Annotated in this window: 54 protein-coding genes (2 of these 54 only partly in view); 14 read left to right on the top strand and 40 right to left on the bottom strand. The window is 63.8% G+C overall.

The window, feature by feature from the left end:
• The 5 genes from AC1ROT_RS20890 to AC1ROT_RS20870 all read right to left on the bottom strand — a co-directional run.
• Positions 1-1,105: the 5' portion of a homospermidine synthase gene (locus AC1ROT_RS20890; RefSeq protein WP_493001431.1), read on the bottom strand. Its footprint begins 305 nt before the window's first position; only the first 1,105 of its 1,410 coding nucleotides appear in the window; it begins with the start codon at positions 1,103-1,105; the stop codon falls past the left edge of the window.
• A gap of 121 nt (positions 1,106-1,226) precedes the next feature.
• Positions 1,227-2,456: a type III PLP-dependent enzyme gene (locus tag AC1ROT_RS20885; RefSeq protein ID WP_493001429.1), complete on the bottom strand. Its 1,230-nt coding sequence runs from the start codon at positions 2,454-2,456 to the stop codon at positions 1,227-1,229.
• Positions 2,457-2,786: 330 nt separating this feature from the next.
• The gene (gene speB, locus AC1ROT_RS20880) at positions 2,787-3,680 is read right to left on the bottom strand and encodes an agmatinase (protein ID WP_493001427.1); all 894 of its coding nucleotides are present in this window, start codon (positions 3,678-3,680) and stop codon (positions 2,787-2,789) included.
• Positions 3,681-3,696: 16 nt separating this feature from the next.
• On the bottom strand, positions 3,697-4,503 hold the full coding sequence (locus AC1ROT_RS20875) for an RMD1 family protein (RefSeq protein ID WP_493001426.1): 807 nt from the start codon (positions 4,501-4,503) through the stop codon (positions 3,697-3,699).
• A gap of 154 nt (positions 4,504-4,657) precedes the next feature.
• Complete coding sequence (locus AC1ROT_RS20870; protein WP_493001424.1) at positions 4,658-6,547, bottom strand: ABC transporter ATP-binding protein/permease; 1,890 nt, start codon at positions 6,545-6,547, stop codon at positions 4,658-4,660.
• Positions 6,548-6,950: 403 nt separating this feature from the next.
• On the opposite strand from AC1ROT_RS20870, the gene AC1ROT_RS20865 reads away from it, so the two are divergent.
• Entirely contained in the window at positions 6,951-8,606 is a 1,656-nt protein-coding gene (locus AC1ROT_RS20865) for an ABC transporter substrate-binding protein (RefSeq protein ID WP_492972990.1), read from the top strand.
• 6 nt (positions 8,607-8,612) lie between these two features.
• Here the strand turns inward: AC1ROT_RS20865 and AC1ROT_RS20860 are convergent, their stop codons facing one another.
• The 13 genes from AC1ROT_RS20860 to AC1ROT_RS20800 form a co-directional block, all read right to left on the bottom strand.
• Positions 8,613-9,713 carry a DUF1513 domain-containing protein gene (locus tag AC1ROT_RS20860; RefSeq protein WP_493001423.1) on the bottom strand — a complete coding sequence of 367 codons (1,101 nt, stop codon included), beginning with the start codon at positions 9,711-9,713 and terminating at the stop codon, positions 8,613-8,615.
• Between the two features lies 1 nt (position 9,714).
• Entirely contained in the window at positions 9,715-10,797 is a 1,083-nt protein-coding gene (locus tag AC1ROT_RS20855) for an imelysin family protein (RefSeq protein WP_493001422.1), read from the bottom strand.
• 14 nt (positions 10,798-10,811) lie between these two features.
• A complete protein-coding gene (locus AC1ROT_RS20850; RefSeq protein ID WP_493001420.1) occupies positions 10,812-12,236 on the bottom strand; it encodes a di-heme oxidoreductase family protein in 1,425 nt (474 codons plus the stop codon).
• On the bottom strand, positions 12,208-13,479 hold the full coding sequence (locus AC1ROT_RS20845) for an imelysin family protein (RefSeq protein WP_493001418.1): 1,272 nt from the start codon (positions 13,477-13,479) through the stop codon (positions 12,208-12,210). The genes AC1ROT_RS20850 and AC1ROT_RS20845 overlap by 29 nt, the downstream gene beginning before the upstream one ends.
• A 31-nt stretch (positions 13,480-13,510) precedes the next feature.
• Positions 13,511-14,260 carry an energy transducer TonB family protein gene (locus AC1ROT_RS20840; RefSeq protein WP_493001416.1) on the bottom strand — a complete coding sequence of 250 codons (750 nt, stop codon included), beginning with the start codon at positions 14,258-14,260 and terminating at the stop codon, positions 13,511-13,513.
• A gap of 5 nt (positions 14,261-14,265) precedes the next feature.
• Entirely contained in the window at positions 14,266-14,739 is a 474-nt protein-coding gene (tolR, locus tag AC1ROT_RS20835; protein ID WP_492972983.1) for a protein TolR, read from the bottom strand.
• A gap of 12 nt (positions 14,740-14,751) precedes the next feature.
• Positions 14,752-15,432: a MotA/TolQ/ExbB proton channel family protein gene (locus tag AC1ROT_RS20830; RefSeq protein WP_492972982.1), complete on the bottom strand. Its 681-nt coding sequence runs from the start codon at positions 15,430-15,432 to the stop codon at positions 14,752-14,754.
• Between the two features lie 134 nt (positions 15,433-15,566).
• Complete coding sequence (locus AC1ROT_RS20825) at positions 15,567-16,544, bottom strand: mitochondrial fission ELM1 family protein (protein ID WP_493001414.1); 978 nt, start codon at positions 16,542-16,544, stop codon at positions 15,567-15,569.
• Positions 16,538-17,293, bottom strand: a complete 756-nt coding sequence (locus tag AC1ROT_RS20820) for an MBL fold metallo-hydrolase (RefSeq protein ID WP_493001413.1) — start codon at positions 17,291-17,293, stop codon at positions 16,538-16,540. The genes AC1ROT_RS20825 and AC1ROT_RS20820 overlap by 7 nt, the downstream gene beginning before the upstream one ends.
• A 7-nt stretch (positions 17,294-17,300) precedes the next feature.
• The gene (locus AC1ROT_RS20815; RefSeq protein ID WP_492973284.1) at positions 17,301-18,104 is read right to left on the bottom strand and encodes a TatD family hydrolase; all 804 of its coding nucleotides are present in this window, start codon (positions 18,102-18,104) and stop codon (positions 17,301-17,303) included.
• Positions 18,105-18,111: 7 nt separating this feature from the next.
• Positions 18,112-19,668: a methionine--tRNA ligase gene (gene metG / locus AC1ROT_RS20810; protein ID WP_493001412.1), complete on the bottom strand. Its 1,557-nt coding sequence runs from the start codon at positions 19,666-19,668 to the stop codon at positions 18,112-18,114.
• Positions 19,669-19,734: 66 nt separating this feature from the next.
• Positions 19,735-21,516: a tetratricopeptide repeat protein gene (locus tag AC1ROT_RS20805; RefSeq protein WP_493001410.1), complete on the bottom strand. Its 1,782-nt coding sequence runs from the start codon at positions 21,514-21,516 to the stop codon at positions 19,735-19,737.
• 20 nt (positions 21,517-21,536) lie between these two features.
• Positions 21,537-22,082 (bottom strand): hypothetical protein, encoded by a 546-nt coding sequence (locus AC1ROT_RS20800; protein WP_492972977.1) that lies wholly within the window; start codon positions 22,080-22,082, stop codon positions 21,537-21,539.
• Between the two features lie 83 nt (positions 22,083-22,165).
• On the opposite strand from AC1ROT_RS20800, the gene AC1ROT_RS20795 reads away from it, so the two are divergent.
• From AC1ROT_RS20795 to chrA, 6 genes are all read left to right on the top strand, one after another.
• Positions 22,166-23,185 carry an aspartate carbamoyltransferase catalytic subunit gene (locus tag AC1ROT_RS20795; RefSeq protein ID WP_492973283.1) on the top strand — a complete coding sequence of 340 codons (1,020 nt, stop codon included), beginning with the start codon at positions 22,166-22,168 and terminating at the stop codon, positions 23,183-23,185.
• 9 nt (positions 23,186-23,194) lie between these two features.
• Positions 23,195-24,499 carry a dihydroorotase gene (gene pyrC / locus AC1ROT_RS20790; RefSeq protein ID WP_493001408.1) on the top strand — a complete coding sequence of 435 codons (1,305 nt, stop codon included), beginning with the start codon at positions 23,195-23,197 and terminating at the stop codon, positions 24,497-24,499.
• A gap of 5 nt (positions 24,500-24,504) precedes the next feature.
• Complete coding sequence (gene plsY / locus AC1ROT_RS20785) at positions 24,505-25,143, top strand: glycerol-3-phosphate 1-O-acyltransferase PlsY (RefSeq protein WP_493001407.1); 639 nt, start codon at positions 24,505-24,507, stop codon at positions 25,141-25,143.
• Positions 25,118-26,227, top strand: coding sequence for a DNA-processing protein DprA (gene dprA / locus AC1ROT_RS20780; RefSeq protein WP_493001405.1), 1,110 nt, complete (start codon positions 25,118-25,120; stop codon positions 26,225-26,227). The genes plsY and dprA overlap by 26 nt, the downstream gene beginning before the upstream one ends.
• A 141-nt stretch (positions 26,228-26,368) precedes the next feature.
• Positions 26,369-27,172 (top strand): chromate resistance protein ChrB domain-containing protein, encoded by an 804-nt coding sequence (locus AC1ROT_RS20775; RefSeq protein WP_493001403.1) that lies wholly within the window; start codon positions 26,369-26,371, stop codon positions 27,170-27,172.
• Between the two features lie 16 nt (positions 27,173-27,188).
• On the top strand, positions 27,189-28,538 hold the full coding sequence (gene chrA, locus AC1ROT_RS20770) for a chromate efflux transporter (RefSeq protein WP_493001401.1): 1,350 nt from the start codon (positions 27,189-27,191) through the stop codon (positions 28,536-28,538).
• Positions 28,539-28,585: 47 nt separating this feature from the next.
• On the opposite strand, the gene AC1ROT_RS20765 is transcribed toward chrA, so the two are convergent.
• The gene (locus AC1ROT_RS20765) at positions 28,586-30,019 is read right to left on the bottom strand and encodes an NAD-dependent succinate-semialdehyde dehydrogenase (RefSeq protein ID WP_492972971.1); all 1,434 of its coding nucleotides are present in this window, start codon (positions 30,017-30,019) and stop codon (positions 28,586-28,588) included.
• Positions 30,020-30,161: 142 nt separating this feature from the next.
• Here AC1ROT_RS20765 and AC1ROT_RS20760 point away from each other — a divergent pair, with 142 nt between their 5' ends.
• Entirely contained in the window at positions 30,162-31,085 is a 924-nt protein-coding gene (locus AC1ROT_RS20760) for an ATP-binding protein (protein ID WP_492972970.1), read from the top strand.
• 3 nt (positions 31,086-31,088) lie between these two features.
• On the opposite strand, the gene AC1ROT_RS20755 is transcribed toward AC1ROT_RS20760, so the two are convergent.
• The 14 genes from AC1ROT_RS20755 to argS all read right to left on the bottom strand — a co-directional run bounded on the left by AC1ROT_RS20755 (position 31,089) and on the right by argS (position 44,247).
• Complete coding sequence (locus AC1ROT_RS20755; RefSeq protein WP_493001400.1) at positions 31,089-32,279, bottom strand: peptidoglycan DD-metalloendopeptidase family protein; 1,191 nt, start codon at positions 32,277-32,279, stop codon at positions 31,089-31,091.
• 57 nt (positions 32,280-32,336) lie between these two features.
• Positions 32,337-32,987 (bottom strand): protein-L-isoaspartate(D-aspartate) O-methyltransferase, encoded by a 651-nt coding sequence (locus AC1ROT_RS20750; RefSeq protein WP_493001398.1) that lies wholly within the window; start codon positions 32,985-32,987, stop codon positions 32,337-32,339.
• A gap of 4 nt (positions 32,988-32,991) precedes the next feature.
• Complete coding sequence (gene surE / locus AC1ROT_RS20745) at positions 32,992-33,747, bottom strand: 5'/3'-nucleotidase SurE (RefSeq protein ID WP_492972967.1); 756 nt, start codon at positions 33,745-33,747, stop codon at positions 32,992-32,994.
• Complete coding sequence (gene serS / locus AC1ROT_RS20740) at positions 33,747-35,033, bottom strand: serine--tRNA ligase (RefSeq protein WP_493001396.1); 1,287 nt, start codon at positions 35,031-35,033, stop codon at positions 33,747-33,749. Before serS ends, surE begins: the two co-directional genes overlap by 1 nt.
• A 12-nt stretch (positions 35,034-35,045) precedes the next feature.
• Complete coding sequence (gene tatC, locus AC1ROT_RS20735) at positions 35,046-35,906, bottom strand: twin-arginine translocase subunit TatC (protein ID WP_492972966.1); 861 nt, start codon at positions 35,904-35,906, stop codon at positions 35,046-35,048.
• On the bottom strand, positions 35,903-36,340 hold the full coding sequence (tatB, locus tag AC1ROT_RS20730) for a Sec-independent protein translocase protein TatB (RefSeq protein WP_493001394.1): 438 nt from the start codon (positions 36,338-36,340) through the stop codon (positions 35,903-35,905). Before tatB ends, tatC begins: the two co-directional genes overlap by 4 nt.
• A 57-nt stretch (positions 36,341-36,397) precedes the next feature.
• Positions 36,398-36,661 carry a twin-arginine translocase TatA/TatE family subunit gene (locus tag AC1ROT_RS20725; protein WP_492972964.1) on the bottom strand — a complete coding sequence of 88 codons (264 nt, stop codon included), beginning with the start codon at positions 36,659-36,661 and terminating at the stop codon, positions 36,398-36,400.
• 130 nt (positions 36,662-36,791) lie between these two features.
• Entirely contained in the window at positions 36,792-37,859 is a 1,068-nt protein-coding gene (locus AC1ROT_RS20720; protein WP_493001392.1) for an ABC transporter ATP-binding protein, read from the bottom strand.
• Complete coding sequence (gene scpB / locus AC1ROT_RS20715; RefSeq protein ID WP_493001390.1) at positions 37,852-38,973, bottom strand: SMC-Scp complex subunit ScpB; 1,122 nt, start codon at positions 38,971-38,973, stop codon at positions 37,852-37,854. The genes AC1ROT_RS20720 and scpB overlap by 8 nt, the downstream gene beginning before the upstream one ends.
• Positions 38,974-38,979: 6 nt before the next feature.
• Positions 38,980-39,855 carry a segregation and condensation protein A gene (locus AC1ROT_RS20710; protein WP_492972961.1) on the bottom strand — a complete coding sequence of 292 codons (876 nt, stop codon included), beginning with the start codon at positions 39,853-39,855 and terminating at the stop codon, positions 38,980-38,982.
• 45 nt (positions 39,856-39,900) lie between these two features.
• Positions 39,901-40,596, bottom strand: coding sequence for a site-2 protease family protein (locus tag AC1ROT_RS20705; protein WP_493001388.1), 696 nt, complete (start codon positions 40,594-40,596; stop codon positions 39,901-39,903).
• Complete coding sequence (gene nagZ, locus AC1ROT_RS20700) at positions 40,593-41,651, bottom strand: beta-N-acetylhexosaminidase (protein WP_493001387.1); 1,059 nt, start codon at positions 41,649-41,651, stop codon at positions 40,593-40,595. Before nagZ ends, AC1ROT_RS20705 begins: the two co-directional genes overlap by 4 nt.
• Positions 41,638-42,504 (bottom strand): SPOR domain-containing protein, encoded by an 867-nt coding sequence (locus tag AC1ROT_RS20695; RefSeq protein WP_493001386.1) that lies wholly within the window; start codon positions 42,502-42,504, stop codon positions 41,638-41,640. The genes nagZ and AC1ROT_RS20695 overlap by 14 nt, the downstream gene beginning before the upstream one ends.
• A 3-nt stretch (positions 42,505-42,507) precedes the next feature.
• The gene (gene argS, locus AC1ROT_RS20690) at positions 42,508-44,247 is read right to left on the bottom strand and encodes an arginine--tRNA ligase (RefSeq protein ID WP_493001384.1); all 1,740 of its coding nucleotides are present in this window, start codon (positions 44,245-44,247) and stop codon (positions 42,508-42,510) included.
• A gap of 185 nt (positions 44,248-44,432) precedes the next feature.
• Here argS and erpA point away from each other — a divergent pair, with 185 nt between their 5' ends.
• From erpA to AC1ROT_RS20675, 3 genes are read left to right on the top strand one after another with little or no spacing between them, the layout of a single operon-like run.
• A complete protein-coding gene (gene erpA, locus AC1ROT_RS20685; RefSeq protein WP_493001382.1) occupies positions 44,433-44,816 on the top strand; it encodes an iron-sulfur cluster insertion protein ErpA in 384 nt (127 codons plus the stop codon).
• 46 nt (positions 44,817-44,862) lie between these two features.
• Positions 44,863-45,636: an exodeoxyribonuclease III gene (gene xth, locus AC1ROT_RS20680; RefSeq protein WP_493001380.1), complete on the top strand. Its 774-nt coding sequence runs from the start codon at positions 44,863-44,865 to the stop codon at positions 45,634-45,636.
• Positions 45,629-46,033, top strand: coding sequence for a response regulator (locus AC1ROT_RS20675; RefSeq protein ID WP_492972953.1), 405 nt, complete (start codon positions 45,629-45,631; stop codon positions 46,031-46,033). Before xth ends, AC1ROT_RS20675 begins: the two co-directional genes overlap by 8 nt.
• Before the next feature lie 4 nt (positions 46,034-46,037).
• On the opposite strand, the gene AC1ROT_RS20670 is transcribed toward AC1ROT_RS20675, so the two are convergent.
• The 3 genes from AC1ROT_RS20670 to AC1ROT_RS20660 form a co-directional block, all read right to left on the bottom strand.
• Positions 46,038-46,658, bottom strand: a complete 621-nt coding sequence (locus tag AC1ROT_RS20670; protein ID WP_493001378.1) for a DsbA family protein — start codon at positions 46,656-46,658, stop codon at positions 46,038-46,040.
• Between the two features lie 2 nt (positions 46,659-46,660).
• The gene (locus AC1ROT_RS20665) at positions 46,661-48,154 is read right to left on the bottom strand and encodes a cyclic nucleotide-binding domain-containing protein (protein WP_493001376.1); all 1,494 of its coding nucleotides are present in this window, start codon (positions 48,152-48,154) and stop codon (positions 46,661-46,663) included.
• Between the two features lie 81 nt (positions 48,155-48,235).
• The gene (locus tag AC1ROT_RS20660) at positions 48,236-48,646 is read right to left on the bottom strand and encodes a DUF427 domain-containing protein (protein WP_493001374.1); all 411 of its coding nucleotides are present in this window, start codon (positions 48,644-48,646) and stop codon (positions 48,236-48,238) included.
• A gap of 218 nt (positions 48,647-48,864) precedes the next feature.
• Here AC1ROT_RS20660 and AC1ROT_RS20655 point away from each other — a divergent pair, with 218 nt between their 5' ends.
• Both AC1ROT_RS20655 and AC1ROT_RS20650 read left to right on the top strand, forming a co-directional pair.
• Positions 48,865-49,431 (top strand): TetR/AcrR family transcriptional regulator, encoded by a 567-nt coding sequence (locus AC1ROT_RS20655; protein ID WP_493001372.1) that lies wholly within the window; start codon positions 48,865-48,867, stop codon positions 49,429-49,431.
• A 117-nt stretch (positions 49,432-49,548) separates the two neighbouring features.
• Entirely contained in the window at positions 49,549-49,977 is a 429-nt protein-coding gene (locus AC1ROT_RS20650; RefSeq protein ID WP_493001370.1) for a GFA family protein, read from the top strand.
• 122 nt (positions 49,978-50,099) lie between these two features.
• Here the strand turns inward: AC1ROT_RS20650 and AC1ROT_RS20645 are convergent, their stop codons facing one another.
• From AC1ROT_RS20645 to AC1ROT_RS20635, 3 genes are all read right to left on the bottom strand, one after another.
• Positions 50,100-52,313, bottom strand: a complete 2,214-nt coding sequence (locus AC1ROT_RS20645) for a hypothetical protein (protein WP_493001368.1) — start codon at positions 52,311-52,313, stop codon at positions 50,100-50,102.
• Positions 52,306-53,478, bottom strand: a complete 1,173-nt coding sequence (locus tag AC1ROT_RS20640) for a hypothetical protein (protein ID WP_493001366.1) — start codon at positions 53,476-53,478, stop codon at positions 52,306-52,308. The genes AC1ROT_RS20645 and AC1ROT_RS20640 overlap by 8 nt, the downstream gene beginning before the upstream one ends.
• Positions 53,479-53,545: 67 nt before the next feature.
• A complete protein-coding gene (locus AC1ROT_RS20635) occupies positions 53,546-54,553 on the bottom strand; it encodes a fatty acid desaturase family protein (RefSeq protein WP_493001364.1) in 1,008 nt (335 codons plus the stop codon).
• A 349-nt stretch (positions 54,554-54,902) separates the two neighbouring features.
• Between AC1ROT_RS20635 and AC1ROT_RS20630 the strand changes: the two genes are divergently transcribed.
• On the top strand, positions 54,903-55,700 hold the full coding sequence (locus tag AC1ROT_RS20630) for an outer membrane protein (protein ID WP_493001362.1): 798 nt from the start codon (positions 54,903-54,905) through the stop codon (positions 55,698-55,700).
• 474 nt (positions 55,701-56,174) lie between these two features.
• Here AC1ROT_RS20630 and AC1ROT_RS20625 read toward each other — a convergent pair whose 3' ends face one another.
• A protein-coding gene (locus tag AC1ROT_RS20625) for a hypothetical protein (protein WP_492972943.1) crosses the window boundary here: on the bottom strand, positions 56,175-56,796 show its 3' portion. The gene runs 14 nt beyond the window's last position; the window shows 622 of its 636 coding nt (coding positions 15-636); its start codon lies beyond the right edge, outside the window; its stop codon occupies positions 56,175-56,177.

Here is a 56,796-nt window from a genome sequence, read left to right as displayed (position 1 = left end):
AGTAGGCGCCCTTCTTGTGGCCCATCAGCAGCACGCCGAGCTCGTCCATGCCGCTGGTGATCTCGTCCATCATCAGGCGCTTGCGCGACTGCATTTCCCAGTTCTTGCCGGCGATCTCGTGTACCGAGAGCACGGCGTCGTCGCTGGGATGATAGGCGTAATGCACGGTGGGGCGATAGGCGACCGTGTCGCCCTGCTTCACGGTGTAGTAGTCGGCCATCGAGATGGCTTCGTTATGCGTGACCAGGAAGCCGTGGAAGGGACCTTCCAGCGGAGTCCAGGTGCGCACGCGGGTGCCGGCGCCGGGCCGCAGCAGGTAGATCGCCGCATCACAGCCGAAATCGTGGCGGCGGCCGTCTTCCGGCAGTTGCTTCTCATGGCTGCCCCAGCCGAGTTCGGCAGGCTGGCAGCCTTCGCCGACAAAGCCGTCGATCGACCAGGTGTTGACGAATTCGTCGCGTTCCTTGGGCTGGTTCTGCGCCACCTGGGTGTCACGCTCGGCGATATGGATCACTTTGACGCCGAGCGTCTGCGCCAGCGCGCTCCAGCCGGCGCGGTCCTTCGGCACGGCCGTGCTGACGCCGGTATCCCTGGCGATGTTGAGCAGGGCTTCCTTGACGAAATGCGAGACTAGGCCCGGATTGGCGCCATGGGTCAGCACGGCGGTCGGGCCGCCGCGATACTTCTCGATCAGGGTACGAGCGGAATCACGCAGCGCGTAGTTGGAACGCTGCGACGGGGTCTTGGACGGATCGGTATAGCCGCCGGCCCAGGGCTCGATGCAGGTATCGAGGTACAGCGCGCCCAGCTCCTGTGCCAGTTCGATGAGCGCCACCGAGGACACATCGACCGACAGATTGAGCAGGTAGTCGCCCTTGGCGAGCAGGGGCTGCAGCACCTGGCGGTAGTTGTCGCGGGTCAGGGCGATCTTCTCGAACCGGATGCCGTATTCGTTGGCGACGTCATGGCCGCGTTCTTCCGCTGTCACGATGCTGATCCGGTCGGCCGGCATGTCGATATGGCGCAGGATCAGGGGCAGGACGCCCTGGCCGATGCTGCCGAAACCGAGGATGACCAGACGGCCGGAAAACGCCACATGCTTCATTCTTGTTTGCTCCTGGGAAGGGACGGAATTTGGGGAAGGACTTACCCGATACTGTCCCCGGCTACCAGAGGGCGGTGACAGTTTGATGGTCGCCCCGGAGGATTAACCTCCGGGGCAGGCATCAGGCCACGGCATAGCCCGGAGTCTGCATCAGGGGCGGATCCGCCACCTCAACCAGCTGACCGCGGTCGAAACCGTTAAAGGCGGTGCGCAGGGTGGCACCATAGGCACCCAGCTGGCCGATTTCGATCCAGTCGCCCTCGGCCACATCGTCCGGCAGGCAAAAGCCGCCATCCATGCGGTCCAGGCTGTCGCAGGTCGGGCCGAACAGGGTGAAGCCCCTGACCGGCGCCGTGCTGTCGCGCAGAAGCCGCAGCGGAAACCGCCAGGCCAGGGTGCCGGCATCGGCCAGGCTACCGTAGACGCCGTCGTTGATGTAGAGCGCATCGCCCTTGCGGGCCTGCACCTGCACCACCACCGACGCGCCCTGGGCAACGAGGGCGCGGCCGGGTTCGGCCCAGATCTCGTCCGGGGCGTTGTCGCCCAGACTCTCGGTCAGGGCGAAGACACCGGCATCGATCTCGGCCATGAAGGCGGCCAGCGGCGGCAGATCGGTGCCCGGATAGGCGACCGGGAAGCCGCCACCGATATCCAGGATGTCGAGCTTCACGCCGGCTTCGGCGACGATGGCGCCGGCGCGCGCGATGGCGGCCGACCACATCACCGGGTCGCTGCACTGGGAGCCGACATGGAAGGACACACCGATACGGCGCGCCACGGTCCGGGCGCGACGCAGGAGGGCCGGCGCTTCGTCGGCCGTGACACCGAACTTGCCCGACAGGTCGAGCGCCGCCTTGCCCTTCGGCAGGGCGATGCGGAGGATCAGGCCCAGCTCATCGGTGGCGCCGATCTCGGCCAGAATCTTTTCCAGCTCGGCTTCGCTGTCGAAGGCGAAATCGCGTACGCCATGCTGCTGCCAGGCCGAGCGGATGGCCGAACGCGCCTTGACCGGATGCATGTAATGGATGGTGGCGTCGGGCAGCACCTGGCGCACCAGCGCGACTTCGGCCGGGGACGCGCAGTCGAAGGCCGTCACGCCGCCGCGCCACAGCGCCGACAGCACGCGCGGCTCCGGGTTGCATTTCACGGCATACAGCGTGCGGCCGTCGAAGGCCTCGACGAAGGAGCGGGCCGCCGCGGTGATCGCCGCCGGACGCAGGCAGTGCAGCGGCTCTTCCGGGCGCAGGTTCGCGACCACGGCATCGACCGAGGGCAGGGCTTCAACAGAGCGTCGTCGCGACGGATCGCGGCGCAGTGGAGAGACGGCAACACGAAGACGGGACGCGGTCATCCGCATATCCTCCAAGACGTCAAAACGCGCCGCTCGAAAGCGGCGGTTAAAAGCGAATTTTGGTGGAATGCTGCCGGCCTGGCTCACCGCTGGTGAAGCGGGTCATCACCTGAGACCGACAGGTCGTGAGCTAAACCAAGCTCCGTAAGTGCCTGAACAACATCGTCAGCTCCTTCAAGGCACCAGCCCACGCGGCTGGCTCTCCGAAAAGGACGCGTGCGTCGTTGCTTGACCGGAATGGCCGAGGGCACGTGCGACCTGCGTCTTGAGTGATGCAATTAAAGCAAATGCGCCGCGATGCAAGAGGTAATTTTGATTACGGCAAAAATGTCATATTTCTCGGCGGACCAGCGCCAGGTATTCGTAGACCAGTGTGGCCGCTGCGAGCGCCGTCACTTCGGCATGATCGTAGGCCGGCGCGACCTCGACCATGTCCATGCCAACGAAGTTCACGCCGCGCAGCCGGCGCAGCAGCGCCTGCGCCTGCCAGGTTGCCAGGCCGCCGATCTCCGGCGTGCCAGTGCCCGGCGCGAAGGCGGGATCGAGCGCGTCGATGTCGAAGGTCAGGTAGGTTGCCGCAGTGCCGGTTACCTGGCGGATCTGCGTCGCCACAGCCTCGACGCCGCGCTCATGTACGTCCTGGGCGCTGACGACGGTGACGCCCTGCTGCAGGGTCCAGTCCATCACGTCATTCTGCACCGGCGAGCGGATGCCGATCTGGATCATGCGCCGCGGGTCGACAAGGCCTTCGTTGATGGCGTGGTAGAAGCACGAGCCATGGCCATAGGGCTGACCGAAACTGTCGGGCCAGGTGTCGACATGGGCGTCGAAATGCACGAGGCCGACCGGGCCGCCCTGTCGTTTGCTCAGCGCTCGCAACAGCGGCAGGGCGATGGAATGATCGCCGCCCAGAGTGATCAGGTGTTCGAACTGGCCCGCCTGCTGCTCGATCAGGGCCAGACTGGCTGGCACATCGCCAAGCGCGATGGCGAAATCGCCGGCATCGGCAAGGCCGGCGGCCAAATCACGGCGCAACGTCGGGTGATCGCCATCGACCAGCATCTTGCTGGCGCGACGGATCGCCTCCGGGCCAAAGCGCGCGCCCGGCCGGTTGGTGGTGGCGATGTCGAAGGGAATGCCGGCAATCGTGATGTCGGCTTTGCCGGCCGTACCGGTCACACCGAGAAATCCACCCGCGACGGCAAAGGTTGGCTGGCCACTCATACCGACATGCACTCCATCAGACGTAAGCCCAGTGTACCAAAGTGAGTACGATCTCGAACACGATCAAGAGCACAATCGCCATTTCCAGACGCAGACTGCGCTGGGCGTCGATCAGGTCGGTGAGGGCGCTGGTGGTGGCCTGGATCACCGAAAGCTTGTTGGCCAGGGCCGCCGCGCGCTCGGTCAGTTCATACTCGTCCTGCAGCCGGTTGAAAAGGCGCTCCAGTTCCGGGCGGTCCCACAGCACGTCCGGCTTGTCTTCGACGGCAACGCGGCCGGCCATGCGATGCTCGACCAGCAGGGATTCGCCGATCAGACGCAGCAGGCGTTTGCGGTTGCCCGGCACGCGGCCGTTGCCCGCCATGGCGCGCGCCAGCGGGTCGATCACGTCGAACACAACGCTGACCTGACGTTCGTTATGGGCCAGCGCCACGCTCTTGGCCATGGCATCGGCAATAATGAGGAAGCGTTCCGGCGTCAATTCGCGCAGTTGGATGGCGCCGCCAGGCGGGATGGTGTCGTCAGCCTCGACAGACAGGGCGATGATGGCGATCTCATCCTCGACCGGCTGGAAAGCGCCGCTGACCCGGGGGGCGATCTTGCGCAGAAGATCGTCTTCTGCGACCGGCGACAGACCGGCAGTCACCACGGCGCCATATCGGAAGAAGGCGACCAGGCCGCTCTCACCGACCCGGAAGGCAAACGGATTGGTGGAAATGGTGTCTGAGCGTTCGAGGCCTGAGGTATCCAGGCGTTCGCCGAGCAGCAGCGCACGGACGGTGAGGCGCCGAGCGACAGGAAGGGTAGCTTGCGTATTCGTCACGGCGTCAGACCGGTTGGGATCGTGGGGTGTCCGACATTATATATGACACTGTCGGAGGTGCTTTATGGCCTGCACAGAGGAGGGCGACAAGCGTGCCAGGGCTTCCGCGCGTGTGACAGTTTGAAGTACGCATGTCGGGATACGTATCCAGCGCTTATTCTGCGCCATAGCCAGCCCGGATCCAGTTGAGCAACTGATCGACCCGGCTTTGCTGAACCGGATGCGGGGCCGTTTCGATTTCGGTATCGACGGCCAGGACTTCGCTCTGCACGGATATGATCCCGTCGGCAGAGCGATCCACAATCAGCCGTCGGGTGTAGAACTCGCCACCGCGCGGCCTTGGATCGGCTGCCAGGATGGTCGCACCGGGCAGCCGCTCGATCAGGCGTTGCATGATTTCCTGTTCTGCCGGTTCGTCGAGCGTCGATGCCGCACGGTCGAGCAGGATCCAGTCGGGTTGATGGAACATCAGTCGGGCAAAGCTCAGTCGCTGCAGCTCGGCATTGCTCAATGCCTGGCCCCAGTCATCTGTTTCATCAAGGCGCGGAATCAGGCGCTCGAGGCCGGCATCGATCAGGCTTTGCTCGATCGCAGCATGATGGTCCGGATTATTGGCCTCGGGATAGGCGATGACATGCCGCAGGCTGCCGGGTGGAATATACGGCAACTCGGGCGAGACGAAAATCGAGCCCTCCGGGAGTTCGAGACGGCCACTGCCCCAGGGCCAGACGCCGGCGATGACTTTGCTGAGCACGATGATCGTTCGCATGTCACCAGACAGCAGGACCCGTTCGCCCGGCGCGATATCCAGATCGAAGGGCGTGGATATCTGGCGACCATCCGGCTCGCACAACGCCAGCCCGCGTGCCGTCAATCCGGGGCCAGCCGTGCGGGTAACGTCGATACGCCTTGCGGGGGCGAGAGCGGAAGGCTGGGAAACGGCCTTCAGCCCGGCATGCAGGGCAAGCACGCGTTCCATCGAAGCGCGGAGTTCGGCCAGACGGGCAAAATTATCGACGGGCCATGACAATGCAGATGTTGCCTGCTGGAAGGCCTGTGCCGTCTGCATCAGTCCACCGAGCGTGATGGCACCGGCCAGGAAGCGCGGCGTTGTGATCAGTATAGGAAAAAAGACGGCCAGTGTGCTGTAGGCGGATGTGAATAGGATCAGGCGCTGCAGTCCGGTCGTCTGGCTGCGCCAGGCTGCGGCTACCAGGCCGAAGAGTCCGGTGAGAGCGCGCCGCTCATCGGCTTCACTGCGCGCCAGCGCGATGGTCTCTGCATTGTCGCGGCCGTGAACCAGGGCATAACGGAAATCAGCCTCCACGGTCTGGCGCCACTCGGCGGAGTAAATCAGCCGGCGGCCGATATACATGGCCAGCAGGGAGCCGGTGCCGGCATAAAGAAAGGCCAGCCACACCATATGGCCGGGTACGGCAATCTCGATGCCGTTCAAAGGGATGGCGATGACGCCTGACAGGCCCCAGAGGATGCCGACAAAGCTGAACAGCAATAGAGTGCAGTAGAACAGAGAGTGGGTCAGGTCGACCGCAGCTTCGGTAGCAATACGGATATCCTCGGCGATCCGTCCATCGGGGTTGGTGAGCGTGCCGCCGGCCACATTGAGACGGAACTGGTTGCCGTCTTTCATCCATTCGCCGATCAGCCGGGTGGTGAGCCACTGGCGCCACTCCAGTTGCTGGACGCGTTTGACGTGAAGGTGCAGCGTGTTGACCAGCATTATGCCCAGTACGATGGCGGCGAAGATGCCGAGCTCCGCGAGGAAGCCTTTGCCGGACCGGCGTTCCAGGGCGTCGAACAGATCCGCGCTCCACAGATTGAGGCGGACAGCCAGCAGGACCTGCAGGATGGCAAAGACCAGGATGGCTCCGGTCAGGCTGCAGGCGCGCAAGCCGGTGGGGCCGCGCCAGTAAGGCGCAGAGAGCCGCAGGAAGGCCTTGAGAGTGGGTATGGCCCGGGCGGCAGGCATCGCCAGAACGGCTGGCGGATCGACGGCCGTCACGCCGTCCGACCGGCGAGACATGCTCTGCTGGCAGACCCAGACATTGAAATGGCCTCATGTGAAGGGAATGCAGCCAGCATAGCTTGGCTGGGACCCGGGACGAAGTCCGCCGGGAAGGTATCCGTCCGTTGTCACATAATGTTACCCTTAAATCGGATAATGTATATTATGGAAAATATAGATTATTGGTTTTCGGCAGAAAATGGCTCCAGGACGCTCAAACCACGCCGCATTGGTTCGGCTATAGGTTCGCTCACTCTCGCCATTTTGCGTGCTGCCGCATGCCCTCTGCTTGGGCATGTCCGGCCATGCCGCAGCATCTGGAGCGATGTATACGCCGAATTCCGCCCATGGCGCACTCTTTGCAATTTCAGGGCTGTCGCGCGCGGCATTCATCGCCGCGACCCATTTCCTGGAGAACCCCATGAGCCTCCCCAAGACCCTCCCGCAGACCTCCTGGCGGCGTTCGGTCATCCGCACCGTCGCCACGGCGACCCTCGGTCTGACCCTGCTGGCCGGCACGGCCCTCAGCTCCGGCACCACCGCCCAGGCCCAGAGCGTGATCCGGTACGGCATTTCGATGGCCGATATCCCGCTCACCGCCGGCCAGCCCAACAATGGCGCCGGCGGCTACCAGTTCACCGGCCACACCATTTATGACCCCCTGGTGGCGGTCGAGCTGAACATCTCCGACCGTCTGGGCAAGCTGACGCCCGGCCTGGCCGAAAGCTGGAAGGTCGACCCGACCGACCCGAAGAAATGGCTGTTCACCCTGCGCAAGGGCGTCAAATTCCATGACGGCTCGGAATTCACCGCCGATGCCGTGGTCTGGAACCTGGAAAAGGTGCTGAACGACAAGTCACCCTGGTACGACATCAAGCAGGCATCCCAGGTCCGCCCGCGCATTCCGTCGGTCGCCAGCTGGCGCAAGGTCGACGACTACACCGTCGAGATCACCACCAAGACCCCGGATGCGCTGTTCCTGTGGCAGCTGTCATGGTTCCTGATCTCCAGCCCGGCCCAGTATGACAAGGTTGGCAAGGACTGGGACAAGTTCGCCGCCACGCCCTCGGGCACCGGACCGTTCAAGCTGAGCCGGCTGGTGCCGCGCGAACTGGCTGAACTGAGCAAAAACCCCGACTACTGGAACAAGACCCGCATCGCCAAGGCCGACAAGATTGTGCTGGTGCCGATCCCGGAAGCCTCGGCGCGCACGGCCGCGCTGCTGTCGGGCCAGGTCGACATCATCGAGACGCCGGCGCCCGATGCGGTGCCGCAGCTGAAAAAAGCCAACATGAAGATCGTGCAGAATGTCACGCCGCATGTCTGGCCCTATCACTTCAGCCTGCTGCCGGGATCGCCCTGGGCCGATATCCGCGTGCGCAAGGCCGCCAATCTGGCGATCAACCGCGACGAGGTTGTCGCGCTGCTGAACGGCCTGGCCATGCCCGCCAAGGGCCAGGTCGATCCGACCAGCCCGTGGTTCGGCAAGCCGACCTTCGACATCAAGTACGATCAGGCGGCGGCCAAGAAGCTGATGGCCGAAGCCGGCTATTCGAAAGAAAAGCCGCTGAAGGCCACAGTGGTGATCGCAACGGGCGGCACCGGCCAGATGCTGTCGCTGCCGATGAACGAATATGTGCAGCAGGCGCTGGGCGAGATCGGCATCCAGCTTGAATTCAAGGTGGTCGAACTGGAAACGCTGTACACCCACTGGCGCAGCGGCGTGAAGTCGGACATCAACCAGGGCATCACGGCGATCAACCTGGCTTATGTGACCTCAGACCCCTTCTACGCCTTCGTGCGTTTCCTGCACAGCAAGTATACCTCGCCCAATGGCGTGAACTGGGGCTATTACGACAACCCCAAGGTTGATGCCCTGATCGAGGAAGCGCGCGCCACCTACGACATCTCGAAGCAGGATGCCATCATGGCGAAGCTGCACGAGATTTATGTCGACGAGGCGCATTACCTCTGGGTCGTGCATGACACCAATCCGCATGCCATGAACCCTAAGGTGAAGAGCTTCGTGCAGGCCCAGCACTGGTTCCAGGACCTGACGACCGTCGGTCTCGATTAAGACGCCTTAGGCGGCAACCACCATGTGGTTGTCCCACTGAAGCCTGCTGCGGGCGGCCAGATCCTCGATCGGGCCGCCCGTTTGCAGTTTATACAGCCGGCCAAGTCCGTTGGAGGCCAGGAATCCGGCCGAGACTTGCGGCGCGATACCGCAGACATCACGCGCCTCGCCCACCTGCACCATGGCTTCGCGCTCCATATCCCAAACCAGCACGCGGTTGCCGCGCGGGCTGCTGACTGCCAGATAGCGCCCGCTGCTGTCCATCGTGGCCGATCCGCAATACTGCTGCAGGGCGGTCCGCTGCTCCTCCGGCATCGGCAGAAAGCGCAAAGCCTTGGCACCTGCCGGCGCATCATGCAGGGCAACCAGCGGCACGTCGTCGTCTTCAGGCCCTTCATACTGCATGGCCATGGCCACGCGGCCGCGGCGGTCGATGGCGATATGGCGGATGCTGAGCTGGTGCAATTCCGTCTCAGGCCGGATCAGCGCCGCAAGGCTGCCATCGCGGCTGTCGATATAGGCCAGCGACGGATCCATTTCGGCGATGTTCAGCTTCAGCCGCGGCATGTCGGACCGCATCAGGATGCCGCCATTGGCGACCACCAGGGTGCGGCCATCGGGCATCAATTTCACCTCATGGGGATCGAGGCCATGGGTGCGGTATTCACCGACGCGGGCCCAGTTCTCGCGTGGCGCATAAATGCCGAGCACGCCCTCGCCTGTCGATGCAATCACCTCGGTGGCGAACAGCAGCCGGCCATCGCCGGTGAAGGCGCCATGGCCACAGAAACTGCGATCATCGGCGGATGGGATCATGCGTCCGGTCTCGCCGCTCAGCGGATCGAAGGCGAAAGCGAAGTCGCCCGGCCGGCGCGAGAAGGCGACGGCAATGCGGCCATCGGGGCTGCGGGCGAAGCTGTGACCGCGCTGCGGCAACGGCCGGCGATACCGGATGTTGCCCTCGGCATCGAAAGCGGCAAAACCGAAACCGCCCTTCTCGCCATAGGCATTCAGATACAGGCGTTCCGGTGTGGCGGCACGCAAGGAGACGGGCAGCAGGGCTACCGCACCGAAAAGCGATAAGGCCGTGCGCCGGGTGATGCTCATCTCAGTCGCCATCCAGCGCATTGAAGCCGACCGGGATATCGAGGGCCGGCGGCAGCTTGTCGCCCAGCAGTTTTTTCAGCGCCAGTGTTTCGGCGGCCAGCCTCTCGGCCTGCGGTCGTGCCGCCTTGTCCTGCACGGCGGTTTCCAGCGGCAGTTTCAGGGCAGCGGCCGCCGCCAGCGACCGGGAGAAGGCCTCACGGATTGCGGCATCGAGCGCCTTGTCAGCCACGGCGGGCGCGAAGCCGGTCTGGTAGAGGTCGCGGGCCGCCTCCAGATCGCGCTGGATGTTGCGCAGCGAACGCTCGCTGCGCCAGGATTCGGCCAGCCGTGGCCGCGCATCGTTCAGCGATCCGCCGAGCGGCCGGGCCAGCTTGTGATCGGACGCCAGCTCGACGGCCAGATACAGGGCCTTGAACAGTTCCAGCGTGGCTTCCTGTTCTTCGCGATAGGGCGCGTCGGCGGCTTTGGTATCCAGCATCACGGTGGCAAAGGCCTTTGTGCCGCCCTCGCGCCAGGCGTTGCGGGTTTCCTGCGCCATGCGCGACAGGTTGATGGCGATGGCTTCCACATAGCGGCAGCGATAGGCGGCATCGGTGCCGGCTTTCAGCTTGTTGGCGTCTTCTCCGAAGATCAGGCGCTCCAGCGCCGGCAGGCCCTGGGTGGCAACACTGCCCTTGGCCAGCAGGTCGACATCGACGGAACCGGCGGCATGTCTGGCCAGAAGCTCGGCCATCTGTTTGCCGATGGTGTTGCGGGGATCGGGCCAGAAGGCGAAACGCTGGCTGCGGAAGAACCAGTCCACCGGCCCGAAGCGCACATGCTGGATATCCTGCCAAGCATCCATGGTGGTGCCGAAGGCGGCCTGCAGTTCCGCGACAGGCTTGGCTGCCGGTACGGCGCAATAGGATTTTGCCGCAGTCTCCAGTGCGGCGGTCGCTGTTACCAGGGCGTCATACCGCGGCAGGATATGCTTCTCGACCGCCGCGCGGTTGAGCGCGGCATAGGTCGCGGGCTCGACGGCATGGCCGGGAGACGCCATGAAACCGAACAGCAGGGCGAAGATCGGGGCGGCAATGAAACGCATGATGTGACTCCGGACTAAAGCGAATTGATGAAGGCAAGCAGATCGGCGCGTTCGCTGCTGCTCATGCGCTGGACCCGGGCGCGCGCCGCTTCGGCCTCGCCGCCATGCCACAGGATCGCCTCAAGGGCACCGCGGGCGCGGCCGTCATGCAGCATGAAGTCATGCCCGCTGACGGTTTTGATCAGGCCCAGTCCCCAGAGCGGCGGTGTGCGCCAGTGCCGGCCGCTGGCCCTGCCCTCCGGCCGTTCGTCGGCCAGCCCCTCGCCCATGTCGTGCAGCAGCAGGTCGGTATAGGGATGGATGGTCTGTTCTGAGAGTTCCGGGCGGGCCGGATCGCTGCCGGTGGTGAAGCTCGGTGTGTGGCAACCGCTGCAGCCGGCCGCAGCGAACAGCGTTCTGCCGCGCAGCACGGCGGGATCTGCGGCGTTACGGCGCGGCGGCACCGCGAGATGGCGGGCATAGAAGCCGACCAGATCGAACATCTTGCGCGGCACTTCCACCTGTTCGCGCGCATCCTCGCCGACCGGCATGGCCCGGCAATCCTTCTGCGCAGTCGTACAATCCCCATGGGAGCTGCGCACCAGATGCGTCGAAAGGCCGAGATCGGTGGCGAAAGCCTCCGCCACCTGGTCGGCCACCGTCGGCATCCCGGCCTTCCAGCCGAAGCGCCCCAGCATGACACGGCCTTCAGACGGGCTGAACACCTGATTGGGAATGCCGGCGATGCCGTCGCCGTTGCTGTCTTCCGGATCGGTCTGTTTCAGGATTGCGGCTTCCGGGATCAGCTCCAGCAGACCCAGCCCGATCATCGGCGGCGCCACCCGGGGCGACATCATCGCCTGCGGATGCAGCGGACCGTAATTGAGATCGGAGATGCCATAGTGCGGCTTGCGCAGGATCACGGTCTCGCCGCCGGCCAGCGTAACGGTCAGCGCGCTGTAGCGCACCGTCATGCGGCCTTCGGCCAGCAGGCCCTGCACCGAGAAGGGTTGCAACTGGAAGCCATAGACCGGTTCCGGTGTGGCGTTGCGCAACAGGTCGTGCAACGCGCGATGATCGGCTTCCGTTTGCGGCGGGATGCTCAGCCGCAGCACCATCGACTGCGCCGCTTCGCCCGATACCAGCGGCTGGCCGCGTCCGTCACGGATATGACAGGACTGGCAGCTGCGCGCGTTATAGAGCGGCCCGAGGCCGTCGGAGGATTTCGTCGAGCTGGGCGACGGTACCCACAGCTTGCGAAAGATACCGTCGCCGATCTTGAAATCGAGCTGCCGCTCGAAATTCAGATTACCGGAGGGCTGCGAAAACGCCGTCGCGTCCAGCCGCCGGCCGGTGGCCGCACCGCCTGGCGGCTCATCCACCGCCAGCGCGGGCGCTCCTGTTGCCAGCAGCGCCAGTGCGACGGAAAAACTATTTCTTGCCGACCTTGTCAGGCGCATCGAGGCTGTCCGATCCTTCGAACGTCACCTTCAGCTTCAGCGCCGCAACCACGCGCTCCAGCGTCTTGGTCTGGTCGGTCAGGCGATCGATGGCGGCCTGCACCACGGCATTACCCTCGGCATTGCCCTCACCGATCATCTGGTCATAGGCCTCCTTGGTTTCGGCGCGCTGCTTGATCGCAGTCATCGCGTCGAAGGTCGCCTTGAGCTTGGCGCGCATCTCTGTATCGAGATCCGCCGACGCGGTCCGCACCAGCTGGGTCAGCGCCGGACCTTTGACCACGCTGCCATTGACGCGGGTATACTCACCGCCATAGACGGCCAGCATGCCGACCACGTTGTAGTAATGCGAGTTATGAGTGTTGTCCGAGAAGCAGTCATGCTCCTCTTCCGGATCGTGCAGCAGCAGGCCGAGCTTCATCCGCTCGCCGGCCAGTTCGCCATAGGACAGGCTGCCGATGCCGGTCAGCATGGCGCTGATGCCGTTGTCCATGCCCTTCGCGGTCAGCACCTTGCGTGCGGCACCCTCGGCGCCCCACTGCTTCACGATGAAGGCTAGGTCGTCGACCAGCATCTGGGTCACGACCGTCAGATATTGGCCGCGGCGGTCGCAGTTGCCGTTGGTGCAGCCCTGTTTGGCATAGTCGGTCCAGGGCCGGTTGCCGGCGCCCGGCCCGGTGCCATTCAGGTCCTGGCCCCAGAGCAGGAATTCGATGGCGTGATAGCCGGTCGCCACATTGGCTTCGACACCGCCCACTTCATGCAGTTTGCGCAGCAGCTTCCAGTCGATGACACGCGCATCCAGCGTTTTGCCACCGAACTTGAGCGTCTTGTTGGCGATCACATTGGCGGTATAGAGCGGGTTCTCATCCGACTCCGCGCCATACTTGCCGGCATCGACATAATCGATGAGGCCTTCGTCCAGCGGCCAGGCATTCACCTTGCCTTCCCACTCATCGACAACCGGGTTGCCGAAGCGTAAGACTTCCGACTGCTGGTAGGGCACACGGGCGGCAATCCATGCCGTACGGGCGGCCTTCAGGGTTGCTTCGGAGGGTTTCGCCACCAGGGCCGCGACAGCCTTGTGCAGGTTGCGCGCCGTGCTGAGCGAGTCTTCATACATCGCCTGCGCAATATCGCCGTAGGTCTTGATGGCCGCGGCCTTGGCCTTGTCCTGTGCGCCGGCCTGCTGGCCAACCAGCAGGCTCAGCATCACGGCGATAGTCGCGATCAGTCGCTTCATCGGTCTTCCCCGGAATTTATATGTCTTTGTCTTACTTCAAGAAGAACTGTACCGGCACCACGATATCCAGGCTCGACTTGTTGAGGCTGGCCGGGATCGGCGGCAATGGCGAAGCCTTGACGATCAGTCGCTCGACGGCCTCGTCCAGCATCTCGTGACCTGAACTGCGTTCGATCTTGTGCCGTACGACCCGGCCCTGGTCATCGATGGTGAAGCGTAGATGTGTCACGCCTTCCATGCGGCGCAGCTGGGCGCGACGCGGATATTCCTTGTTGCGCTCCAGATAGGCCAGCAGGGTGGCATAGTAATTGGCCTCGGCATCCGGGTTGGTTGCGACGCGCGGCGCGGAAACGGCCGGTGCCGGCGGCGCGACCGGTGCGGCAGCCACCTGCTGCGGGGCCGGTTCGGCTGCCGCTGCGGGCGGCGTCTCGACCGCAGGCTTGGGCGGCTCCGGTTTCGGTGGCTGCGGCTTGGGCTTCTGCACCACCACCGGCTTGGGCTTGGGCGGCGGCACCGGCTCCACGTCGGGCTCGGTGCTGTTGGAGGTGATCAGCTCGGGTTCTTTTTCCGGCGGCGGCGGTGGTGGGGGCACATGCTCCACCACCGGCTGCGGCATGGCCTCGACTGGCGGCGCGCTGGCCATCAGCAGCACTTCAATGCCCTGGAACTTCTCCTCGGCCTGGATCGGCTTTTGCCACAGCGGCAGGCCGAAGAACAGCAGAGCGATCGCGGCCAGATGCGCGCCGATCGATACCGTCCAGGAGGAAATCTTTGCCCGCATTGCCATCACCGTGCCGGTGCAACGGCCTGGGTTTTCTGCGTGGCGCCTTCGGCAACAAGCGAAATCTTGCCGAAGCCGGCCTGCCCGACGAGGCTCATCAGATCCATGATCTTGCCATATTCCAGCGTCTTGTCGCCGCGCACATAGACCACGGTATCCGGCTCGCTGCCGCGCAACTCCTGCAGGCGGGCAATCAGCCTGTCCTCTTCCACCGGATCCTTGCGGATAAACAGCTTGCCGTCCTTGTCGATGCTGACCACCAGCGGTTCCTTTGGCGGCGTCACCTTGGTGGCGGTCGTCTTGGGCAGCTGCAGCGGCACGCCGACCATCATCAGCGGCGCCGCCACCATGAAGATGATCAGCAGCACCAGCATGACGTCGACAAACGGCGTCACGTTGATGTCGGACATCGGCTTGTAGCCGTCGAAACCGTCATTGCTGTAATCGCTGCCGCCGGTGCCGATGGGAGAGATTGCCATGATGCGTGATCCTTACTGACCGGCCTCTGCATGCGGGCGCGCCGCATGAGGCTGGACAGACGTACGCGAGAACTGGCGGGCTGCCTCGTTGATGGCATTGTTGAAGCGCGCGGCCAGACGGCCGAGATCGGTGCTGAACTTGTTGTAGAGCACGACGGCGGGAATGGCGGCAACCAGCCCCAGCGCGGTGGCGAACAGCGCTTCGGCGATGCCGGGCGCGACGACGGCCAGGCTGGTATCGTTGGAGCCGGCGATCGCCGTGAAGCTGTTCATGATGCCCCAGACGGTGCCGAACAGACCGATGAAGGGCGCTGCCGAGCCGACCGTGGCGAGGAATGGCAAACCGGGTTCCAGCTGGCGCAGCTGCTGCGCCATGGCCTGACGCATCACCATCTCGAGGCGAACGCGGAATTCATAGCGGCTTTCACCGGGGTCGATGCCGTCGCGCTTCTCGCGCGCCGCAGCAGCGAGGATCGCGCCCTGGATGCCCTCGCCCGGCTTGGCCAGCATCACATCGGCTTTCACAGCGGCTTCGAAGGCGCGGGCGGCGCGGCGGGCGCGGCCGAAACTGACCACCTTCTCGGCCACGATGGCCCAGCACGCCACCGAGCTGATCACCAGGATTCCCATCACGCCCTGAACGATCGGATCGGCATGCAGGACCAGCGCCATGAAGGAGAGGTCATGGTTCATCGAAAACACTCCATTTTGCCGCATCGTTGGCGGCGCACGTCTGAGAGTCGGTCTCAACTAATAATGAGAACCGCTCGCAAAATAAAGCGCTTAGAGGCTGATTGTTATATTATAGCGTCAAATTGACGCAGAAATCAGTCCCAACCGAACCGCCGGCGCACATCGCGGGCGATATGATCCATATCGTCCAGGCGGCCGTTTTCCCACTGCATCAGGCGACCGTCGAACCACTGGATCAGGCCCTGGCTCAGCAGGCTCTCGAAAAAGGCGTCAAACCGCTTCGACTGTCCGGGCAGACGGGCCACCAGGACGGGCTTGCCGGTGGAGCAGGCTTCCGAGATCATCGACACGGAATCGCAGGTCACCACGATGACATCGGCCAGCGCCAGGAAGCCGAAATACGGGTTCGGCCCCTTCCCGTCCCATAAGGCCGCCGGCAGGCTGGCCAGGCCACCGCGCAGGATATTGGTCTCGGCCTCTCCGGTGCGCCGCGAGATGCTGGTCAGCAGGCCGCAGCCCGAACGCTCGACCATGTTGCGCAGCTGGGCGACAAAACCCTGCATCCACTCTTCGTCGAGCGTGTAGTAGCGGTTGTTGCCGCCGATCAGCACTGCGACGCGCGGCCTGGGCAGATGATCGTATTCCTGGCGGATCGCCTCGGCGCCGCTGTCGAGCTTGAACCGCGTCACCCGGTGCAGCGCACCCTTGGAGGTCATCACGTTCAGGCCGCGTATCCGATCATGCTCGGGCACGATCAGCAGGTCCCAGTATGTGGGGGAAGATTTCGGATCCTGGATATGGATCAGCACCGTGCGGCCGCCGCTGGCCTGCTTGACCGCCAGTGCCCAGAGCGCCGACTTGCGCCCGCAGGTGATCAGCACATCGGGCCAGGGCTGGCCGCCAAAGGCCGCCATGCTTTCCGGCGTCATCGCCTTGAGGCTGGCAAACGCCGGCAGCATCGGCGACCAGGTGTAAGGCCAGCGATACTCGACCTCGAAACTCTGCGGCAGGGCGAAGCCGCCGCCATTGAACAGGGCTTCCGCCAGACCGAGCGCCTGGCTCATCATGCCGACAGCGCCCTTCTGCGACACCGCCCAGATCGACTTCAGCATTCGATCACCATGCCGTCATAGGCCGGTTCGACGCCGGCCGGCAGTTCCGCCTTCAGCCTGTTGTAATCGAGCTCGAAATTCAGGTTGGTCAGGATCGCGCGCTCGGGTTTGAGACGGTCGATCCAGCCCAGCGTCTGTTCCAGATGGCTGTGGGTCGGATGCGGCTTGTAGCGCAGCGCATCGACAATCCAGACCTTCACGCCGGCAAGGGTCTCGAACGCTGCGTCATCAAGGCCGACGACATCGTTCGAATAGGCCAGGTCGCCAAACCGGAAGCCCAGCGAATGAATCTTGCCGTGATCCTGGCGGAACGGCTGCACGGTGATCGCGCCGACGGTGAACGGCCCGTCGATCAGGCGCGGCTCGATGATGGGCGGATAGCCATCGCTCATGGCCTCGAAGCAGTAGCCGAATTTCTTGCGCAGGCGCTGATGGGTGAAATCATCGGCATAGCCGATCACGCGCTCACCCGATGTATAGGCCAGAATGCGCAGATCGTCGGCGCCATGGGTCTGGTCGGCATGATCGTGGGTCCAGGCCACGGCCGTCACCGAGGTGAGACCGTTGGCCAGAAACTGGTTGCGCAGATCCGGGCTGGTATCGATCAGCAGGCGGGTGCTGCCCTGCTCCACCACGATGGATCCGCGGCTGCGGCGGTTCTTCGGCTCGGCCGGATCGCAGTCGCCCCAGGCGCCATCGATGCGCGGAACGCCGGTGGAAGTGCCGCAACCAAGAATAATGGCGCGCATCGAGTCCTCAGGCAGCCCGGCGGTCGCCGACCGCATCGCGCGGCACCTTGTCGAACAGGCGCAGGAAATTCGCCGTCGTCGTATCGGTGATCTCGGCCACGCCGACGCCCTTCAGCTTGGCGAGGAAGGCGGCCGTATGGGCCACGAACGACGGCTCGTTGCGCTTGCCGCGCATCGGCACCGGCGCCAGATAGGGCGCATCGGTTTCCACCAGCAGGTTCTGCATCGGCAGCGCCAGCGCGGACTCCTGCACGGCCTTGGCCTTGTTGAAGGTCAGGATGCCGGAGAAGGACACCATCATGTCATGCTTCACGGCCTGCTCGGCCAGCGGCTGACCGGACGAGAAGCAGTGCAGCAGGCCCTTGAATTTGCCCTTGGCCATTTCGGCATCCAGGATTGCGGCGGTGTCGTCATCCGCATCGCGGGTATGGATCACCACCGGCAGTCCGGTCTCGCGCGCAGCCTGGATATGAGCCAGGAAGCAGGTCTTCTGGGCTTCGCGATCGCTGTGTTCGTAGAAATAGTCCAGCCCGGTCTCGCCGATGCCGACGACCTTCGGATGCTGGGTCAGCGCGATCAGTTTCGCCGCGGCGACATCCACATGGTCGTCTGCCTCATGCGGGTGAATCCCGACCGTGCAGTAGACATCGGGATAGGCTTCCGCCACCGCCAGCACGCGGTCGAACTGGTCCAGCCGCGTCGAGATGGTCAGCATCAGGCCGACACCGGCCTGGCGCGCCCGCGCGATGATGGCATCGCGCTCCTCGGCGAAATCCGGGAAGTCCAGATGGCAGTGACTATCGATCAGCAACGCCATCTCAGGCGCCTTCTTTCGCTGCTTCCACATGACGGGGGAACACGCCCTGCGGCACCGGCAGCGGCGTGCCGGCGCGCAGGCGGCCGGGTTCGCCCAGATGCGCGAAGCTGCGCGCGGCTTCCGAGACGCCGAGCTGGTCCAGCATTTTCGCCGCCGACTGCGGCATGAAGGGCTGCGACAGGATCGCGAGCTGGCGGATCGCCTCCAGCAGGGTCCACAGCACCGTCTGCATGCGCGCGGGATTGGTCTTGCGCAGCGTCCAGGGCGCTTCGACATCGATATACTTGTTGGCGGCATCGACCAGGTCGAACCATTGCTGGATGGCGATATGGATCGCCTGCTCGTCCAGCGACGCGCGCAACTGCCCGATCAGGCTGTCGGCCTGGGCCAGCAGGGCCTCGTCGGCGTCGTTCAACGGACCCGGTGTCGGCACCGAGGCATTGGTGTTCTTGGCGCAGAATGACAGCGTGCGCTGCGCCAGGTTGCCGAAACCGTTGGCGAGTTCGGAATTGATGCGGTTCATGATCGCGGCGCGGCGGAAATCGCCATCATTGCCGAACGGCACTTCGCGCATCAGGAAATAGCGTGTCTGGTCGAGGCCGTATTCCTCGATCAGCTGCAGCGGATCGATGACGTTGCCCAGCGACTTGGAGATCTTCTGGCCTTCGTTGGTCCACCAGCCATGGGCGAAGACGCGCTTCTGCACCGGAATATCGGCGGCCATCAGGAAGGCCGGCCAGTAGACGGCGTGGAACCGCAGGATATCCTTGCCGACCATATGCAGGTCGGCCGGCCAGTAGCGGTTGTATTTCTCGCTCTCGGTATTCGGATAGCCGGCGGCCGTGATGTAATTGGTCAGGGCGTCGAGCCAGACATACATCACATGGGCTTCGTCGCCCGGCACCGGAATGCCCCATTTGAAAGTGGTGCGCGAGACTGAGAGATCCTTCAGGCCGCCTTTCACGAAGCTCATCACCTCGTTGCGGCGGCTGCTCGGCAGGATGAAGCCGGGATTGTCCTCGTAGAATTTCAGCAGCCGGTCGGTCCAGGCCGACAGTTTGAAGAAATACGACGGCTCCTTCACCCACTCCACCGGCGCGCCCGACGGCGCCAGTTTCTGGCCGTTCGGACCGTCGACGAGTTCGTCTTCCTGGTAGAAGGCCTCGTCACGCACGGCATACCAGCCGGCGTAATCCCCCAGATAGATATTCCCGGACGCAACAAGCTTCTGCCACAACGCCTGCACGGCGGTCACATGCCGCGGCTCGGTGGTGCGGATGAAGTCGTCGTTGGAGAAATTCATCGCCTTCGCGAGATCGCGGAAGGTCTGGCTCACGGTATCGCAGAAGGATTTCGGATCGGTGCCGGCGACTTCGGCCGACTTCTCCACCTTCTGGCCATGCTCATCCGTGCCGGTCAGGAACATCACGTCAAAGCCATCGAGCCGCTTGAAGCGCGCCAGCACATCGCAGGCCAGCGAGGTGTAGGCATGCCCGATATGCGGCTTGTCGTTGACGTAATAGATCGGCGTGGTGATGTAATAGCTTTTGCGGGTCATGGGCTTGAAAGTAGGGTCTGGCCCCGGCAGATGCCAGCGGCGGGCCTTTTGCTAACACCGCAGGCGCTATTTTTCCAGCGATTCCAGCCCTCTGACGGCATCCAGCAGTGCGGTTTCGCTCGTCTGGCCCCGCTGCATGCGGGAAATCCGCATCGACGGGTACCAGGGCGTCCGCTCCGTGCCGGCCATGAGGTAGAAAAACAGGCTCTTGCCGGCGGGCGCCAGCACCTGCACCGGGTGCCCCAAACTGCCCGCCAGATGCGCCGTGATATTGGAAACCGTCAGTGTAGCATCCAGCGCGGCGATCTGGTCGGTCAGGGCTGCAAGGTCGTTGCGGGCATCCACTGTGGCGTCATGGATATAGCGATCGCCGAACAGGGCGCGCAGGCCGGCCTGTTCGTCTGCGGTGACATCATATTGCAGGCAGACGAACCGCGTGCCGGCCAAGGCCGCCAGCGGTGCCAGATCGGCAATGGCAATGGACTTGGCGGTGCCGAGTGCGGGATTGGCGCTGCGCCAGGACAGGCCGATCAGGCGATCTGTGCTGCCATTCTGATATTTCCGTCGGAAGCCGGTCATGCGCGCTGCATCGGATTGCAGCACCCGCAGGCCCGGCGGCGGTCCCTGTGCCAGATCGCCCAGCGGCAGATGCCCGTCGAAGGTGCGCTTGAGCAACGCCGGATCAGCCGTTTTGCCTTCCGGCATGAACTCGATCTGCGGGAAGCGTCGCTGTAGTAACGGGATCAGGCGCGGATCGGTTTCCAGCGTGACAATGGCGCCGGCATCGAGCAGCGCGGGCAGGTATTGCAGGAACAGCAAACGGTCGCCCAACCCCTGCTCGCCCCAGATCAGCAAACGTTTGCCAGACGGATCGCCGCCCTCATTCCACTGCGGCCAGGGCCAACTGCGGCGCGGCAGCGGCGGTTCGGCCTTACGCCAGCGCCAGCGATAGGCCGGCCAGCCGGCCGTGAAATCGCCATCGGCCAGTGCGGCGAGCGCATGGTTCCACTGGGTTTCGGCATCGTTGGGCCGGCGTGACAGCGCGGCTCGGTAGGCCGCAAGCGCATCGGCCAGTTCGCCCATCGCATGTTTGGCCTGGGCGAAGCCGGCCAGGGCATCGGGATGTCCCTGGCTGAGACGGATGGCACGCTCCAGCAGCGGCAGCGCCGCTTCGGTCTGGCCCAGCTCGCGCAGCGCCGCACCCTTGTTGATCAGGGCGGGCGGGTAATCGGGTCGCAGCTGCAAGGCGCGGTCGAAATGCGGCAGGGCTCCGGCATGATCGCCGGACAGCGCCAGCAGGTTGCCCAGGTTGTTGTGGCATTCCGGCGCCTGCGGCGCGAAACCCACGGCGCGTTCGGCGGCATCGCGGGCGCCGGGCAGATCGCCCATCGCCTGCAGGCAGGTGGCCAGATTGAGCCAGGCCCCGGCATGGCCGGGCTTGCGCGTCAGCAGCTCGCGATACCCGCCGGCCGCCAGATCCCACAGACCGCCCAGCCGATGCACTTCCGACCAGGCAAACAGCGCGTCGTCGTCCTTCGGCGCCAGCCGTCGTGCGGTTTCGGCAGCCAGACGGGCCGCCTCCAGGTCGCCGCTGGCCAGCAGGGCCTCGGTATAGCTCAGCCAGAGTCCGAGCTGGTTCGGGGCACGGTCGAGCGCATGGCGCAACAGCACCGGCGCTTCACCCGCCCGCCCGCTCTGCACCAGCAGGCGGCCCAGCAGGTTATAGGCATCGAGCGCGTCGGGTGCAGAGGCCAGCACGGCGCGATAATACCGCTCGGCATTCGGCAGGTCGCCCTGGCGATGTGCTTCCAGTCCGGCCTGCAGCTGCTGCAGAAGCGCTGCGTCCATCGGGGCCGCTGCTCCGGCGGTCATGTCTCGAAGCGGAAGTCTGGAACGTCGATACAGCGTTCCAGCAGGCGCTTCAGCCGCTCCTGGACCTCCAGGCAAAGCTCGGGCATGGCATCCGGGACTAGCTGCTGCGGCACGTCGGACAGGCCATCGCGGCTGAACTCGACCAACACATCCTGCTGCATCAGGAATACGGCCTGGGCAAAGAAGTTGAGCATCTCGCGCCGCTCCAGCAGCATCAGATAGGCGCCCATGGCTTTCAGCAGGGCATGGAAGGCGCGCACTTTCACCGCGGTCACTTCATAGACGATCGGTTCGCGCGTCGCCGGCGGCATATTCTCCAGCTTGCTCTCGATCACATCGCAGAAGGACAGGAACTCCTGCACGCGACGGAAGCCGTCGGCGTAATCCGAGAACGACAGCATCGTGGCCATTTCGAACATATTGGTGGTGATGGCCGCCACGTCGTTGGCACGGCCATTCAGCACCTGCAGCAGACGCACCGCCTGGCTGGCAGCAGAGTCCACGGTTGCAAGGTCGATCTGATTCTGCCGATAGTCCTGCATAATGATCGCCAGCAGAGCATAAATTGGTTAATGGTTTGATTGCCCTGCAACGCCGATTTCGCTAGAGTGCGTTTTTAATGTCTATGAGTCGCGCCACCCAATCCGCCGAATCCGGCCTCCGGCCGTCGGTTTCTTTTCCCCATCGCCATCTCCTTGGAATTGAAGGGCTTTCTGCCCAGGATATCCAGATTCTGCTGGATCAGTCCGACCGCTATGTCGATCTGAACCGGGCGGTGGAGAAGAAACAGTCCAGCCTGCGCGGCCGGACCATCATTAACCTGTTCTTCGAAAACTCGACCCGCACCCGCACCTCCTTCGAGCTGGCGGGCAAGCGACTCGGCGGCGACGTCATCAACATGTCGGTCGCCACCTCGTCGGTGAAAAAGGGCGAGACCCTGATCGACACTGCGATCACCCTGAATGCCATGCACCCGGATCTGCTGGTCGTGCGGCACCAGGATTCGGGCGCAGTCGCCCTGCTGGCCCAGAAGGTCGGCTGCAGCGTCATCAACGGCGGCGACGGCAGCCATGAACATCCGACCCAGGCCCTGCTCGACGCGCTGACCATCCGCCGTCGCAAGGGCCGGCTGGAAGGCCTGTCAGTCGCCATCTGCGGCGACATCCTGCACAGCCGGGTGGCGCGCTCGAACATCCACCTGCTGAACACCATGGGCGCCCGCGTGCGCCTGATCGCCCCGCCCACATTGCTGCCGGCCTTTGCCGAGCGGCTCGGCGTCGAAGTCTTCCACGACATGCGCAAGGGCCTGACCGACGTCGACATCGTGATGATGCTGCGTCTGCAGATGGAGCGCTTTCACGGCTCCTTCGTGCCGTCCACGCGGGAATACTTCCACTTTTACGGCCTCGATCACGAGAAGCTGGCCTTCGCCAAGCCCGATGCCCTGATCATGCATCCCGGCCCGATGAATCGCGGCATCGAGATCGATACCGAGGTGGCCGACGACATTCACCGCAGCGTCATCCACGAGCAGGTCGAGATGGGCGTCGCCGTCCGCATGGCCTGCCTGGAGCTGCTGGCCCAGCATCTGCCGAACTGGCGTCACAGCACGCCGCCGGATCTTGCAGATAAAACGGGCTCGTAAAGAAAACCCATGCCTCGTCGTCGTAAACTCTACACCAACGCGCGCCTGCTCGACCCGGCCTCGGGTCTCGATGTCAAAGGCGCATTGCTCACCGAGGGCGACCGCATCGTCGATCTCGGCCCCAAGCTCGCCAGCGGCAACTTCGCCGGCGATACCGAGCAGATCGACTGCCAGGGCCACTGCCTGTCGCCGGGCCTGATCGACATGCATGTCTGGCTGCGCGAGCCGGGTGCCGAGCATCAGGAAACCATTGCCACCGGCGCTCGCGCCGCAGCCGCCGGCGGCGTCACCACCATGGTGGCGATGCCCAATACCGATCCGGTGATCGACGAAGTGGCGCTGGTGGAATTCATCGCCCGCCGCGGCACGGATACCGCCGTGGTGCGGATCCTGCCGGCCGCCGCCATCACCAAGGGCACCCGGGGAGAAGAACTGACCGAACTTGGCCTGCTGGCCCAGGCCGGCGCAGTTGCCTTCACCGATGGCGAGAAGTCGATCGCCTCGCCGCGCCTGATGCGCCGGGCGCTGTCCTACGCCACCGTCTTCGATCTGCTGCTGATGCAGCATTGCGAAGATCCGTCGCTGGCCAAGGGCGGCGTAATGAACGAGGGCGAGATCGCCGCCCGCCTCGGCCTGTCCGGCATCCCGGCCATGGCCGAAACCATCATGCTGGAACGCGACATCCGCCTGCTGGAAATGACCAACGGCCGCCTGCACGCCTCGCATCTCTCGACGCAGGACTCGCTGGATGCCGTGCGTCGCGCCAAGGCCCGCGGCCTGCGCATCACCGCCGGCGCCGCTCCGCATAACTTCTCGCTCAACGAATTCGATGTCGGCGACTATCGCACCTTCGCCAAGGTGAAGCCGCCGCTGCGCGTCGAGAGCGACCGCAAGGCCGTGGTCGAGGCCATCGCGGATGGCACCATCGATGTGATCTCCTCGGCCCATGCGCCGCAGGATCCGGAAAGCAAGCGCCTGCCGTTTGCCCAGGCCGAATTCGGCATGATCGGGCTGGAGACGCTGCTGGCGCTGACTCTGGGTCTGTATCACGACGGCTCGGTGCCGCTGCTGAAGCTGCTGGCCTGCCTCACCTGCAATCCGGCCAAGCTGCTCAAGCTGGACAGCGGTCGTCTCGCGCCCGGCGCACCGGCCGACCTGCTGGTCTTCGACCCCGACACGCCCTGGCGCGTCGATGAAAAGAAATTCCGCTCGAAGGCAAAGAATTCCGCCTATGACGGCCGCCGCGTTCAGGGCCATGCGCTGCGCACGGTGGTTGCCGGCGAGACGGTCTTCCAGCGCAAGCGCGAAAGCTGATCGCCATGGATGCGGCCTTCTGGATCTTCGATCTGCCCTACTACATTGCTGCCGTCGTCTTCGGCTACATGCTCGGCTCGATCCCCTTCGGCCTGGTGGTGACGAAGATGAGCGGGCTGGGCGATATCCGCAGCATCGGCTCGGGCAATATCGGCGCCACCAATGTGCTGCGCACCGGCCGCAAGGATCTGGCGGCCGCCACGCTGATTCTTGATGGCGGAAAAGGCACCGTCGCTGCGCTGCTGGGCGCGTATTACGGCCCCGACATCATGCTGCTGGCCGCCTTCGCCGCCTTCATCGGTCATCTGTTTCCGATCTGGCTGCGCTTCAATGGCGGCAAGGGCGTCGCCACCTATCTTGGCGTCATGCTCGGCGTCGCCTGGCCGGTCGGTGTCTTCGCCTGCGCCTGCTGGCTGGTTGTTGCCCTGATCACCAGGCTGTCGTCGCTGTCGGCGCTGGTCACCGCTGTCGCAACGCCGGTCGTCGCCTGGATTTATGTCAGCCCGGAAGCCGGCGTCATGGGGTTCGCCATGGCGTTCCTCGTCTTCATTCGCCACCATCAGAATATCGCCCGCCTGCTCAAGGGCGAGGAACCCAAGATCGGCAAGAAGAAACCCGATGGCAGCGGGTCGCCTCCTCAGTGAGCCTGAGAAACGCGACTGGCTGCGGCTGATCCGCAGCGCGCATCTGGGACCGATCACCTTCCACAACATACTCCGGTATTACGGCAGCGCCGCCAAAGCCATCGAGAAGCTGCCCGAGATGGCGCAGCGCGGCGGCGCGCGGCGCAAGATCACCCTTGCCGACGAAAAGACCGTCACGCAGGAACTGAAGGCGCTGAAGACCTGCGGCTCCACCCTGCTGGCCTGGGGCGAGCCCGGCTATCCCGTCGGCCTGATGCAGCTGGAAGACGCACCGCCGCTGCTGGCAGTGAAAGGCGATCCGCTGATCACGCAGCAGCCCGGCATCGCCATTGTCGGCGCACGGAATGCCTCGGCCATCGGCCAGCGCTTCACCCGCGACATCGCCGCCGACCTCAGCCGCCACGGCTTCTGCATTCTGTCGGGTCTCGCGCGCGGCATCGACCGGGCCGCCCATGACGGCGCGCTGTCGGCCGGCGGCAGGACGGCAGCCTTTATCGGCACCGGCATCGACGTGGTATTTCCGCCCGAGAATGCCGCGCTGCATGAGCAGATCGCTGCACAGGGTGCGATCTTTGCCGAGATGCCGCCGGGCACCCCGCCGCTGGCGCAGAATTTCCCGCGCCGCAACCGCCTGATCAGCGGGGCATCATTGGGCGTGCTGGTGATCGAGGCGGCGCTGAAATCCGGTTCGCTGATCACCGCGCGTATGGCGGCCGAACAGGGCCGCGAGGTGATGGCGGTGCCGGGCTCGCCGCTCGATCCGCGCTGCCATGGCAGCAACGACCTGATCCGCCAGGGCGCCACCCTGGTCGAGCGCATCGATGACATCCTGGCCGTGGTGGCGCCGCAGCAAAGCGCGCTGCCTGTTGCAGCAAAGCCGGATCGCGTCGCACCGATTGGCGATGACGATCTCGGCCGCGCCCATGCCGAACTTGATCGTTTGCTCTCGCCCTCGCCGGTGCTGGTCGACGATCTGGTCCGGCTCAGCGGCCTGGCCGCGGCCATCGTGCAGATGGTGCTGACCGAAAAGGAACTGGCCGGCAGCCTGCTGCGCCATCCCGGCGGCAAGGTCTCGTCGGCCTGAAAAAATCCGCTTGCCTTTCCGCCGGCCCGGCGGTAGGTCTCCGGTTACGGGGACAATGCGGTCTCCCCGACTGAGATACTCCGGTATCCAAGCGCCGCTCCTGATCGTCACGCAAAAACCGCGCGTGGCAGGAGTAGCAAGATGAATACCAGCACCCTTCCCTCCATCTCCGTTGTCGACCTGGCGCGCGCGCAATCCGCCGGGCGTTTCCCGTATCTGATCGATCTGCGGCGCGAGGAACGCTATGCCGAAGCGGCGGATACCATCCGCGGCGCGCGGCGGCGACGGCCCGAACAGATCGGCCTCTGGGCGCAGGCCCTGCCACGCGATCAGGAGATCGTCGTGGCTTGCGTGCATGGCCATGAGGTCAGCCAGGAGGCCTGCACCGAGCTGCAGCGGCGCGGCTATCGCGCCCGCTATCTGGTCGATGGCATCGAGGGCTGGCGTGCCGCCGGTGGACCGCTGCAGGCGAAGCCGCCGGTGGAGGCCAGCCGCTGGATCACCCGCGAACGGCCGAAGATCGACCGCATCGCCTGCCCCTGGCTGGTACGGCGCTTCATCGATGCCGATGCACGCTTTCTCTATGTGCCGGCCGACCAGGTCTTCGCCCGCGCCGAAGCGTGGCAGGCCACGCCCTATGACATCCCTGGCGCGGCCTACAGCCATGATGGTGAGCTTTGCAGCTTCGATACCTTTATCGCGAAGCATGTCCTGGGCGGCGATCCGGCTCTGATGCGCCTGGCCACCATCGTGCGGGCGGCCGATACCGGTCATCCGGAACTGGCGCCGCAGGCGCCTGGCCTGCTGGCCATCTCGCTCGGACTTTCGGTCATGTTGCAGGATGATGACATCATGCTGGAGCGCGGCATGCTGATCTACGATGCCCTGTATGCCTGGTGCGCCAGTGCCGCAGGCGAACAACACGGCTGGCCGCCGGCGGCGTAAGCGGGTAGAAAAAACCATGGATACGATTCCGCAAAAAACCGCCCCCTCTTTCGGCGAGGCCTTTAAAACCTGGGCCAAGATCGGCCTGCTCAGCTTCGGCGGCCCGGCCGGGCAGATCGCCATGATGCATCGCATCGTGGTCGACGAGAAAAAGTGGGTCAGCGAGCCGCAGTTCCTGCATGCGCTCAACTTCTGCATGCTGCTGCCCGGGCCGGAGGCGCAGCAGACCGCCACCTATATCGGCTGGCTGCTGCATCGCTGGAAGGGCGGCCTTGCCGCCGGCCTGCTGTTCATTCTGCCCGGCCTTGCCGTCATCCTCGCCTTGAGCACCATCTACGTGCTGTGGCGCGAGGTGCCGGTCATCAGCGGCTTGTTCTTCGGCCTGCAGGCGGCCGTGCTGGCCATTGTGTTTGAGGCGATGCAGCGCATTGCCAAACGCGCGATCAAGACGCGCTTCCTGCTCGGCCTCAGTGCGGCCGCTTTCATCGGGCTGTTCGTCTTGCAGATTCCTTTCCCACTGGTCGTGCTCGGCGCCGGCCTGGTCGGCTGGCGCATCGGCCAGGCGCGACCCGACTGGATCGGCGTGCAGATGAAGCATGATGACGATGTGCTGCCCAGCGTGGCGCCGAGCTGGCAGCGCAACATCGGCATCCTCGCCCTCTTCGCGCTGCTCTGGGCCGTACCGGTGCTGTACAGCTTCGCCGTCTTCGGTCCCGATCACGTCTTCAGCCAGGTCGGTGTGTTCTTCAGCAAGATGGCGGTGGTCACCTTCGGCGGCGCCTACGCAGTGCTCGCCTATGTCGGCCAGCAGGCGGTGGAAGGTTTCGGCTGGCTCGGTCCCGACGAGATGCTGCATGGCCTCGGCCTGGCCGAGACCACGCCCGGTCCGCTGATCCTGGTGCTCACCTTCGTCGGCTATATCGCCGGCTTCCGCTTCGGCGGCCTCGATCCGCTGCTCGGCGGCCTGTTCGGCGGCCTGCTCGCCACCTGGGTCACCTTCGTGCCCTGCTTCCTGTGGATATTCCTTTGCGCGCCCTATGTGGAACGCATCCGCCATGTGCAGGCCTTCAGCCATGCACTGGCAGCGATCACGGCGGCCGTAGTCGGCGTGATCCTCAATCTCGCAGTCTGGTTCAGCCTGCACACACTGTTCCGCGAGATGCAGCCGGTGTCCTGGTCTGGCATAACTTGGGATCTGCCGGTGCTTGCCAGTCTCGATCCCTGGATGGCAGCGCTGTCAGCAGCAGCACTGGTCGCGGTCTTCCGCTTTCATCTTGCGTTAGGCTGGCTACTTAGTGGGGCCGCTATTGCCGGTATAGCGATATACTTCATTCGCTCTACCGTTCAGCTCTCTATTTCATTCTAAAAAAAGGGGGCCGAAGCCCCCTTTTCCGTCTCGTCTCGCGCAGTGGCTTAGAGGCCGACCTGCGTGATGAACTTGGTGTTCAGGTAGGACTCGATGGCTTCCGAGCCGCCTTCCGAACCGTAGCCCGAATCCTTGATGCCGCCGAACGGCACTTCCGGCAGGGCCAGGCCATGATGGTTGATCGACACCATGCCGGACTCGAACGCCGCACCGATGGCAGCCGCCGTCTTGGCCGACTTGGTGTAGGCATAGGCCGCCAGGCCGAAGGGCAGACGGTTGGCCTCTTCCACCACCGCATCGAAGTTCGAGAAAGGCACGATCGGCGCCAGCGGGCCGAAAGGCTCCTCGTTCATGATGCGCATGTCGTTGTTCATGTTGGTCAGCACGGTGGGCTCGAAGAAGTTGCCCTTGTTGCCGATGCGCTTGCCGCCGGTTTCCACCTTGGCGCCCTTCGACACGGCGTCGGCGACAAACATCTCCATCGCCTGCACGCGGCGGTCATTGGCCAGCGGACCCATGCGGGTGTCCTTGTCCATGCCGTCGCCCACTTTCAGCGACTTGGCAAAGGCCGTGAAGCCCTCGACGAACTGGCCGTAGACCTTCTCATGCACCAGGAAACGGGTCGGCGACACGCAGACCTGGCCGGCATTGCGGAACTTGTTGGCCGACAGCACCTTGATGGCGGTATCGACATCGGCGTCTTCAAAGACGATGGCCGGCGCATGGCCGCCCAGCTCCATGGTGATGCGCTTCATATGCGCACCGGCCAGCATGGCGAGATGCTTGCCCACCGGGGTCGAGCCGGTGAAGGTGATCTTGCGGATCACCGGATGCGGGATCAGGTATTCCGAGATTTCCGACGGCACGCCGTAGACGAGCTGGATCGCGCCGGCCGGCACGCCGGCATCGACATAGGCCTGAACCAGCGCGGCGCAGGCGGCCGGGGTCTCTTCCGGGCCCTTCAGGATGATCGAGCAGCCGGCAGCCAGGGCAGCCGAGCATTTGCGCACCGCCTGGTTGATCGGGAAATTCCACGGCGTGAAGGCGGCGACCGGACCGACCGGCTCCTTGATCACCAGCTGGTACACGCCTTCGGCGCGCGGCGGCACGATGCGGCCATAGGTGCGGCGGGCTTCCTCGGCGAACCAGTCCATGATGTCGCCGGCGAGCATCGTCTCGCCCTTGGCTTCGATGAAGGGCTTGCCCTGCTCCATCGACATGATCTTGCCGATCTCGTCGGAGCGGCTGCGGATGATGTCGGCGGCCTTGCGCAGCACCTTGTAACGGTCGAAGGGCGAAACCTTCTTCCAGGCCTTGAAGCCCTTGTCGGCAGCGGCCAGTGCGCGGTCGAGGTCGGCCTTGTCGGCATGGGCGACCTTGCCGATCTCTTCGCCGGTGGCCGGGTTCAGAACCGGCTGGCTCTTGCCGCTCGCACCCTTGCCCCAGGCGCCGTCGATATAAAGCTGCACTTCGGGATACATATGACCTCCACAATATAAGCTGAGCTTGGTCGATTTCGGGGCCGGATTATGGCGCAAACACAACGGCCCCGCTACCGGTTGCGCCCCGGCTCCGGCATCCCCAGAATGGCCGCCTCATCACTCGTCTTTTCAAAGTACAAGCATGCCCAAGAAGCCCGCAAAAACGCCCGCCAGGGCTGCCAAAGTCCCGGCTGCCGATAACCACAGCGAAACCACCGTCCTGCTGCGTATCGCTGCGGCGCTGGAACGACTGGCGCCGCCGCAGGCCCCGGTCTTCGATGACAAGACCGCCGACGCCTTTGTCTGGCATGCGGATCCCGCGCCCGGCTGGCTGGCGCCGGTGCCCAGCATCAACGCCGTGCCGATCCGTCTGCTGCAGGGCGTGGAGCGCGTGCGCGACATCCTGCTCGACAACACCCAGCGCTTCGCTAAGGGCCTGCCGGCCAACAACGCCCTGCTCTGGGGCGCGCGCGGCATGGGCAAGTCCTCGCTGGTCAAGGCCGTGCATGGCGCGATCAATGCCGAAAAGGCGCATGCGCTGGCGCTGGTGGAAATCCACCGCGAGGACATACCATCCCTGCCCGCGCTGCTGACCCTGCTGCGCGAGTCAAAGCGCCGCTTTGTGCTGTTCTGTGACGATCTGTCTTTCGATGCGGAAGACCAGCATTACAAGTCGCTGAAAGCCGTGCTGGACGGCGGCATCGAGGGCCGGCCCGATAACGTGATCCTCTATGCGACCTCGAACCGCCGCCATCTGCTGCCGCGCGACATGATGGAGAACGAGAAGTCGACCGCGATCAATCCGCATGAAGCCGTGGAAGAGAAAGTGTCGCTGTCGGATCGCTTCGGCCTCTGGCTCGGTTTCCATTCCTGCAGCCAGGAGGATTTCTTCGCCATGCTGGACGGCTATTGCGCCGCCTATGGCCTGAAGATCGACCAGAAGCAGCTGCGCGCCGAAGCGGTGGAATGGTCGATGACGCGCGGTGCGCGGTCTGGCCGCGTCGCCTGGCAGTTCATCCAGGATCTCGCCGGCCGTCTCGGCAAGCCGCTGAAAGCCCCGAAGTAGGGTTTACGCGACCGACAGGAATTTGGCGGGATCGACCGCCTGGGTGCCGCGGCGGATTTCGAAATGCAGCTGCGGCTGGCCGACGCCGCCGGTGCTGCCGACCGTGCCGATGGCCTGGCCCTTGGTCACCTTCTGGCCCTTCTTGACCAGCGCCCGGTCGAGATGGGCATAGGCGGTCATCCAGCCATCGGCATGACGCACCAGCAGCAGGTTGCCGAAGCCCTTCAGTTCCGAACCGGCATAGACCACCACGCCATTCTCGGCCGCGATCACCGGCGCACCGGCGCGCGCGGCGATGTTGATGCCGTCGTTATGCAGCCCGTCGGGCGTCGGGCCGAAACCGGCCAGCACACGACCGCGCACCGGCCATGAGAAGGTGCGGCCGGCACGCGGCGGCAGCACGGTATCCTGTTGTGGGTCGGCCACAGGTGGAGCTGTCAGCGGCGGCGGAGTCGGCGCGGCAGCCACCTGCGGCGCCGGCACTGGTGCCTGTGCCGGCGCAGTCTCGGCCGGCGGTACGGCCGTGCCACGCGCGGGAACATTGGCTTCCGGCAAAGGCGCCGGCGCCTGCGGCTCGCTCGCCGGCTGCTGCGGCACTGGTGGAAGATTCGACGTTGCGCCAGGCGGCGGCAGGGTCTCGACCTGGAAACCGCGTGGCGCCGGTGTCTGCGGTGCGGTCGGACTTTCCGGTGCGGGCGCGGCCGCCGTGGTCGCGGCATAGCCGGTCTGCGATGGCAGCCTCAGGCTCTGGCCCACGCTGATCGTATAGGGCGGCTGCAGGTCGTTGGCCTGCGCCATGGCATAGACATCGGCGCCATGGCTGCGCGAAATGCTGTACAGCGTCTCGCCGCGCTGCACCGTATGGAACTGTCCGGTCGGCAGGATGATCGTCCGGCCCGGCGTCAGTCCGTAAGGCGGCTGCAGGCCGTTATCGTCGATGATGGCGCGCACCGGGCGGTTATACCGCCGCGCCAACCCGTAGACGGTATCGCCATTCTGCACGACCACCGTCTCGCCTTGCCGGCTGCCGGATGGCGTCTGGGCTGTCGAGGGCGCACCGGGCGCGGCGCTGCTGACCATGCCGGACTGCGGGCCGCCGCGATGGCCGAAGCTGACCGGCGCCGGCTGCTGCACACCGCACGCGGTCAGCAGGCCGAGCAGTCCGATCAGGCAGAATGCGCGAATCCGTATCATCGGCGGTGAGTCTAAGGCCCTTCCGGTTCTGCCACAATCTCAGGCAAATGGCCGGTTTTAAACCGGCGCGGCGGCTTCCCGAGCGATTCCCGGCAGCAGCGGCACGAACCGCACCGGCAGCAGCCGCTCCTCGCGCACCACATCGCCGTCGCGGGTGTAACGGATCACGTCCTGTTCGGTGGCGTTCACGGCCACCGGCGCCACCATGATGCCGCCCTGTGGCGAAAGCTGGGCGATCAGCCCGTCCGGACGGCTGTCGGCGGCGGCGGTCACCAGGATGCGGTCGAACGGCGCCTGCTCCGGCCAGCCCTTGTTGCCATCGCCCAGCTTCGTGGTGACATTGGTGATCTTGAGATCGGCCAGGCGCTTTTCCGCCGTGGTCAGCAGCGAGCGGTAGCGTTCGACGGTATAGACGCGCCGACACAGCCGGGTCAGCACCGCGGTCTGGTAGCCAGAGCCGGTGCCGATTTCCAGCACCTTCATGCGGTCGCCGATCTGCAGCGCCTCGGTCATATAGGCGACCACATAGGGCTGGCTGATCGTCTGCCCCTGGGTGATCGGCAGGGCGATATTGTCATAGGCATGCTTGAGGAATTGTTCGGCGACAAACAGCTCGCGCGGCACCCGCTCCAGTGCGGCCAGCACACGGGTATCGTTGATGCCCTGCTTGCGCAGTTCCATCAGCAGCTGGATGACGCGTGTGTCCACCGGTTTACTTCAGCGCGGCTTTCAGCGCCCGCATACTGTCGGTATGGGTCAGGTCGAGCTGCAGCGGCGTGACCGAGATCGCGCCATTTTCGGTGGCGCCCAGATCGGTCTGGCGCTTGGCCTTGTTCTTCATGCGGCGGAAACCGATCCAGTAATACGGCACGCCGCGCGCATCGACGCGAGCATCCAGCAGCAGGTCGGTCAGGTCGCGCTTGCCCTGCTTCACGACTTCGACGCCGGTGACCGATTCCGCCACCACATCGGGGAAGTTGATGTTGATCAGCGTGTCCTTGGGCCAGCCGGATTTCAGCAACTTCTTGATGACGCGCGGCGCGTGATATTCGGCGGTGGCCCATTTCACCGGATGGCCATGCTGGAAACACTGGCTCAGCGCGATCGACGGCACCCCGAGCAGCGAACCTTCCATGGCCACGGCAACCGTGCCCGAATAGGTGACGTCCTCGCCCAGGTTGGCGCCGCGGTTGACGCCCGACAACAGCAGGTCGGGCTTCTTGTCCTTGAACAGTTCGTGCATGGCCATCATGACGCAGTCGGTCGGCGTGCCGCGCACCGCATATTTGCGCGCGTTGATCTTGCGCAGTCGCAGCGGCAGGGTGAGCGTCAGCGAATGCGAGGCGCCGGACTGCTCGTATTCCGGGGCGACCACCCAGACATCCTTGGACAGCGACTTCGCCACCTTCTCCAGGATTTTCAGGCCCGGCGCATGAATGCCGTCGTCGTTGGAGACCAGGATGCGCATTACGGGGAAACCTTTTCGATCTTGGTCAGGCCGCCCATATAGGGCTTGAGTGCGTCCGGCACGGCGATGCTGCCGTCCTCGTTCTGGTAGTTCTCCATCACCGCGATCATGGTGCGGCCGACCGCCAGGCCCGAGCCGTTCAGCGTATGGACGAAGCGGGTCTGTTTCTCGCCCGGCGCACGGCAGCGCGCATTCATGCGCCGCGCCTGCCAGTCGCCGCAGTTGGAGCAGGAGGAAATCTCGCGATACTGGTCCTGGCCCGGCAGCCAGACTTCCAGGTCGTAGGTCTTGCGGGCGCCGCCGCCCATATCACCGGCGCAGAGCAGCATGGTGCGGAACGGCAGCTCCAGCTTTTTCAGCACGGTCTCGGCAGCGCCGGTCATGCGCTCGTGCTCTTCGACCGACTTCTCCGGCGTGACGATGCTGACCAGTTCCACCTTGTTGAACTGGTGCTGGCGGATCATGCCGCGGGTGTCGCGGCCGGCCGCACCGGCTTCCGAGCGGAAACAGGCGGTCAGCGCCGTGAAGCGCCAGGGCAGTTCGCTCTCGTCAATAATCAGGTCGCGCGCCAGATTGGTCAGCGGCACTTCCGCGGTCGGGATGAGCCAGTAGCCGGTGGTGGTGCGGAACAGGTCGTCGCCGAACTTGGGCAACTGGCCAGTGCCAAAGGCCGAGGCGTCATTGACCATCAGCGGCGGCTGCATTTCGTTATAGCCGAATTCAGTGGTGTGCAGATCCAGCATGAACTGGCCAAGGGCCCGCTCCAGCTTTGCCAGCTGCGACTTCAGCACGGTGAAACGCGCCCCGGCCAGCTTCACGCCGGCGGCGAAGTCCATATAGCCGAGCGCCTCGCCGAGGTCGAAATGCTCCTTCGGCTTGAAGCTGTAGTTGCGCGGCGCGCCGGTGCGGCGCTGCTCGACATTGGCCTTCTCATCCAGGCCATCGGGCACGTCATCGGCCGGCAGGTTCGGAATCCGCGACAGCGCATCAGTCAGCGCCTCTTCCTGGGCCTTCTGCTCGGCTTCCAACTGGCCCAGACGGTCTTTCAGCGCCGCCACCTCGGCCATCAGTTCGGCCGCGCGGGCCTCGTCCTTCCGGCCCTTGGCAGCGCCGATCTCCTTGGACAGCGTGTTGCGCTTGCCCTGCAGCTCGTCGAATTCCATCTGGGCCGCGCGGCGTTTGCGGTCCAGCTCGATCAGGGCGGCCGATTGCGGCGCCACGCCACGGCGGGCAATCGCGCGGTCGAAAGCTTCCGGATTGTCCCGGATCAGTTTGATGTCATGCATGACGCGTTACCTTCAGGGCGCCGGCGGGCGGATACCGTCATCCGTGACCGGCTCATCCTTTTCGTCTTTCTCGGCTTCGGCCTTTTCGGCGGCCTCGCGCTTGGCGCGGTCCTTTTCGATCCAGCGCACCATCCAGATCGAGATTTCGTAGAGCAGGATCAGCGGCACGGCGAGGCCGACCTGGCTGATCACATCCGGCGGCGTCACGATCGCCGAGAAGACGAACATGCCGACGATGGCATAGCGCCGCTTGGCCGCCAGTCCCGCCGAAGTGGCGATGCCGACCTTGCCCAGAAGGGTGAGCAGCACCGGCAGTTCGAAGGCGATGCCGAAGGCGAAGATCAGGGTCATCACCAGCGACAGGTATTCGCTGACCTTGGTTTCGAGCTGGATCGGGATGCTGCCGTCGCCGCCGGGGCTTTCGAAGCCGATGAAGAACTTCAGCGCCACCGGCATGATGAAGTAGTAAACGAAGCTGCCGCCGATGGCGAACAGCACCGGCGTGGCAACGAGAAATGGCATGAAGGCGTTTCGTTCGTTCTTGTAGAGGCCGGGCGCCACGAAAATCCAGACCTGCGCGGCGATCACCGGGAAGCTGACCAGCATCGCCGCCCAGAAGGACAGCCGGATATAGGTGAAGAAGGCTTCCTGCGGCGCCGTGAAGATCATGCGCCGCCCCTCGGTGCCGGCCGCCTCGATCAGCGGATGCATCAGCAGGGCATAGATCTGCGGCGCGAAGAAATAGCAGACGGCAAAGGCGATGAAGATGGCGCCGACCGCCCACATCAGGCGGTTGCGCAGCTCGATCAGGTGATCGAGCAGCGGCATGCGGGAGGCCTCAACCTCGTCTTCCGGCTTGGTGGTCTCGCTCACGCCTTGGTCTCGGTCTTCTCGGGGGCCGGTGTCTCTGCCACGGGCGCCGGGTCAACCGGTTTTGCCTCGGGGCCCGGATCGGCGATCTTGGTGACGGTGTCGGACTCGGCTTTCAGGGGATCCGATGTGGCATCGATGATCGCCTGGTTATGCTCCTGGAACTGCTTTTCCAGCGAACCGTCCGGATCGAAGGTCTTCTTGACCTCGGACTCGATGGAGAAATCGGTGACCGACTTGGCAGCCTTGCGCAGCTCGTCCAGCTCGGACTCGCGCACCATGTCGTCGATGCCGCTCTGGAACTCGCGCGCCATCGACCGCGCCTTGGCGGTCCATTGTCCCACCGTGCGCAGCACTTTGGGCAGGTCTTTGGGCCCGATGACGACCAGAGCCACCACCGCGATTACACCCAGTTCCGACCAGGCAATGTCGAACATCGCCGCCTAAGCCATCCGTGCTGTTGCTGCGCCCGTCTTTGAGACGGTCGCCATTGCTTAATGCTGCGCGGTCTTGTCGGCCGGCGTACCGCCAGGAACGCCACTTGGCGGCGTCGCACCGCCCGGCGTGGTCTGCTGGTTGATGACCGGCGGCTGACCGGCGGCGGCCTCATCGGGGGCGCCCTCTTCCTTCATCCCCTTGCGGAAATTCTTGATGCCCGAAGCCAGATCGCCGGCGACCTTCGGCAGCTTGCCGGCGCCGAAGATGATCAGGATCACCAGCAGGACGATCAGCCAGTGCCAGAAACTGAAGCTACCCATACCCATATCTCCTTCAACGCGGGACCCGCCGGAACCGGCCGGAAGGCCTGACGCCGCAGCGCTGCACTATGGCAGAGATGGCGCGGCCAAGGCAATCTTCCGCCCCCCAACTTTGTGCTGCGCCAACCGCCTAAGCGGCAGGAAAAACAAAGCAGAAATCCGGATTAAGGCCGAAATGCAGCACCGTGCCGGTACCGGGCAGCGGACCAGCCGGCAGGCGGGCGGCCAGACGCAATCCGGTCCCGTTGCCGATTTCCAGCCGGCGATAGGCGCCCAGCGCCATGGCGCGTTCCACCGTGAAGGCAACCCCGCTGCCATCGGTCCGTTCCTGCAGCGCCTCGGGCCGGAACATCAGCATGGCGGCGCTGCCATCGGCCAGGCGCGCGGAGGCCGGCAGCCGACCGAAGGGCGTCTCCACCGCGGCACCGGAAACCCGCACCGGAATTTCATTGGTCTCGCTTAAGAATCGCGCGGTAAACGGCGTCGCCGGCGTCGCATAAACCTGGGCCGGGGTATCCAGCTGCTCGATGCGGCCGTCCTGCATGATGGCGATGCGGTCGCCCATACGCATGGCTTCTTCGGGATCGTGCGTCACCAGCAGGGTCGCCGTGCCGGCCTGTTTCAGCACCGACACGGTTTCGTCACGAATCTGGTCGCGCAGGCGGCTGTCCAGGCTGGAAAACGGTTCGTCGAGCAGCATCACGCTGGGCTCCGGCGCCATGGCGCGGGCCAGCGCCACGCGCTGCTGCTCGCCGCCGGACAGGCGATGCGGATAGCTGTCGAGATGCTGGGTCAGGCCGAGCCGGCCGGCCCAGGTCCTGATCCGGCTGTCGCGTTCGGCAGCCTCCACATGACCGAGGCCGAAGCCGATATTCTGCGCGACGCTTAAGTGTGGAAACAGCGCGTGGTCCTGGAACACCATGCCGACATGGCGCTGTTCGGTCGGGATGCTGACGCCGGCGCCGGCCACGCGCCGCGCGCCGATGCGCACTTCACCGCTTTGCAGGTCTTCCAGACCCGCTGCAAGGCGCAGCGTGGTCGACTTGCCGCAGCCCGACGGGCCGAGCAGGCCGAGGATTTCGCCCGGCGCCACCTGGAAACTGATATCGCTGACGGCGCGGCGGGCGCCGTAATCGTGGCTCACCCCGATCAGATCGAGGCCGCCGGCCGATGCTGCACCTTGCGGCGCGTCACGCATCGTCGGATGCGCCCGCCTTGTCCTTGGCTGTCTTGGCGTCGGCATCCTCGTCGATCAGCGGCTCGAGGAATTCGCGGCCATCGTCATCTTCGCCCAGCGGATCTTCGCCGGCATCGCCATCCAGGCTTTCGCCCGGCATCGGAATGCCGCCAGAGGCCGGCAGGGCTTCCAGCAGGCCGGAGGCGCGCAGTTCTTCGATACCCGGCAGCGCATCGGCGCTTTCCAGGCCAAAATGCAGCAGGAACTCGTCGGTGATGCCATAGGTGACCGGCCGGCCCGGCACGCGACGGCGGCCGCGCACCTTGACCCAGTCGATTTCCATCAGCAGGTCCAGCGTGCCCTTGCTCAGGGACACGCCGCGGATATCTTCGATCTCGGCGCGGGTGCAGGGCTGGTGATAGGCGATGATCGCCAGAGTCTCCATGGCGGCGCGCGACAGCTTGCGCTGCACCTGGCGATGCTCTTCCAGCATATGCTGCAGATCGGGCGCGGTCATGAAGGACCAGCGGCCGGCGACCTTGTTCAGCACCACGCCGCGCGGGCGGTAGACATCCTGCAGGGCCGCGAGAACGGCGGGCACACGGGTGCCCTTGGGCAGACGCTTGCGCAGGGTCGCTTCGTCCAGCGGCTCGGCGGCGGCGAACAGCAGGGCCTCGGCGATCCGAATGGCGGTGGCGAAGGCGATTTCACGCTCCTCGTCCGTCATCTCCGGGCCTTCGTCCTCGCCCTCCTCGCCTTCGACGGCCGCCGCCTTGGGCTTGCGCGTGCGGGCCGGCTTCGGTGCTACGACAGCTTCGGCGTCGCCGCCCTCTTCCTCTTCCTCGTCTTCGTCATCATCGTCGTCTTCGTCATCCGACTCATCATCGTCATCGTCATCGTCGGAATCGTCATCATCGTCGTCCGAATCATCATCGTCGTCCGAATCATCATCGTCGTCCGAATCATCATCGTCGTCGAAGTCGTCATCCTCGTCGTCTTCGTCGGGCTTCGACGCAGCCGCAGCCTGTTCTGCCGCCTCATCGTCCTCGACAGCAGCATCCACAGCGGCCTCGGCGGCCATCAGTTCGGGTTCTTCATCCAGCCGCTCGTTGGCCGGCAGTTCGGTATTGGACATCACGTCTTACTCTTCCGGATTGGCCGACGCGGCCGGCATGTTGCCCTGGCCGCGACGGATGTAGATGGGACCGAAGGTCTGCACCTGCTTCAGTTCGATCAGGCCCTGCTTGGCCATTTCGAGGCTGGCGTTGAAGGTGGAGGCCAGTGCCGATTTCACGGTGAACGGATCGTCGGAATCGACCGGCAGGAAGCTCTGCAGCGTGGCCCAGTCGGGGATCTGGCCCAGCATGCTGCGCAGGCGGGCCAGCGCCTCTTCCACCGAGACGATGCGGCGCCGTGCCATCTTCATGGTCAGCACTTCGCTCGAACCCTTGGAGGCGCGGAACTCGGCATAGGCCTTGAGCAGCTCGTAGAGCGTGGCGTTGTAGACCGACTTGCGGATCACGCGCACGCCTTCGGGCTGGCCGCGCAGGAACATGGCCAGGCCGACCTGGTCGCGCTTGGTCAGGTCCTCGACCGCCTTGCGCATGGCTTCCAGCTTCTGCAACTGGAAGGCCAGGCGGGCGGCCATGTCGGCGCCGGACGGCTCGCCTTCCTTCTCCGGCTCAGGCAGCAGCAGGCGGGATTTCAGGTAGGCCAGCCAGGCCGCCATGACCAGGTAGTCGGCGGCAACCTCGATGCGCACCTTGCGCAGCTCGGCGATGAATTTCAGATACTGCTCGGCCAGCGCCAGGATGGAAATCTTGCGCAGGTCCACCTTCTGGTCACGGGCCAGCGCCAGCAGCACGTCCAGCGGACCTTCGAAACTGTCGAGACTGAGGACCAGCTGTTCCCCCAGCCGCAGGCCCTCGGCCAGGCCGTCACGCTGCCCGGTATCGAAGGTCTCCCCGCCGGCAGGACCATCCTGTACGGGCGCGGGGGTATCGGCGGCTTCGGTCACGGTCACGCATCCCCAGGGACAGAAAAATCAAACAGGGCCGCGGTGTTAGCCGCCGTGCCCGGACAACGCAAGCAGGATGTCCCCCAGGCTGACCACAATCGGCATGATCAGCTCAGATAACGGGTTCCAGTTGCTGCCGAATTCCCGCGCCGCCAAGGGTATGACGAACACCAGAATCAGCAGCAGAACCATGCCATAGCGCTCCAGCCGGGCCAAGGGACGCGCCAGCGGCAGCGGCAGCAAACCGACCGCCACCCGGCCGCCATCCAGCGGCGGTAGAGGCAGCATGTTAAATACACATAATATCAGATTGATAAGAATGGCATTATTGAGATTATTGGCAACCCATTCGCTGACGTCGCCGCCGCCCTCCGGCACCAGATGGAACAGCAGCATGGCGATAAAGGCCTGGATCAGGTTCACACCCGGCCCGGCTATCGCCACCAGCGCCATGTCGCGGCGCGGCGACGGCAGCGCCCAGAAGTCGACCGGCACCGGTTTGGCCCAGCCGAACAGGAACGGCGCCTTGAACAGCAGCAGCATGGCCGGCACCACCACGGTGCCCATGGGGTCGACATGGCGCAGCGGGTTCAGGCTCAGCCGCCCGGCCTTCTGTGCCGTATCGTCGCCCAGCCGGTACGCGACGAAGCCATGGGCCGCCTCGTGCAGGGTGATGGCCAGCAGCGCCGGCAGGATCCAGACCGACGCCGTGTACAGGATCGCGGCGATACTCTCGCTCACACCCGATCTTCCATCGTACCGGCCTGCTCCATCAGGCTGTGGTAGCGCGCCCGTTCCTCGGCCGTGAACGGCTTAGGCATCGGCAGGGCCAGGCGGGCATTGCGCACCCGCTCGGCCGCCTGTGCGGTCATCGCCGGCAGCGCCGTGAACAGCGCCTGCATCTCGGGCAGATTCCCCGAGCAGTGCAGCACCAGGTCGCAGCCGGCCTGCAGCGAGGCAACGCCGGTTTCCGCCGGCGTGCCCTTCAGCGCCTTCATCGTGAGGTCGTCGGAGATCAGCACGCCGTCGAAGCCGATCTGGCCGCGGATGATCTCGGCGATCACCTTGGCCGAAAGCGTCGCCGGCCGGTCGGGATCGAGCGCGCTGTAAACGATATGCGCGGTCATCGCCCAGGGCGCGTGCTTCAGCGCCACGAAGGGCTGGAAATCGCTCATCTCAAGGATGGTGCGTTCGGTATCGACAATCGGCAGATCGAGATGGCTGTCGGTATGCGAGCGGCCATGGCCGGGAATATGCTTGATCACCGGCAGCACGCCGGCATCGGCCAGACCGCGCATGACGGCTTCGGCAATGGCTGTCACGGTCTTGGCCTCGCGGCCATAGGCGCGATCGCCGATCACGTCATGGGCGCCTTCGATCGGCAGGTCGGCGACCGGCGCGCAGTCAACGTCGATGCCCAGCTCGGCCAGGATACTGCCGATCCAGCGATAGTTCAGATAGGCCGCCTCTTCCGCCGCCTGGCTGTCGCGGGCGTAAAGCTGGCCAAACACGCTGCCGCGCGGGAACAGCGGCCAGTGCGGCGCCTTCAGGCGTGCGACGCGGCCGCCTTCCTGGTCGATCAGCACCGGCGCGAAGGCATTGCCGACCACGCCGCGGAAATCATTGATCAGCGCTTTCACCTGCGCCGGGTTGTCGATGTTGCGGGCGAACAGGATCAGGCCCAGCGGCTTGCGCACGCCGAACAGCACGCGCTCTTCCGCCGTCAGCTGCTGGCCGGCGCAGCCGACCACCACCGGGGCATAGGCGCGCCATTCGATATCCTTAGCGTCCGACAACGATGCAGCCCTGGTTCTTGGCCGACAGCGCTGCACAGGCGGCGGTGGCCGCGGCGCGATCCTTCAGCGGCCCGGCCTGCAAGCGGATGAAGGTGCCCTTGTCGGCGATCTCCACCTTCTCGTAGGACGGCTGCAGGCTGCCGAGTTCGGCAGGGAATTTCTTCTGCAGCGCATTCCAGGTGGCGGTCGCCGCCGGCTGGTCCTTCAGCGAGGCCAACTGGATGCGGGCCGAGCCACCGGGTGTCGCTGTAACAGTTGGCGTGGCGGCCGGTGTCGCGGCTGGCGTCGATGCGGCCGGAGCCGGTGCTGCCGGCGCAGCAGCCGTGCGCGGCGCCACCGGCTGCGGCTGGCCAGGCGTAGCCTGCGGGATCACCGGCGTCGGGCTCGGCGCATCGGTACGGTTCGGCGGCGTGGTGGTAGAGGGAGCCTGGCCCGGCACGGCACTGGGCGCCGGCCGCGTCGGTACGGTCACCGACGGCGATGCGCTGCCGGGCTGTGTCGGCGCGGCAGCCGGACGTTCCGGTGGTGGCAGCAGCTTTTCGGTCTGGTTGCCGGTCGCGGTCTGGCTGCCGCCCGGCAGGCGTTCGTAAATCTGCTTGTCCTGGTTCGGTACCTGCAGGCCGCCGGGATTTTCCGGCGCGACTTTCGTCGGCCCCTGATCGGCGCGGATCAGCGGCGGCGCACCGCTGGCGCCACGCTTCACGCCCTGATCGTAGGCGAACCAGATGCCGATACCAAAGGCGACGACTGCGCCCAGAGCAATACCGGCCGTGATCAGGCGCTTGGGGTTGCGCGCCGGCATGTCTTCGCCGGGCACCGGACGGGCGCTGCGTTCACCGCGGAAATCGCTCATGTCTCACCTCATCTCTTCGACGGGCGTCACGCCCATCACCGACAGACCCGAGGCGATCACCAGGGCGACGGCGCGCAGAAGCGCCAGCCGCGCGCGGGTCAGCGCAATATCCTCGGGCAACAGGAACCGTACAGACGTGTCGTCGCGGCCGACATTCCACAGGCCATGGAATCCGGCGGCAACCTCCTGCAGGAAAAACGCCACGCGATGCGGCTCATGGGCTTCGGCCGCAGACTCCACCAGGCGCGGCCAGGCGGCCAGCAGCTTGATCAGCGCCAGTTCGGCCGGATGCGACAGACGGGTGAAATCGGCGGCCGTGAGCGCGGCATCGGCCGTGTCGATCTCTGCCACTTCGGTTTTCGCATTGCGCAGCACCGAGCAGATGCGCGCATGGGCATACTGCACATAGAAGACCGGATTGTCTTTCGACTGCTCGGTCACCTTCTTGAAATCGAAATCCAGCTGCGCGTCATTCTTGCGCGTCAGCATGATGAAGCGCACGACATCCTTGCCCACTTCATCGACCACGTCGCGCAGGGTGACGAAGGTGCCTGCGCGCTTGGACATGCGCACCGGCTGGCCGTCGTCCAGCAGGTTGACCATCTGCACCAGCTTGACGTCCAGCTCGGCTTCGTTGTTCGAGAGCGCCTTGACGGCCGCCTTCATGCGCTTGACATAGCCGCCATGGTCCGCGCCCCAGACATCGATCATCTGGCTGAATCCGCGGCGATACTTGTCGTCGTGATAGGCGATGTCGGCGCCGAAATAGGTCCAGCTGCCATCGGACTTCTTCAGCGGACGATCCGTGTCGTCGCCGAATTCAGAGGCCTTGAACAGCGCCTGCGGCCGCGCTTCGTAATCGTCGGGCAGTTTGCCCTTGGGCGGTTCCAGCACGCCGGTATAGATCAGGTCGCGCTGGTGCAGGCGATCAAACGCCGTCTGCACCGCGCCGCTCTCATGCAGCGCCTTCTCCGATGTGAAAACGGCGTGATGGATGTTCAGCGCGGCGAGATCCTCGCGCACCATGATCATCATCGCATCGGTGGCTTCCTTGCGGAACAGCGACAGCCAGTCGGCTTCGTCGGCCTTCTGGAAGGTGTCGCCATATTTGCTGGCCAGCGCCTCGCCCAGCGGCTTCAGGTAGTCGCCGGGATACAGGCCGTCCGGGATGGTGATGCTTTCGCCCAGCGCCTCGCGGTAGCGCAGATGGGTCGAGCGCGCCAGCACATCCACCTGGGCGCCGGCGTCGTTGATGTAATATTCGCGGGTGACGTCATAGCCGGCCTTGTCGAGCAGCGCAGCCAGCGCATCGCCGAACACCGCGCCGCGGCAATGGCCCACATGCATGGGCCCGGTCGGGTTGGCCGACACGTATTCGACATTCACCTTGGTCTCGGCGCCCAGCTTGGAATCGCCGTAATCGAGACCCAGCTTGAGGATGGTGCCGATCTGCGCCTGCCAGGTGGCCGGCTTGAGCCGCAGGTTGATGAAGCCCGGACCGGCGATCTCGACCGCCTCGACGGTGTCGATGGCTTCCAGCAGCGGCTTCAGCTTTTCGGCGAGCGCGCGCGGCGCCATCCCGGCCGGCTTGGCGATCACCATGGCTACGTTGGTGGCGAGGTCGCCATGGGCCGGATCGCGCGGCGGCTCGACGGCGACCGCCTTCAGCGGCAGATCACCCGGCAGGTTCAGACCTTCGACGGCCTGGATCACCGCGCGGCGGAATTCGGCAAAAACATTCATTTCGGCAAGGCTTTTCTCAAAAACATATGAATCGTGGCGGAAACTAACCATATGATTGCCGCGTCGCAATGTACGCACGACCGGGCGAATCGGAGCCGAAATTGACTTCCGCGCTTAAGCCCCTAAATTACTGGGACAATGTGGCGAATTATTGGTAAACCAAGCGTAAATATCCCCCAGAGACCATGACCGAGATCGCAACCCAGACCGCTTCTTCCGCCGCCCCGGCTGTCCTCAGCCCGGAGGGCGTGAGCCTGTCCGCATCGGCCGCCCGCCGCATCCTCAAGGTGGCCGAAGCCGAGGGCAACCCGGCGCTCGGCCTGCGCATCAGCGTCTCGGGCGGCGGCTGCTCGGGTTTCCAGTACAGCTTCACCCTGGATGAGACGCCGACCGCCGATGACGTGGTGATCGCCCGCGACGGCGCCCGCCTGCTGATCGACACCGTGTCGCTGGATTACATCAAGGGCTCGGAAGTCGATTTCGTCGAGGACCTGTCCGGCGCCGGCTTCCAGATCCGAAATCCGCTGGCCGCCAGCAGCTGCGGCTGCGGTAACTCCTTCTCGATCTGACCGGCCGGGGCTGGCCGGCCCGCGCCTCATCGCCGATACTCCGGCCATGAGAATCACCACCTGGAACGTCAATTCGATCAAGGCGCGGCTGCCCAACGTGCTGGCCTGGACCACGGCCAACAAACCCGACGTGCTGCTGTTCCAGGAAATCAAATGCCAGGATCCGGATTTCCCGCGCATGGAATTCGAGGCGCTGGGCTATCACGTCCATACCCACGGCCAGAAAAGCTATAACGGCGTCGCGCTGCTGAGCCTGGCCAAACCCGATGCCGTGCGTACCCGGTTGATGGGCGACGATGCCGACGAGCAGGCCCGCTATATCGAGGCCGATATTGCCGGCACCACCATCTGCGGCCTCTATCTGCCCAACGGCAATCCGCGACCCGGCGACAAGTATGATTACAAGCTGCGCTGGATGGCGCGGTTGCGCCAGCGCGCTGTGGCGCTGCTCGGCGCCGACACGCCCTTCCTGATGGCCGGCGATTACAACATCTGCCCGGCCGATGCCGATGTGTACGATCCGGCCGGCTGGGCCGAGGATGCGCTCTGCTACATCGACAGCCGTCGCGCCTGGCGTGCCCTGCTCAATCTCGGCCTCACCGAGGCCTGGCGCGCGCTGCATCCGGCCACGGTGGAATACAGCTTCTGGGATTACCAGGCCGGTGCCTGGCCGAAGAACAACGGTCTGCGCATCGACCATTTCCTGCTCTCGCCCGCCCTGGCCGACCGGCTGGTCGCCTGCGAGATCGATCCCGAGCCGCGTGGCCGCGAAAAAGCGTCCGACCACACGCCGGTCACCTGCGAGATATCGGATGCCTGACCAGAAGCCGCTCGGTTTCGCCGACCTGCAGGTGCTGCTGGCCGAGGACGAGGCCTTCACCCGCAAGCTGGCGGTCTCGGCGCTCAACCGCATGGGCGTGACCAAGATCGTCACCGTCAGCGACGGCCTGGAAGCGCTGAAGACCATCACGGCCGCCCAGGCGCCCTTCGACCTGATCATCTCCGACTGGAACATGCCGAACATGACCGGTCTGGATCTGCTGCGCCTGGTGCGCGATGAGCATCCGGCGATGCCGTTTCTCATGCTGACCGGCAATGCCGGCATCGAGATGGTGAAGGCGGCGCGCACGCATAATGTGAACGCCTATGTGGTCAAGCCCTTCTCGGTCGACCAGCTCAAGAGCAAGATCGCCGCCATCCTGAATATCCGCAGCTGAATAGTCAGCCAGCCTTCGCCAGATCGCCCAACTGCTCGCGGGCCTGATACAGATATTCCGACGGCACCACCGTCCAGCCGTCGCCGCTGTCCTGCAGCAGCGTTGGCACGCCGCGCCCGCCGGCACGGCCCAGCAGCATCGCGCCCTCGCCCGCCCATTGCTGTGCGGCCGGCAAAGCCGCCGTATTGGCGATATCGCCGTCAATGCCATGACGAACGGCAAGGCTGGCGAGCACCGCCGCATCGGTCACGTCGCGACCATCGACATAGCGCGCCCTCTGGATATCGGCCAGCAGATCGAGGCTGCGGCCGGGCATCTGCTGTTCGGCCAGGAACAGCGCCAGCGTCGCCGGGCCGCTGTCGATTACGCCGTCCCGGTCGCCGATCACCCGGTTGAAATACGCCTCGCTGAACACCTGCCCGGTGAGGGCGGCGATGCGGCTGTCGGCGGGCCGGATATGGTCGCGCATACGATCCAGCGGCACGGCCTGATCCCAGGCGAACATCCCGACCGGCAGCGCCCGCACCGTCACACCGGGCAGCCCGCGCAGAATGCGGATCGCCGGCGCGGCGCCATAACACCAGCCGCAGAGCGGGTCGAACAGATAGGTGAAGCGGCGGGCCATCGTCAGAAGCCGAAGAAGCTGCGCATGCGGGCGAAGATTTCCGCCGCGCCGTTGCGCACGGCGGCGGCATGGTCGGCCGCACCGAGCGCCGCCAGCGCCGCCGCATTGGCGACCTGGCGTTCGGCGACAATACGGCCCAGGCTTTCCGCCAGATCGGGCCGCTCGCGCAGCAGCGGTGCTAGGTCTTCCGCTTCCACCACCCAGACCGTGCTGGCATGCAGCGCGGTGACGCGGGCGGCGCGCGGCTCGTTGGTCAGCAGCGCCATCTCGCCGAAACAGTCGCCGCCGCCAAGGCGGGCCAGCACGGCGCGATCGGCGCCGGGCAGCGCCACGCTGACCTCCAGCGCGCCGCGCTCGACGATATAGAGCTTGGCATCGGTATCGCCCTGCTCCACCACGATGCGGCCGGCCGGCACGCGTTCGGAGTGCATGCACCGGGCCAGACGCAGGCGCTGCGCAGCGTCGAGATCGGCGAACAGCAGCACCAGGCCGAGCAGCCGTTCGGCCTGCGCCACCGGGTCGTTGCCGGCCGGATCGACCTTGTGCCACGGCGCCAGGCCGAGCGTGTCGAGCGCCTGCCAGATGCCGGCGGCCACCTCGTGGCGCAGCAGGTCGGCATGGGGGAAATCCTCGATCCAGTAGGCCAGGTCGTAGGCGAGCTGGCCGTCGCGGAATTCGCGGATGGTGGCTTCCGGCGGCGGCACCGGCAGCACGCGGCTGCATTTCAGCGCGCCGGCCTCCAGGATCGCCTTCACCTCCGTCGGCGCGATGCGTGCGTCGACGGCGAGCGTCAGCGACTGGCGCTGGTGGCGGTTGGGGTGGTTGAAGTTGACGATCTGGGCGGCGGCCATCTTGCTGTTGGGCAGCACGATGATGTTGCCGCGCGGCGACAGCAGATGGGTGGCGCGCCAGTTCATCTCGGTCACTTCGCCGAGCACGCCGTTATCGACCTGGATCCAGTCGCCCACGCGATAGGGCCGCTGCATGTTGATGGCGACGCCGGAGAACACATCGGCCAGCGTGCTCTGCAGGGCGAAGCCCATCACCACGGCAAACACGCCGGACGCCGCGAGCAGCCCGGCGATCGACTCCTCGAAGATCGCCGACACGATGCCCAGGCCGGTGAACAGGATGACCAGGGCGCGGGCCAGGTCGATCATCAGCTTGGGTACGATCACGCCGCGATGGGCGAGCGCCGACCACACGAAGCGCTCCAGCGTGACGATCATCAGGGCCGCCAGCAGGATCCACCACACCGCGCCGACCATGCGCACCAGCGGCTTGCCGATCACCGCCAGCACCGGCAGGTTGCCGGCCGCGGTCAGGCCCGGCAGCACCAGCCAGATGGCCGAGGCAAAGACCAGCAGTTCGGCGAACAGCGCCATGCGCCGCAGGTCGCTGACCACCAGGCGCCGGCGCAGCAGCAGCAGGCCGACCCACAGGGCCGCCAGCGCCGCCAGGGCGATTTCATCGGTGAGCGTGAAAGAGGCCGGCACGGGCAACTCCAGGGGAAGACTGTCCCCTGTTTAACGCAGGGCGATGGCGCGGGCCAGCGGCGGGCCTTTCGCCCCGTCGCGTCAGTTCGCCGTCACTTCGATGCCGTCGACGCGCTCGGGATAGAAGGCGACCAGCCCGGCAATCGCCGCCACCGCCGGATAGGCAGCCTCATAGGACCAGACGGCATTCTCGGCGCGGCGACCGTCGACCGCGAGCGAGAAATACGACGCCGCGCCCTTGTAGGGGCAATAGCTGTTATGGGCGCTCGGCTCATAAGCCTCCCAGGCCGTATCCTCGCGCGGGATGTAGAACACCGCCGGATAGCTGGCTTCCTTCAGCTTCACGGCGCGCCGGCTGTCGGCCACCGCGCGGCCGTTATAGAACACCTGCACCCGGCCGGCGAAAGGCGTCACGGTGATCGGATGATCGGGGCCGGGCAGTTTCACCACAGGCGCGTTCTGGGCGGGAGCGTTCGGGGTGGGAGCATTCATCGGGCGGCAGCCTCCTGGCTGGCCCATCATCTAACGCGCCGCTGCCGTCCTGCAATGCGCTCCGAGCTGCTGCATCGCCGCGCCCTACCCCTACAGGGTTAGTGAAAACCCGGGATTCCATAAACTTCCCATAGACTTATGGTCTGTTTCTTTCACAAGCCGGTGAGCGCGCTACGGCCGCTCTGGACGCCCTCCTTACCAGTAAGTAAGGACGCGGCATGACCTCGCATACGCGCCACCTGATCCTGCAGGAAACCGAAGTGCTGATCCGCACCCGCGGCTACGCGGCCTTCTCTTACGCCGATCTCTCGGAGCGGCTCGGCATCACCAAGGCGGCGATCCACTATTACTACCCGGCCAAGGAAGACCTGGTGGTGGCGCTGACCGAGGATTACGTCTGCCGCTTCCGCGCCGAACTGGCGGCGATCAAAAGCGATCCCGCCCCCGTGGGCCAACGCCTGCGCCGCTACGGCCAGCTTTTCCTCGCCGGCTTCGAGAAGGGCATGCTGCCCTATTGCGGCGCGCTGGCGGCCGAACGCGCAGCGCTGCCCGTGCGCATGCATCCGCAGATCGAGGACTTCTTCCGCATCCATCTCGACTGGCTGGATGCGATGCTGACCGAGGCGCGCGCCAGCGCCGGCTTCGCCAGTCCGCTTTCCAACGACCATATCGCGCTGCTGCTGCTCAGCACGCTGGAAGGCGGCAGTTTCGTCGGCTGGGCGCTCGACCGCAAGGCGGTGGTGCTCTCGGCCTTCGAAGCCGTGCTGCAGAATTTCGGCCTGTGATCATGTCGATGATCACGCCTCAGACAAAACCTGTGACGATCATGACCGCAACCCTGATCGCGCCGGCGCATGCATTCCTCCCCGCAACGCCCACCACCCCAGTCACACGGAGATGTCATGACGGGAAAACATAAGGGCGCCTGCTTCTGCGGGGCTGTTGAAATCGAAGCCGCCGGTGCGCCGGAAGCCATGGGCTATTGCCACTGCGACTCCTGCCGCTCCTGGTCGGCCGGACCGGTGAATGCTTTCACCCTGTGGAAGCCGGACGCCGTGACGGTGACCAAAGGCAAGGACAAGCTCGCCGGCTTCATGAAGACGGAGAAAAGCGACCGGCAGTTCTGCACGGTCTGCGGTGGGCATGTGATGACGAAACATCCCACCTTCGGGCTGACGGATGTGTTCGCCGCGACGCTGCCTGGCCTGAAGTTCGAACCCGGCGTGCACGTGAACTACGCCGAGACGGTGCTGCCGATGAAAGACGGCCTGCCGAAGCTGAAGGACTTCCCGGTGGAACTCGGCGGCAGCGGCGAGGCCGTGCCGGAGTAGCTTTTAGTTAGAGTGATGTGATGTAGCGCAGCCCGCCGGCCTTTCGTTGCGGGGAGGCGGCGGCTGCGACACAGGCCCGGGGCGAGCGATCGGCGTCCCGGGCTTTTTTTAGAAAACTAGCTTTAAACTTTTAATACTTTTTTTGCAGCCAAACGAAGCCATTCAACTTTTTGCGGTATGCCAGGAAATGGAGACAGGACATCTTTGAGATGTTCTTCCGCCAACTGCAACCGACCGCTGCCCAAAGCTATAATGAACTCCGCGGCAGCCTCTCCGCGAGGATGCGCAGCACTCTCAATTATACGTCTGATTATTCTACTGAGCTCAAGACTAGAAGATTTATCCGACGAGTAATTTAACTCGTACGGAGCCGCTGCTCTCAGAATACTTGCTTGAATTGCGCCATCGTTAAACCTACCGAAATTTTCGGGCGCTAAAATAGATTGCTGAAGCCAGCCGCTAACGATTCCTTTTCCCGAATCTCCTTGTCCATCTGAACGTAATTTTTGAAGTACTGCAGAAACAGTATAATACACATCTGCTTGGCTTGATTCATCAAATAGATTCGCATTAGAACTAGGCCAAAAGACAAAGCCTCGCTGAACTTTCAGGGTTTTAGTAGAGTCATTACTTACAAATAAATCATCAACTAATGTTTCTTTGTGGTCACCAAGACGATCGCGGCGCTTCGAGAACCAAGAACGAGGCTTGCCTTTCGCTTTCATTTTACTTAAGGCCTGAGCTAAGAAATTAGCCTCCTCTTGCCAGGCATGATGATGAAAAGAATTTGGTAAAAACATCTCTTCCGCACAGAGGACAAGATGCTTCGACGCACCATCTGACATAGCCAAAGAGTTTTTTAGAAAAGTGAGCTTCTGGTCAGTCTGATACTTTAAGACCCCGACAACATATGATTGAGGTGCCTTGGGAAATATTGACCTGAGATCTCTACTGATATCTTGAAGGGTACGGCCGCTTTCAACTACCGATGAAATTATAAGAACCCCTCCTGTATCCGAACTCTGAGGCAAGCTCGTGATATCATTTCTTGAGCATATCAGAAGAGAATTTGGCTTCCTGCTACTAGTACCTAAGGCTTTTGCATAAAACTTTCTGATTACCTGCTCAGCGGTCTCATCAGCCCAAACAATACATTTGAGATCGTAAGGAACTGCTTGAGCTAAAATATACCGCAAGCGCGTCATAAACTGGGGGGACGACACCAGTTTTGCGAGGTCAATATAAAACTGACGAGGCGAAACTTCATTGCGACTGCCCAAGCCAACTTGCAGGGCTCGTTTTCCCGCGATCCTTGACATTTGTTCCGATAAAGCAGGCGGAGCATCTGCTTTGACTATTTTTACCGGTGAATGTTGGGGGCCCGGTATCTGAAACTGGTCGCCCTGCAGAGGAATCGCCAGCGATCCACGCCGGCACAATTGACAGTTTCCTTTTACAAAATTGCTTGGATAAACTTTAAACCCTGTTGGATTCTGAATGTCAAAATCTATGGATGATACCGTTTTTGGATTCCAGTTTCCCAAAGCCAAAACATGAAAAACTTTTTCGACAGATACGCCGCATTCAGAAATTAAATGCTTCGCTAAACTGCCGCTTGTCGAAGCAGATATCATTACTACGTAATCATCAAAAGGTGAGAAACTATAGCCCTTAACGCCACCATACGATCCGAAGCTCTTACAAAGTAATAGTCTATCGATACGACCGCTTAGAATGATGTGTTCATTCATTGCCGCTACCAACGAATGCAATGATGGCGTGTCAGTATAAATTATTCGAGTTTCTTCATTTATAAATCTTAGACAAAAGAGCGCTATGATGGAAATCTCAGCAGAATCCACCAAGATATTTGAAAGCCTTATAAAACGATCTGTATGTCGCCCAGATGGATTCTCAAAATGATATGACGATGTAGATTCAACAAAACCATGCCTTGCTCGAAAAATAGATGTAACAATCTGAGTCTTGATTTTTTCCAGATTTAGTTTTGGCCGCTCTATGTGATTTGAAATTAATGTTTCAAATTTTATATTCCCGTAAGAATCGAATGAATAAACAGATGTGCGGACTCTATTTCGCAAATAGTCAATAAAGACTCTTTCGGGTGAGCCCTTCTTTTTGGCGCCATTTATGAGCAGTGATCTTTCTTTCTGAGAAAGCAGAATAATAATTTCATCTGGCAATAAATTCTCTTCAATGCTTTTTCTTAGTTCGGAAGTTAATTCCTCCGGTTGCAGTCTTTGCGGCATAACATAAGCCAAAACTATTGACTTGCCTCGCGTACCCCGACAGTGAGCCAAGAACACGCTAGTCATGACGTATCCCCAAAGGCAAAAGCAGTGTCACCAATGTCCCGTCAGCAGCCGCATGCTTCTGCGGTCTCTGGGTGCGGTTATTTGAGTCGCGTAAAACAAATGAATCTTGTTCGCTTGCGGACTTTTCGAAAGCAGGTGCTGAAAATAAGGAGAGGTGACCAGTCCTAAGCTTTAAATAACCTTTTCTTTCGCTAATTATATCAATGACACGAGGTAAACCTAAGCCAAACCCTTTGTGTAACTTGGTAGACATGTGCCGTAAAAAACAAGATTTGACGGCGTCATATTCTTCATTGAGGGACATTTCTGACAGCGGATTTCCGGACCAACGTTGAGCGAACCCAGGTCCGGAGTCGAAGATAGAAATTTCATAAAAATGGAATTGTCGGGTACTGCGCAAGGGGGAAACTTTCTCCCAGTATCCCTTTAGAGAATTTGAGCCTGCAACAAGTTTTTCATACGCTTCTTTACTGTATGCATAATGAGCTGCAAAAACTCCACGAAGAGATATTGGTCGAATTTTTTCGTCTAAATCATACCTCGCATGATCATGAGTATTGCGGAACAACTCATAAAGAAGCGCACCAATCCCCCTGATATCATTATCCGAGAAAGATTTTTGATGTACTTGAGGTACGGTCTTTCTTATCAGCCATGAGGTAAAGAGTCTGAAATCCGATTCACTTCGCACAGATGGGTCGGTTTGATTTGTGGACGTATAAAGTAGCCGAGGGGCGCTGCGGCCAATGTGGTCAGCACAAAGGAAATAAGCCGTAGAACCCTTCCTCACGTTTAATGGAGTTGGACCATCAAGAACATCTAACTGTCGTAGCCCACGCTCTGTTAATTTGGTGTTCGAAAGTGTCCGGCCAGCGAAATAAACGCCATGATCCGTCGATATTAGGGTGGAAATAATTCCGTGAAGGTTTTGGCAAAACTCATTCGACCTCTTCGGGTCATTCGGATCAAAGTAAGTCGATATTCTGGGGCGATCTTGAGACAAGGCCCAAGTAATTAGCGCTTGCGCGATAGCAGCCTCTCCACCAATCCCTCGATATTTAAGACGCATTGGGATCAGAAAAGGAGATCCGACGCCTCCTTTTCTAATTGAGTCTAGAATTTGCTCCGGGACTAACTCGGATATATTGCTTGGTAGCTTGAACAAGCCACACCCCCAAATTCATCTTCTAACTCAAAGCTATTCTAAATAATCTACACAATACACCGCATACTTAGATATGCACTTCCTTCGTCCCACCGGCCCCGCCTTTCGGCCCATCCACCGCCGCTGACGCCGCCATCCTGATCACCTCGGCATAACTGTCGCGCACTTCCATCCGGTCGCGCAGGCCTTTCGCGATCAGCATGCGATGCGCCGCCGGCAGTTTCCAGCACGGCACGCTGAGCGCCAGGTGATGTTCGAGGTGATAGTTCACCCAGTAGGGCGCCAGCACGGTACGCAACAGCCAGCCCGCATGCGTGGTGCGCGTGTTGCGCAAGGGATCGTCGTTGTCGGGCACCACCGCATGTTCGGCGATGTTGCGGATGCGGCTGATGAGCTGGTACCAGGTGGCGAGCGGCAGCAGCCATAATGCCGGATAGAGCCACCAGTATCCCGCAACGGTGAGGCCAGCCAGCAGCACGAGGTTGACGATCGCGGCGCCCACCAGTCCGCCGCCTTTCAGCCGCGTCCAGCGTTCCGCCCATGAGAGCCCCTGCCCGCCCCAGGTGGCAACGATCTGCTCGCGCCGCCGCGTGCGCGCCGTGCTGCCGCTGATGTCGCGCCAGATTTTCCGCCGCAGGCTTTTCGCAGCAATCGGGAATGGCGCCGAGAGCACCAGGTCCGGGTCGTCCGCCTGCTGCGTGTGGCGGTGATGCTTCAGGTGATAGGGCCGATACAGATGCAGATCGGTGACGACGGGATAGGCGCAGAGCCACTGCCCGGCAAATTCATTCCAGCGCCGCGTCCTGAATAACAAACCGTGCGCGGCATCATGCATCAGGATGGCCAGCCCGAGCTGCCGCCCGCCGATCACCATCACGGCGAGGATGAAGGTGAGCGGATTGGGAAAGGCCGCAAACACCGCCATGCTGCCCAGGATCAGCGCCCAGGCATGCAGCACCAGAGCCGCGCCGATCAGGTCCGAGCGCTGGCTCAAGGACCGCAGCTCGTCGGCCGTGAACAGGTCGCCGGCACGATTGGGAGCGCGATGGGGCGTCAGGGTCTGGCTTGCCTGCATGGATGCACGTCCTCCCCCTCTATGGCCCACCTTCAAGGGGGCTACATGTTATCGGGGGATGATAGCGCCGCCGGGCCGGGCGCCAAAGATGATCTGTCATCCCCGGGCTCGTCCCGGGGATCCACGTTTTTGAAAAAAGTCGTGGATGGCCGGGTCAAGCCCGGCCATGACACCTCAAGGAGGCGGTCCGCGCGCCGCCCCCCGATTGGCCGTCGCCGCCCCGCTTCGCGGCCTTCGGGCACAACCGTAAATTCTGACCAATTCTGACAGTATTCACCCTGGCATTGAAATCAGCCTGCCGGGCCGGTATTCCATGCCCGTGGGGATTAAATCCGTGGGGGAGTTTTCCATGCGCGTCCAGAAGGCCGGCCGTCTTGCCGGCGCCGTCATTGCTGTTTCCATTGCCGCCACTGCCACTGTCATGATGGCCGGGCAGGCCCATGCCGCCGATGCCCCGGTCGACTGGACCGGCCCGCATGTCGGCGTGAATGTCGGCTATTCGCTGGGCAACACGCTGTCGCGGGCGGAAGCCACCGGCACCGGCGGCATCGGCGCCTACTGGGCCTCGGGCGACGACCGCTATGTCGGCGGCACCGCGCGCCGCACACCCGATCCCTATGGCATGAACGGCGGCATCGAGGCCGGCTACAAATACCAGATGGGCAGCATCGTGCCGGGCATCGATGCGGGCTTCGGCGTTTTCAAGATCCAGGACGGCTCCACCAACCGCCGCTCCTACATGGACCCGAACGCCTTCCATCGCGTGAACACCAAGGTGGAGACCGACTGGCTGGCCACGCTGCGGCCCAAGCTGGGCTTTGCCTATGACCGCTTCCTGCTCGATGGCGGCTTCGGCCTGGCGGTGAGCCGCGTGACGCTGTCGCAGAGCTTCAGCGATACGAATTCGTTCACCATGCGCAGTTCGACCCACGACACCCAGTTCGGCTGGACCGCCGGCGCCTCGCTCAGCTACGCGTTGACCAGCAACTGGTCGATCAAGGGCGAGTACATGTACATCGATCTTGGCAACGTGCAGACGACCGGCAACCTGGTGAATGCCGCCGGCACGTTCAACCGCAGCCAGATCCGCCAGAGCGTCGACCTCGAAGTGCACACCCTGCGCGCCGGCCTCACGTATAAGTTCTGACCGCAGCCGCGGTCTGGCAAGTTCTGACCGCAGCCGCAGACTGAACCGATCACACGGCGCCGGAGCGATCCGGCGCCGTTTTTCGTGAGCGTGGCGTGGAGCGACGGATAGTAGATGCCCCCTTGAATCCGCCGCGCCGTTCCCTACATGTTCTGAACGCTGTTGCCCATCGTTAATACGCCCGTATCCCGCCCGCCGTCATGGCCGGGCCACCGCACCCGTTCCGCGCGCAGGACAGCCTGCATACAACGCCAGGACCCACGGCCAGCGCTGGCAGAGTTTGGTCAACTTTGGTCCGGTTTGGCTCCGGAAGGCCAGGGATGGCTCCAGATGGCAAACTTTGGCGCAATCTGGTTCGCCATGTCAGCCTGACACGGCTTTTTCCCAATCGAATCAACGCCGGCCCGGGCAGTTTCAGCCCCGCGTCCGTCCGTTGGCGCCGCCCCTGGTTGTTTCCGGCGGTGATGCTGCCGCTTACGAGGTCGGCTTGCCGGCCGCTGCTGTCGCCGGAGCCGCCGGCGTCGTGCCGCCCGCCACCGGGGCGGCGGTGCCGCGCGCGGTCCACACCTCGCCCAGCCGGGTCAGGAATTTCTTGATGCTTTCGCGGATCGCACCCTCGTTGGCCAGGCGCAGACGCTCGACGCCGATCAGCGAGCTGGAGAAGTCGGCGGTGAAAGGCGTCACCAGTTCCTCGTTCAGCAGCTCGGCCGAGGTGGCGCGCTCGGTGACGACATAGCGCACCTTCGGCGTCACCGTCATGTCGAAGCCGATCAGCGGCTGGCTCAGGGCGATCAGCGTGGCGTTGACGCTGTAGCGCGCCTTCGCGGCATCGCTGGCCAGCACGCCGTTGAATTCCAGCGAGCGCTCCAGCGCGTCCTTGAATTCCGGGTTGTCGACCTGCGAGGTCCAGAGCGGGCTGGTGGTGGAGCCGCCGGTGATGCCGGCGACGGTGACGCTGCTCATCAGGTCCGGGTTGGCGCCCACCACCGGGGTGAGCACATTCGGCGCCGTCATCTGCGACACGCGGGCCGGCTGGGCGCAGGCGGCCAGCAGGGCCAGGGCGGCGATGGCAAGGGTGGCGCGGGTCAGGCGGCGG

It is taken from the genome of Ferrovibrio sp. GW821-FHT12E11 (assembly GCF_058806975.1).
This window is presented reverse-complemented; position numbering and strand designations above follow the sequence as displayed.

Coding starts and splice junctions, on each gene's coding strand:
- AC1ROT_RS20855 (WP_493001422.1), bottom strand. CDS start 10,797: ATGCGTTTCATTGCCGCCCCGATCTTCGCCCTGCTGTTCGGTTTCATG.
- argS (WP_493001384.1), bottom strand. CDS start 44,247: ATGAATGTTTTTGCCGAATTCCGCCGCGCGGTGATCCAGGCCGTCGAA.
- AC1ROT_RS20760 (WP_492972970.1), top strand. CDS start 30,162: ATGCCCAAGAAGCCCGCAAAAACGCCCGCCAGGGCTGCCAAAGTCCCG.
- AC1ROT_RS20775 (WP_493001403.1), top strand. CDS start 26,369: ATGAATACCAGCACCCTTCCCTCCATCTCCGTTGTCGACCTGGCGCGC.
- AC1ROT_RS20825 (WP_493001414.1), bottom strand. CDS start 16,544: ATGCTGAAGTCGATCTGGGCGGTGTCGCAGAAGGGCGCTGTCGGCATG.
- chrA (WP_493001401.1), top strand. CDS start 27,189: ATGGATACGATTCCGCAAAAAACCGCCCCCTCTTTCGGCGAGGCCTTT.
- serS (WP_493001396.1), bottom strand. CDS start 35,033: ATGCATGACATCAAACTGATCCGGGACAATCCGGAAGCTTTCGACCGC.
- AC1ROT_RS20720 (WP_493001392.1), bottom strand. CDS start 37,859: ATGCGTGACGCGCCGCAAGGTGCAGCATCGGCCGGCGGCCTCGATCTG.
- AC1ROT_RS20885 (WP_493001429.1), bottom strand. CDS start 2,456: ATGACCGCGTCCCGTCTTCGTGTTGCCGTCTCTCCACTGCGCCGCGAT.
- AC1ROT_RS20630 (WP_493001362.1), top strand. CDS start 54,903: ATGCGCGTCCAGAAGGCCGGCCGTCTTGCCGGCGCCGTCATTGCTGTT.
- erpA (WP_493001382.1), top strand. CDS start 44,433: ATGACCGAGATCGCAACCCAGACCGCTTCTTCCGCCGCCCCGGCTGTC.
- AC1ROT_RS20725 (WP_492972964.1), bottom strand. CDS start 36,661: ATGGGTAGCTTCAGTTTCTGGCACTGGCTGATCGTCCTGCTGGTGATC.
- AC1ROT_RS20670 (WP_493001378.1), bottom strand. CDS start 46,658: ATGGCCCGCCGCTTCACCTATCTGTTCGACCCGCTCTGCGGCTGGTGT.
- AC1ROT_RS20755 (WP_493001400.1), bottom strand. CDS start 32,279: ATGATACGGATTCGCGCATTCTGCCTGATCGGACTGCTCGGCCTGCTG.
- AC1ROT_RS20805 (WP_493001410.1), bottom strand. CDS start 21,516: ATGGACGCAGCGCTTCTGCAGCAGCTGCAGGCCGGACTGGAAGCACAT.
- tatB (WP_493001394.1), bottom strand. CDS start 36,340: ATGTTCGACATTGCCTGGTCGGAACTGGGTGTAATCGCGGTGGTGGCT.
- speB (WP_493001427.1), bottom strand. CDS start 3,680: ATGAGTGGCCAGCCAACCTTTGCCGTCGCGGGTGGATTTCTCGGTGTG.
- pyrC (WP_493001408.1), top strand. CDS start 23,195: ATGCCTCGTCGTCGTAAACTCTACACCAACGCGCGCCTGCTCGACCCG.
- AC1ROT_RS20695 (WP_493001386.1), bottom strand. CDS start 42,504: ATGAGCGATTTCCGCGGTGAACGCAGCGCCCGTCCGGTGCCCGGCGAA.
- plsY (WP_493001407.1), top strand. CDS start 24,505: ATGGATGCGGCCTTCTGGATCTTCGATCTGCCCTACTACATTGCTGCC.
- metG (WP_493001412.1), bottom strand. CDS start 19,668: ATGACCCGCAAAAGCTATTACATCACCACGCCGATCTATTACGTCAAC.
- AC1ROT_RS20870 (WP_493001424.1), bottom strand. CDS start 6,547: ATGTCTCGCCGGTCGGACGGCGTGACGGCCGTCGATCCGCCAGCCGTT.
- AC1ROT_RS20645 (WP_493001368.1), bottom strand. CDS start 52,313: ATGACTAGCGTGTTCTTGGCTCACTGTCGGGGTACGCGAGGCAAGTCA.
- AC1ROT_RS20765 (WP_492972971.1), bottom strand. CDS start 30,019: ATGTATCCCGAAGTGCAGCTTTATATCGACGGCGCCTGGGGCAAGGGT.
- AC1ROT_RS20830 (WP_492972982.1), bottom strand. CDS start 15,432: ATGAACCATGACCTCTCCTTCATGGCGCTGGTCCTGCATGCCGATCCG.
- AC1ROT_RS20635 (WP_493001364.1), bottom strand. CDS start 54,553: ATGCAGGCAAGCCAGACCCTGACGCCCCATCGCGCTCCCAATCGTGCC.
- surE (WP_492972967.1), bottom strand. CDS start 33,747: ATGCGCATCCTGGTCTCCAACGACGACGGCATTCATGCGCCGGGCCTG.
- AC1ROT_RS20850 (WP_493001420.1), bottom strand. CDS start 12,236: ATGCGCCTGACAAGGTCGGCAAGAAATAGTTTTTCCGTCGCACTGGCG.
- AC1ROT_RS20650 (WP_493001370.1), top strand. CDS start 49,549: ATGACGGGAAAACATAAGGGCGCCTGCTTCTGCGGGGCTGTTGAAATC.
- xth (WP_493001380.1), top strand. CDS start 44,863: ATGAGAATCACCACCTGGAACGTCAATTCGATCAAGGCGCGGCTGCCC.
- tolR (WP_492972983.1), bottom strand. CDS start 14,739: ATGGCAATCTCTCCCATCGGCACCGGCGGCAGCGATTACAGCAATGAC.
- AC1ROT_RS20840 (WP_493001416.1), bottom strand. CDS start 14,260: ATGCGGGCAAAGATTTCCTCCTGGACGGTATCGATCGGCGCGCATCTG.
- AC1ROT_RS20845 (WP_493001418.1), bottom strand. CDS start 13,479: ATGAAGCGACTGATCGCGACTATCGCCGTGATGCTGAGCCTGCTGGTT.
- AC1ROT_RS20860 (WP_493001423.1), bottom strand. CDS start 9,713: ATGAGCATCACCCGGCGCACGGCCTTATCGCTTTTCGGTGCGGTAGCC.
- AC1ROT_RS20865 (WP_492972990.1), top strand. CDS start 6,951: ATGAGCCTCCCCAAGACCCTCCCGCAGACCTCCTGGCGGCGTTCGGTC.
- dprA (WP_493001405.1), top strand. CDS start 25,118: ATGGCAGCGGGTCGCCTCCTCAGTGAGCCTGAGAAACGCGACTGGCTG.
- AC1ROT_RS20820 (WP_493001413.1), bottom strand. CDS start 17,293: ATGCGCGCCATTATTCTTGGTTGCGGCACTTCCACCGGCGTTCCGCGC.
- AC1ROT_RS20655 (WP_493001372.1), top strand. CDS start 48,865: ATGACCTCGCATACGCGCCACCTGATCCTGCAGGAAACCGAAGTGCTG.
- AC1ROT_RS20800 (WP_492972977.1), bottom strand. CDS start 22,082: ATGCAGGACTATCGGCAGAATCAGATCGACCTTGCAACCGTGGACTCT.
- AC1ROT_RS20795 (WP_492973283.1), top strand. CDS start 22,166: ATGAGTCGCGCCACCCAATCCGCCGAATCCGGCCTCCGGCCGTCGGTT.
- AC1ROT_RS20675 (WP_492972953.1), top strand. CDS start 45,629: ATGCCTGACCAGAAGCCGCTCGGTTTCGCCGACCTGCAGGTGCTGCTG.
- AC1ROT_RS20660 (WP_493001374.1), bottom strand. CDS start 48,646: ATGAATGCTCCCACCCCGAACGCTCCCGCCCAGAACGCGCCTGTGGTG.
- scpB (WP_493001390.1), bottom strand. CDS start 38,973: ATGTCCAATACCGAACTGCCGGCCAACGAGCGGCTGGATGAAGAACCC.